The following is a 57,671-nucleotide window of genomic DNA, read 5'->3' on the forward strand; positions in this document are numbered from 1 at the left end:
AGAAGAAAGAAAAATAAAGTAAAAAAACAAATAGGGGGCTTGTCATTTGTCAGCCAGTGTGCTATAATATATCAGTCCGACTTTTTAGATACACTTGTATCTTTCGGGGATTTTTAAGGAGGTACTTTTGCTTGGCAAAAGATGATGTTATCGAAATTGAAGGTAAAGTAGTTGATACTATGCCGAATGCGATGTTCACTGTTGAACTTGAAAATGGTCACAAAGTTTTGGCGACGATTTCTGGAAAAATTCGTAAGAATTATATCCGTATCCTGCCTGGCGACCGCGTGCAAGTGGAAATGTCACCATATGATTTGACACGTGGACGCATTACCTACCGTTTTAAATAACCTGGACATTCATTGAGTGCGAAAGCACAGTAACCTATAGAAAGGAAGACACAATGAAAGTAAGACCATCAGTTAAACCAATCTGCGAATACTGTAAAGTAATTCGTCGTAACGGTCGTGTTATGGTAATTTGCCCTGTAAATCCAAAACATAAACAACGTCAGGGATAGAAAGGAACTATTAAATTATGGCTCGTTTTGCTGGAGTTGATATTCCAAACGAAAAACGTATCGTTATTTCATTGACATACGTTTACGGTGTTGGACTTCAAACTGCTAAAAAAGTGCTTGCTGCTGCAGGTGTTTCAGAAGATGTACGTACTAAAGACCTTACATCTGATCAAGAAGACGCAATTCGTCGTGAACTTGACGGCTTGAAACTCGAAGGAGATCTTCGTCGTGAAGTAAACCTCAACATCAAACGCTTAATGGAAATTGGTAGCTACCGTGGTATGCGTCACCGTCGTGGACTTCCTACACGTGGACAAAACACAAAAAACAATGCACGTACTCGTAAGGGTCCTGCTAAAGCTATCGCTGGTAAGAAAAAATAATCTAGAAAGGAGTTAAAATGGCAAAAATTACTCGTAAACGTCGTGTGAAAAAGAATATTGAAACTGGTATCGCCCACATTCAATCAACTTTTAACAACACTATCATTATGATTACTGACGTTCATGGTAACGCTCTTGCTTGGTCATCTGCAGGCTCACTTGGTTTCAAAGGTTCTAAAAAATCTACACCATTCGCTGCACAAATGGCATCTGAAGCTGCTGCTAAAGCTGCTCAAGAGCAAGGGTTGAAAACAGTATCTGTTACAGTTAAAGGTCCTGGTTCTGGTCGTGAATCTGCAATCCGTGCACTCGCGGCTGCTGGTCTTAACGTAACTTCTATTAGTGATGTGACTCCTGTACCTCACAATGGTGCACGTCCTCCAAAACGTCGTCGTGTATAATCGTTAGTGAGTTGCAAAATCACTTTACTTTTCTTTTAGAGGAGACTATACATGATTGAGTTTGAAAAACCAAAAATTATTAAATTTGACGAAACAGAATTTTACGGTAAGTTTGTAGTAGAACCACTTGAACGTGGTTATGGTACAACTTTGGGTAATTCTTTGCGTCGCGTTCTCTTGTCTTCATTGCCTGGATCTGCTGTTACTTCAATTCAAATTGAAGGTGTTCAACATGAATTTGCAACAATCCCTGGTGTACGTGAAGATGTGGTCCAAATTATCCTTGCTATTAAAGGACTTGCGATCAAATCTTACGTTGAAAATGAAAAACAAATTGAGCTTGACGTTACTGGACCTATGACAGTAACTGCAGGTGACATTTTGACAGATAGTGATATCGAAATTGTCAATAAAGACCATTATCTTTTCTCTATCGCAGAAGGTCATTCTATGCGTGCTGTAATGACAGTAAACAAAGGTTACGGATACGTTCCTGCTGACGAAAACAAAGTCGAAGGTGCACCAATCGGTACTATTGCTGTGGACTCAATTTACACACCAGTTAGCAAAGTTAACTATCAAGTAGAACCAGCTCGTGTAGGTGGTGATGCATCTTACGATAAGTTGACTTTGGAAATCACTACAAACGGCACAATCGTTGCTGATGATGCTTTGTCTCTCTCTGCGAAGATTTTGACAGATCACTTGAACTTGTTTGTTGACTTGTCAGAAACAGCTTCAGAATCTGAAACTCTCGTGGCTAAAGAAGAAGTTAAAACAGAACGTGTCCTCGATAAAATTATCGAAGAAATGGACTTCTCAGTTCGTGCTTACAATGGTTTGAAACGCGCTGGAATCAATACCGTAGCTGATATTGTGGAAATGAGTGAAGCTGACATGATTAAAGTCAAAAACCTCGGTCACAAATCAGTAGAAGAAGTCAAGGTTAAATTGACTGACTTGGGCTTGGAGCTCAAAAAACGAAAATAATACAGGAGGAAAAAAATGGGTTACCGTAAACTTGGACGCACATCTTCACAACGTAAAGCTATGCTTCGTGATTTGACAACTGATCTTATCATCAACGAAACTATCGTTACAACTGAAGCTCGTGCTAAAGAAATCCGTAAAACAGTTGAAAAGATGATCACTCTTGGTAAACGTGGTGACTTGCACGCTCGTCGTCAAGCAGCAGCTTACGTTCGTAACGAAATCGCTATTAAAGATTTCAACGAAGAAACTGAAACTTTCCCAACTGCACTTCAAAAATTGTTCGACGATATTGCTAAACGCTACGAAGGCCGTAACGGTGGTTACACTCGTATCTTGAAAGTTGAACCACGTCGTGGTGATGCTGCCCCTATGGCAATCATCGAGCTTGTTTAAGAGAGTTCGGATTTAAATATTATATAAGATTACTTATTGAGTGTTATGATGATGGCGCTGTGTTTGAGTTGACGTATTAACGTCGAGTAGCACTGCTTAGTCTAGCTCTGTCTACCGAAATATTTCTTTCGGTAGTTCACTCAATATGTTTTTTTTTTTTTTGCTTTTTTATAAAAATCTTGGCCTCTTTTATGTAAAGAGGCCTTTTTGGAATATATTCTTTAAAAATTCTTGTCATAGAAAAGAAAACAGTCAGTGAAGTCTGTCTTTTGATATGTTATAATCAAATAATAGGTAAAATAAAAAAGCCTCAAGAGGCTAAAATTAGTCATGCCACTGAATGGAATCGAACCATCGACCTCCACCTTACCATGGTGTTGCTCTACCGACTGAGCTACAGCGGCTATACTTGTGCTTTCACCCAGTCCGAGAGCAACAGACGAGGATTTGCTTTGCAAATCTCTATCCATCGATTGAAAGCAGGGCTTCCAACTCTAGCGACTGAGCTATAGTGGCTTACAGTTAAACCATAATTATTTTAACAAAAATACGAATAAAAGTCTATAAAAATAATAGAAATGAGGGCTTAAAAATAGCTAAAAAAAAATCAACATTTCTTTGCCAAGAATGTGGCTACAAATCAGTAAAAAAACTCGGACGTTGTCCCAATTGTGGTGCTTGGGGTTCCTTTGTTGAAGAAGTAGAAGTCCAAGAGGTAAAAAATCAGAGAGTGAGTCTGACAGGCGAGCACTCTAAACCCATGAAGTTAGATCAGGTTGAACTTTTCGATACACCGCGTGTGGAAACCGATCTGGATGAGTTTAACCGCGTCCTTGGAGGCGGTGTCGTTCCAGGAAGTCTTGTCCTTATTGGGGGGGATCCAGGGATTGGTAAATCTACTCTACTGCTTCAAGTATCTACGCAACTTGCTTCAAGAGGGCGTGTACTTTATGTCAGTGGGGAGGAGTCGGCTCAACAAATTAAGCTGCGTGCCGAGCGTTTGGGCGACATCGATACAGATTTTTACCTTTACGCCGAAACCAATATGCAAAGCATCCGAAATGAAGTTGAACGTCTACAGCCAGACTTTCTTATTGTAGATTCGATTCAAACTATCATGACGCCTGAAATCCAGAGTACTCAGGGTTCGGTTAGTCAGGTGCGCGAGGTGACAGGAGAATTAATGCAGTTGGCCAAAACCAACGATATTGCGACCTTTATTGTCGGACATGTCACTAAGGAAGGGCAACTTGCGGGGCCGCGTATGTTGGAACATATGGTTGATACGGTCTTGTATTTTGAGGGAGAACGTCAAAATACATTCCGAATTTTACGCGCGGTCAAAAACCGTTTTGGTTCAACAAATGAAATTGGGATTTTCGAGATGCAGGGCAATGGTTTAGTGGAAGTGACTAACCCGAGTGAAGTTTTCCTCGAAGAGCGTTTGGAAGGCTCTACGGGCTCTGCTATCGTCTGTGCGTTAGAAGGTACGCGTCCGATATTGGTTGAGATTCAAGCTTTGACAACGCCAACCATGTTTGGAAATGCCAAACGTACCACCTCTGGTTTGGACTTTAACCGTGTGAGTTTAATCATGGCAGTACTCGAAAAGCGTGCCGGTTTTCTTTTGCAACAACAAGATGCCTACTTAAAATCCGCAGGTGGTGTCAAGTTGGATGAACCAGCCATTGACTTAGCAGTCGCTGTAGCTATTGCTTCTAGCTACAAGGAAGAGCCGACAGATGCACGCGAATGTTTTATTGGCGAAATTGGCCTGACGGGTGAAATTCGTCGTGTTACGCGGATGGAGCAACGTCTCAATGAAGCAAGCAAACTAGGTTTTCAAAAAGTTTACGCGCCTAAGAATAGCTTGGCAGGCGTAGATATTCCAGAAAATTTGAAAGTGGTCGGTGTGACGACTTTATCAGAATGTTTGAAAAAAGTATTTGGCTAAGAAAAAAGCTTTGTGAGTCAATAGGTCATAATCGTAATGGGACAAACAAGTATCTTGTTATGATGTGTGATATAATTGACACAGAGCTTTTTTAGTTATAAAAAATTGAGGCTATGTACAGAAAGGAAGTCTTATGCGTCGTTGGATAATTCATGTTCTCATGGGTATTGTGGGTGCCTCTTTAGGTATTACTACTCTCCCTTGGGTTTGGCACCTCTTTAGACAAGAGGGAAATGCTTTTAATCAGGAAATTGTAAATGGGTTAATTGGAGCAATTATTTTTGTTATTTTATCATTCTTTATGTCCAATTTGCTGATGCGAGCGTTGAAAAAACTAGATCAAAAAATCACGAGAGTCAATCTTTCAAAAATGGTATTTAATTTTATTGGTGCTATTTTAGGTCTGACCGTAGGCGTGCTTTTAACGATTCCTCTCTCTTTACTTGGGGTTCCAGTATTAAGCAACATTATTTCTTTTGTGCTGATTATTGGGCTGCTTTATCTTGGCTATACCGTCTTTGATAAGCGAGGAGACGAAATCTTTAAAATCGTTTTTCGTAAACGTAAAGAAGTCGCTGCAGTGGATAAGCCGGTGGTAAAAGAAGGAACTACAGCTCAACATGCTATGATTTTGGATACAAGTTCGGTTATTGACGGACGTATTTTGGACGTATTAAAAACCGGCTTCATCAGCGATAAAGTGATTGTACCTAATTTTGTATTGCTAGAGCTCCAGCTCATTTCAGACAGTTCTGATCCTTTGAAGCGTGCTAAAGGGCGCCGCGGCTTGGACCTCGTGAATTCCTTAAAAGAATTTGACAATGTAGAAATTTCTAACAAAGACTACAAGGACATACGTGAGGTTGACACTAAATTGCTTCGCTATGCGAGTGAAATCGGTGCGAAATTAGTCACCAACGATTTTAATCTGAACAAGGTAGCGGAAATCCAAGGCGTAATCGTCCTAAATATTAATGATCTTGCAAATGCCGTTAAGACACAACTGGTGGTTGGAGAACAGATTGAAGTAACGATTATTCGCGAAGGTTCTGAACGTCAGCAAGGTGTAGCCTATCTGCCAGATGGCACGATGATTGTCATTGAAGATACGGCCAAAATGATTGATAAAAAAGTTTTGGTTGAGGTTGCAAAAGTTCTGCAAACAAGTGCAGGCCGTATGATTTTTGCTGAACTTGTTAATTCAAAATAGTTAAACAAAAATAAGGAGAAACATGTACTTTAAGCGTTTTTTACAACTTTTTCTTATCTATGTACTGGCAGCACTTGTCCTTGTTGGTATTGTTTCAACAAATTTTTTGCAAAATAAAAATCTGACTTTTATCCTAGCTTTACTTATTTCTTATGCAGTACTCACCTTGCCTTTAGTTCTTTTGACCGTGTTGAAAACCAATAAAAAAACAACCAGTGTTGGTGCTCAAGGTCAAGGAGGTGAAGTGCGACGTATTTTGGCTCTCCTTCCGGGCTACCTTGCCTTGAGTTGTTCAACAAAAGAGGGAAAGTCCGCAACGACAATTATGAGTTTTATCCAATCGGTCCATGAAGAAAATGTATTTTACATGGTTGCTGATAAGCACGCCCGTAAAGTTCAAAGTATCAAGGAAAATCCCGATGTCTCTTTCACCACATGGTTTGACGGCTTAGAGAAGGGGGAGCGTCTATCCTCCAATAACGTGTATGCCGAAGTCTTAGAGGAAACGGCTGCAAAAGAAAGTGTTAAACAAGAACCCAACCTACTGAAGGTGCATGAAAATGCGGCAAATATGGCCATTATCAAACTTACAGTTCGCTCACTGGTTCATGAAAACTTTAAAGAAGGTAGCCGCATCATAGAATTTAATTGAAGTCTTTTTAGACTTCTTTTTTTGTTACACAGATCTAAAAAATACGTACAAGTTCATAGTTGCAATAAAACTTTAGAAATGTTATTCTAATTATGAAGGCGGTTACATTTTCGCTTTTGTCGTATTATTGTTTCAAACAAAAAAGGGGAAAAGCCCCGAAGCATATATCTATATGGAGGATAATTTGATGAAAATAGGTGTTCCAACAGAGATCAAAAAACACGAATATCGTGTAGGACTTGCACCAGAATTTGCCGCAGCTTATATTGCAGCTGGACATGATGTCTACATTCAAAAAGGGGCAGGTGAAGGTTCATCATATTCCGATGAACTTTACACAGCGGTTGGTTGTAATATCTTACCAACTGCCGAGGATATTTATGAAACAGCGGATATGATTATTAAGGTCAAAGAACCGCTTGAGCCAGAATATTCATTGATGCGTGAGGGACAAATATTTTATACCTATTTCCATTTAGCAGCTGATAAAGCATTGACAGAGGCTGTTTTAGATAAGAAAATTGTCGCTATTGCTTATGAAACCATCCGTGACCGTAACGGTGCACTTCCTGCGCTTAAACCCATGTCAGAAATTGCAGGGCGTTTATCGGTCCAAGAAGGTGCCAAATACTTGGAACGTCCTTTTGGAGGGCGCGGGGTTCTCCTTGGAGGAGTGACTGGCGTTCTTCCAGCAAACGTCCTTGTTCTTGGAGGGGCAGGAGTTGTCGGTCGTAATGCTGTCGCTATGGCTGTGGGGCTTCATGCCAATGTTACTGCAGTCGATGTAAATTTAGATGCCTTAACTGAGCTTGATAAACTCTATGAAGGACGTGTAAACACTGTTTACAGTACCGATCACACTGTAAAAGATCTGATTTCTAAAGCAGACTTAGTGATTGGTGCTGCACTGATCCCAGGCGCAGCTACGCCACAACTTATTCGCCGTGAACATTTGCCATTGATGAAAAAAGGAGCCGTTATTGTTGATGTGGCGATTGACCAAGGTGGAACATGTCAAAGCTCTCATGTCACTTATCATGATGACCCTGTTTTTGAAGAAGAAGGTGTGATCCACTATTGTGTGGGGAATATGCCTGGTGCTGTCCCTGTAACTTCGACAGCAGCCTTAAATAACGCAACTCTGGCAAATGGTTTAGCTATAGCAAACAAAGGTTATAAAGAAGCCTTGAGAGCTAACCCAGGCTTGAAAGAGGGCTTAAATGCGGACCATGGTAAATTGACATGTAAACCTGTAGCTGATTTATATAATATGGTTTACACAGATAGTGATGAAGTTATAAGTCATTAAAAATAAAAAAGCGCTGCCTGAGCAGCGTTTTTTTTATAGAGGAAGAACCATGTTGTACCATGTTTCTCCTGCAAGTTGTGAGTCAGAAATTCCTTTTGAAACAAATCCATAACGTTCGTAGTAAGGAATAAGGTTTTCTACACAAGTCAAGCTGATGCCTTGACGGCTTTCCTCAGCTGCAGCTTCTTTCATCAAATCCAGTAATGATGTAGCAATACCAAGCCCTTGGTATTCACTATCTACAGCAAGGCTAACGATAATTTGAAAGCGATCAGTCGGAAGACTTGCTTCTGTTTTTTCAAACATATCGTCTGTCAGATAACATTTATCAGAAGTTGGGCCCACGAGAATGCCGACCACTCTACCTTCTTCATTTCGAGCGACGAAAAAGCGCTCAGGAATGACTTGGATACGTTCTAACATTGAAGCGCGCGAGAGTACTTCATCCGCGGGGAAAGAAGTTTCTTCAATGTGCATCACATCATCAATGTCTGTGATTTTTGCTTTGTCATATGTAATTTTAGTCATATCTCTATTCTAACATGGTCCTCCTTGTCGAGTCAATGAAGCTTGTATTTCTTTAATTACAGTATGATTTTATAATGAGTCACTGTTAGAAACATTGCTCATAATATGATAAAATAAAAAGGAGCGAAACTAACAGGAGAAAATTATGTCTAATAACATTCGTGTGCGCTATGCGCCATCACCAACTGGGCTTTTACATATCGGTAATGCCCGTACTGCACTTTTTAACTATCTTTTTGCGCGTCATTATGATGGAGATTTCATCATTCGTATCGAAGATACAGACCGCGAACGTCATGTGGAAGATGGAGAACGTTCTCAACTTGAAAACTTACGTTGGTTGGGGATTGACTGGGATGAAAGCCCAGAAACACATGAAAACTACCGCCAATCTGAACGTTTGGAACTTTATCAAAAATATATTGACCAACTTTTGAGTGAAGGTAAGGCTTATTACTCTTATAAAACGCCAGAAGAGCTTGAAGCTGATCATGAAGCACAAGAAGCAGCAGGCGTTGCACCGCATTATGTCAATGAGTATGCGGGAATGTCAGAAGCTGAGAAAGAAGCTTATATTGCTGAACGTAAAGCAGCAGGCATTACACCGGTTGTTCGTATTTCTGTAAATGAAACAGCCATTTACAAATGGACAGATATGGTTAAAGGCGATATCGAATTTGAAGGTGGGAACATCGGTGGCGATTGGGTTATTCAAAAACGCGACGGTTACCCAACTTATAACTTTGCTGTAGTAGTGGACGACCACGATATGCAAATTTCACACGTTATTCGTGGGGACGATCACATTGCGAATACACCGAAACAGTTGATGATTTATGAAGCTTTAGGCTGGGAAGCACCTGTCTTTGGGCATATGACTTTAATTATTAACTCTGAAACAGGGAAAAAGTTGTCTAAACGTGACACCAATACGCTTCAATTTATCGAAGACTACCGTAAAAAAGGTTTCATGGCAGATGCTATTTTCAACTTTATCGCCCTCTTAGGTTGGAACCCAGGTGGTGAACAAGAAAAATTCAGCCCAGAAGAACTTGTAAAACTTTTTGATGAAAAACGTTTGAGTAAATCTCCGGCAGCCTTTGACCAAAAGAAACTGGAATGGATGGACAACGAATACATCAAACATGCAGAGTTTGAACCTGTCTTCGAATTGACAAAGCCTTTCCTTGAAGAAGCCGGTCGTTTTGATGCGCGTGCTGAAGAATTGGTAAAACTCTACAAGCCACAAATGAAATATGCTGAGGAAATTTTGGAGTTAACAGACCTCTTCTTTGGTGAATTCCCAGAACTCACAGACGAAGCGCGTCAAATGATGGCTTTGGAAACTTCACCCCTTGCTGTCGGTGCATTTCGTGAAAAACTGGCAACCTTAGAAGATTTTACTGCTGAGAACATCTTCCCGCTTTTCAAAGAAACACAAAAAGAAACAGGGGTTAAAGGAAAAAATCTTTGGATGCCAATTCGTATTGCTGCTTCTGGTAGCATGCACGGTCCAGAATTACCTGAAACAATTGCTCTTTTAGGCAAAGAAAAAGTTCTTGAACACATGGCACAGTTCTTATAAAAAAATGAAAATAACAAACGCACGAGTTAAAGCTCGTGCGTTTTTTGTATGAATGAAATCAGAAGTTTGTTTTGTTGAGGAGAGGCTAAGGTTTCAATGAGTTGTTCATAAGGGATGATATCGACGGCTTGATTGATGAGCAAGCGCCCATTGACAGCCAAGTGAGATAAAGTCTTCATATTCCTTTGCCACTCTGCGGGACTTAGTTTAGCATTCCAATGCCGCAGATGAAAAATCCCAACATCGATGGGCAATTGGGATAATTTCTCCCAATCCACCTGTTCGCCTGAAAGGAGGCCAAGGGCTTGGAACTTTCCGCCCGAACGTACGCAAGAGGCCAAATCTGTCCCTGCTTGTCCACCGACACAATCGATGGCAGCATCTACTTCAAGATTGCGCAAGTCTGTGCGTAATTCCTGAGCACCACGTTCTTTTAAAAGTTGGTGTTTTTTGTTATTGCGTGTAATAGCGATAAATTCAAAACCCAGAATCCGTGAGAGTTGCGCAAAGATTTGACCAATGGAAGAAGCTGCCGCATTTACAGCAAGTTTTTGACCAGGTTTTAATGCAAGGACTTCTGTACATAAAAGCCAAGCTGTCAGAGGATTGATATAAAGCTGACTGGCTGAAATCGAATCAAGGGACTCGGGAACAAAAAAAGCATGCGAAGCAGGGCATTTGACGAAACTTTGCCAAGTTCCTTCACCTTCCAGGGGGAGGACGCGTTGCCCGATAAGTTTCCGTGAAAGCGCGCTGCCGACATCTGCTACAAGGCCGACCCCTTCATACCCTGCAGTAGCAGGCAAACTTATCCTGTGTGCATAGGCGCCAGTCATTGGAATTAAATCCGAAGGATTGACTGGGGCATAGAGCATTTTTACAAGAAGTTCTTGGGGTTGTAAATGGGGTTGACACTTCTCTTTGAGCTTTAAGACCTGATGAGGCAACCCATAGCTCTCGTAAATGAATGATTGGTACATGGCTTTATTATAGCAGACTTTGTGAATTTTAAGGAAGAGACGATAATATCATAGATTGTATCCTGTTGTAAATATACAAAAAAATTATGTTTTAATTTTCTCTTATTCGTCATCAAAGAAAAGGTTTTGATAAAAAATGAAGTTATGTTAGACTTGATATATACAATGTGTCTTTTTGGTTAAATTTATGTAAATTCAACCTCGAAGTGTTGAAAAATATTAAGTAAGAAGGAGTAAAGTTGGATGAAAAGTAAAATACCCTACAAAGTCGTACGTTTGCTTATGATTGCCTCACTTGTGGTTCAGGCGTTGCTACCAGCATTAGTTATCGCAGAAACCATCGACAAGGAAGAAAAGCACAGTCGAACGACTTTGAGTAATGTGCAGTGGGAAGATGAAAAGGATCTCCAGACGGTTATTGTAGAAGGAAAGGTTGAAAAGGAAACTTCCGAAAGTAATCAACCTGAAGCTATCGTTCTGAAAGGCGCAGAATTTAAGAACGTAAGGACTGAAAAAGAACTTTTGGGCCTCACAGAAGGTCACTATAAGTTGGAAGACAATAAGGTGCTTTTAAGCTTATCGCAGAAGAGTGAGGGGACCTTCACTCTGAAACTTCAAGTTGTGAAAAACTCTTTAGTCAATGGAAAAGAGATCGCAGTCACTCTTGGTGACCAAGTGTTTACTCTTCCGATTAAGCTTGAAGAAACAGACAAAGAAAAAGCTACAGCTGATGATAAAGCATCAGATAAGGAAGCAGAAACAAGATCTGAAGAAGGAAAAGTAGAGGCTAAGAAACAAGTAGGAAATATCACAGATAAGGAACGTGGTTTACCCTTTGCAACGACACAACCTTTGGCTAATGGTGTTCCTTGGGACTTCGTCAGCAACAGTAAAGTGTCAGATCCTAACACAGACAGCGTGGTAGACATGGGTTTCTCTGATGTTCCCGGAGCTCATGATGGGCGTATCTGGACAGACAAAACCGTCCGTCATGATTTAGGAATTTTAGCAGATGACCAGTTTGAGGTAACACTTTCAGCCTTAGCACAAAGTGCACCGATACGCGCAGGTTATCAGATCCCTGCGGATACTGTCTTTACAATCGATGTTTCGGGAAGTATGACGGGGACGGATGGGGGAGAACGTTCACGTATCGCCCTTCTCGTTGATGCGCTAAATGAAGCCATCAGTATCTTACAAGAGGCCAATCCGCTCAACCGTGTAGCCGTTGTAGCTTACGGTGGCCATACAGGTGGTCATGCACGGGTCGAAAATATTTTGACTCTTGGACGTTACAGTTCCAACAATGGTGCCTTCTTCATTATGGCAGGGAACACCCAAGTCAATGTTGTGGCAACGGCTGTAGCAGGTTCAGGGGTGGCAGGTTCAAACCCTCAAGCTCAAGTACAAAACTTTGCTGTAAACGGCTCAACACCCACGCAGTGGGGGATTCGCGAAGCCAGCCGTATTCTGGAAAGTGTCACTGACCAAGAAGTTGAAGTTCCTGTGACAGATGAGAATGGAGGGGCATTACCTCCAGTAAAGGTCACACGTCGTCCTAACCTCATCCTGATGACAGATGGTGAGCCCACTATGGGGCGTCCAGACTTCGCCTTTGACGCTTTAACTCCAGTTGAGGTTGGTCCAAATGGGAATCTCCTTGAAGCACCTGGTGAATTTTATGGAAATGGAAACAACGGAGAGCAAGGCCTCGCTGTAATGACTGCCTTGACCGCCGCATATCGTGGCAAAACAGTCCTTGAACATTACTTCCCCGGTGGAGAAGTTGGAGGTACTGCAGAGGATCAACCTGCGCCAGATGTCGGTTTCTTTAGCATTTCCTTAGGGAAACAAACTGAAGCTGCTCAAAACTTGATTAGCGCAACTTTGAACCCTCTCCCAGATAATACAAATAAGGTTGGTCCTAATATCTGGGCATCCACAGGTATGCCGCAACTCCCGGGTGCCCCAACTGCAGCTACACCAACCATGACAACCCTCTTTAATAACTTTATTGCTAATGGCTCAACAGGTAACTTCTCTGCACTCTTTAGACAATCTTGGAACGATTATCAATGGAGAAATACGGTTAACATCAGAAATAACGCTCCTGTAACACTTGAAGCAGCAGATATCCCCTATGCGGATGAGTTTTTCAAGGCTGATGACCTACAGACTTTGCGCAATGCTTTTATCTCGATTACCAACAGTATTCAAGATACAGGCAACAGTTCAATCTTTGATGGCAATGGTGATGGGACAGACTTAGGTTCAGGCACACTTGATTTCTCAGATGTTTTGGGCAAATACATGATCTTTGACGGTCTGACGAACATTGTGTTCCCGGCACCAAATGGCGGAACATTTACCTATAATCTGGCAAATGTTGATGCACACCGTGACGAATTTATCAAAACATTAACAACTCAAATCCGTCAACCTGGCACTTCCGCTAACTTTATTGATAATGCCACAGCAGGAACTATACTAGATAATCGTCCAGAGAATGTGATTACTTATTACTCCGATAATCAAGGCAGATATCTTGGTGTTGATCCTGCTCTAGAAGCAGAGGCAGTTACTCTTGACTCAGACTATGGCTCAGTCCAACATCCTTCAGGATACAGAGAACTCGAAGCCAAGGATCAGTTTGTACATTGGAGCATTCCTGCCAATCTCATCCCTGAACGTACCGTTCGGCAAACAGAGGATGGTATACTCAGCATCACTGGTAACACTTCACCTATCCGTGCAAGATTTAATGTTGGTTTAGATGAAGCCAGGTTAGAAGAAGACTTTAGAGCGGGCGTAAATGTGCCAACAAACTTCTTCTCCAACTACTGGGATAATGAGGCCAACAGCTCTTTTGCAACATTTGAACCGTCGAGTGAAAATCCTTTTTATCGCCTTGACGGTGCAAGAATGGTGGCGAAAACAGAAAACCTTACAGGGACAAAACCCTATGTCAGCAAACAAATCGTAGAAGCTGATCCAACAGGCGAACCAGATGAACGTATCGTGACCAATCTCTTGGGGAATAACGGTACATTTGCCTTGAAGTATAAAGGGCAAATCAGACTGGAAAAAGAATTCATCTTCCTTGATGAAAATGGCGACCGAGTGAATCCTGACGGTGGTATACCTGCTAACGTTATACTCCGCGCATTGACCTTTACCATCACGGGTCCAAATAATTTTACACATACAGTTACATTTAACCCAGATGATTTCCATTTGGAAAACGGGAAATGGTACTTTGACTTGCCAGAGGACCTTCCAGCAGGTGTATATACGATAAAAGAAGAAGGTGGAGATATTGAAACGAGTGACCCGGGTTATACACATATGCCGGGAGGATTTGATCAAACCGTTACAGTGACGCCAGGTGGTACAGGCACAGCTAGCTTTGTCAATGTTTATGTGCAACCTCAGCTTGCCTCACCCTCTTTACGTATCATGAAATTCTTCCATGGCTTGCCAGAGGGAACTTATCCGGCAGACTTTGAAATTCTTATCGAGTATCTTGGAGATGGCAACCCACAACCGGACACTGGAAATCTCTGGACACTCAATCAAGACGGACACTATGAAACAAAAGTGAGCTTAGCAGATGCTATCGCAGGAACATCCTTCATTGGTGTAGCCGAAGGGACTTATAGAATCAGCGAACTCAATGCGGATAATGTGAAAGACGCAGGCTATATCCTCTCGAACAGCGTATGGGCTTATCGCCAGCTGGGTGCTGCAGGAAATCCAGCTAACGCAGATAACGGCCAAGGATTAGAACCGGTAGACGTGACGATTGGAGCAGCTGATGATGTGAGCTTTAGATTTGATAACTTCTATCAAAAGTTGGGCACTTTGGATTTAACCAAAACTTTTGAAAATATCCCGCTTGATCTTATTCCAGAGGATTTCCGTATTGTCGTGACTAACGATGCGACTGGTGAAAGAGTAGGAGAGTTAACCAAGGCAGATATTCTTAACCAAAATACACTTCATTTAGAGGGGCTGACACCAGGTTTTTATACCATCACAGAATCTAACTTTGAGATTGAGGGTTGGGATCATATAGGTACAGCTAATATTGATGGGGCAATGCAATTTGGGACGGGAAATCCCATCGAGTATCATTTCTCTATCCCAGGAAGCATCGGCAATAGTGACGTTGTGGTTAACATGTATAATAGCTACTTGAACAGGCCTATTACACCACCAATTCCGCCAGTTTATCCCCTGCAGTTGACCAAGATTGACCAATACGACCGCCTTGTCAATGAGGCGAAGTTCGATCTGGAAGTTTTTGATACCTCAATAGGGGATTCAGGTGAGTGGCGAGTGCTTGTTGCAGGTCTTGAGTCAGGGCAACAAACGGATGGTTTAGTCCAATATGTTGTCACAGAACCGGGGCAATATCGTTTCCACGAAACGCAGCCAGCACCAGGTTATGAGCTAGCAGATAATCCTTACAGTCAAGAAATAACAGTTACTGATGGGCAGGGAGGTCCGATTGACTTTGGTGAGATGGAGAACACTCTTTTCGCACGTATCAAGTTGCATAAGACAAATGTAGAGGCCCAAGACTTACCAGACGCTATCTTCAAAATCGAATTCAGCGAGAGTGAAGACGGCCCGTGGGAAACTATTGCCGAAGGTTTGACAACGGAAGCCGATGGTATTGTTGAAAAAAATGTCGGCAAAGACGGTTACTATCGTTTTATCGAAACACAAGCACCAGGCGGTTTTGTCTTAGACAGCACCCCACGTCAAGTCCATGTCAACGCAGGAGAAACAGGGGAAACAACCTTCTTTGCTGGAGATATGGTCAACCGACCAATCGCAACTCTTCAACTGCGTAAGACAGATGCGGACAGTCACGATTTAGCAGGGGCAGTCTTTAAAGTTGAATTCAGCGAAAATAGAACTGGGCCATGGGAAACTGTCTCAAAACCAGAAGGCATAACTTCTGGCGAAGATGGCCTTGTCCAGCTTGATGTTGAAAAAGACGGTTACTATCGTTTTATCGAAATACAAGCACCAGCCGGCTTTGTCTTAGGCACTACGCCGCGTCAAGTCCGAGTAACCGCAGGAGTAGGCGGACAAGTCCTCTTCTCTGCCGGTAATATGATTAACCATAAACAACAAGGTGAAAATGAACTCAAACCACGTCTTCCGATTGTCGGAGATAACTTGGGTCTAGGGCTCTTCGCTTGTGGTTTAATCTTCCTTCTTGCGGCAGGATTTATATTGTACAAGAAGAAAAAGAGTAAAATTTAAGAAAGACTTTAAAGTAAAGCCTTTCCGAAAATAAAAAAACAAGCAGTGGATCTTTAATCTACTGCTTGTTTTTGCTTTGTCAGCTTATTTATCGTTTACTGGGAAGATAATCTTAGAAGAGCCAAGATCGACTTCATAAGTCACCTCACGGTTATCACGTACGGTATGTTCAAAGTCTGTACTGTAAAGTAAGAGGCGGAGTTTGTCCCCTTTTTCTAGCTGGTGAAGTGTCGGCTGAAGTTTAAGGTTTACGGTCAGCCATTCATTTTCTACGATTGGGCTTATGGTGCGTAAGTCTTCACGGTTTTGCAGATTGAGGAAACCTTTGGTCATAAGTTGATAAGGGCTATCTACCAAAGGAATTTCCATTAGATTTTCCAGCATAAAGTTACGGCCTCGGTCTAGAGCTTTCAAGTCCAGAGTTTGCGCATTTTCTGAGAGACGTTTCTTGCTTCCAAAGTCAAGAAGTTGTGCAGAAAGAAGGGCCTTACTGTCATTGACTTTGATTTTGAGGGTCAGTTCGATTTGACCATTCACTATCAGGTCTTCCGGTACTTCTAAGTCGACCACAGCTGCTTGGGCCTTACCTTCATACAAGTCCTTTTTGAAAGTATGGAAATCTTTACTGTAAGCATTAAAGGTCTCTTCAGCGTAATGATTGTCAAATTTTAGGATAGAAGCAGCTGTTTTGCCGAGCGGCAATTTGACCGTTTCTGCACTGCCCCAGTCGGCTACACCTGTCCAACTTTGAGCTTTGCCATTTTCTTGTAAAACAAGAGGAGGCAAGTTGAGAGTCAGCTTGCGGTCTAAGAGTTTAGCGGTGAAATAACTGTTGATGGTTTCGCTAAAGTCGATGGACTGCCAATTGTTCATATAAATATGAGCGCCGCGATGGAGGAAGGCGTGTTTGACGGTTTCTTTGGGCAGGGCTTGCCAAAAATGGTAGGCTTGATCTGGTGTGACATTCCAATCTTGTAAACCATGCACAATCAGAACGTCTGCCTTGGTGTTTTTTGCATGAGGTAAATAATTTCTGTCGTGCCAATATTGATTGTAATCGCCCGTTGAACGCTCAAGAGCATCAAGCATTTGAGAAAGATGAGCTTCGTACTGCGTATTGTGCGCGAGGAAATCAGCGCCTTGTAGATTACGTGAATAAGTCAGTGCCGCCAAAACATCTAAGTCTTCCCCTGGATAACCACCTGGAGAGCGCACCAAACCATTTTCACGGTAATAAGAGTACCAAGAGGTGATACCGGCTTCAGCTAAGATAACTTCTAGACCATCAATACCGGTCGTTGCGGCGCCATAAGCCATTGTACCCAGGTAGGATTTACCCGTCATCGCAACTTTCCCATTGGCCCAATCAGCAGTAACTTCTTGGGTTCTCTTGCGGGAGCTGAAAGCACGCGCTCGACCATTGAGCCAGTCAATCGCAGCAGTCATACTATAAATTTGTTGGTAATCGCCTGAAGTTTGGAAACCATCAGAATCTAAAGTTCCGACACCAGCCACATAAAGTGAAGCAAAACCACGCGCTAAGAAATAATCATTCAGCGAATAAGTCCAACCGTGTGTGAACTTTTGAGTGGGTGTTTCAGGAGTGGCTTCTAGAGCAGGCTCTTTCTCGTAATTTGGAAGAGCAGGAAGCTGCGTTGTCACGCTGATTTTTCCAGGAGCTTTTTCTTCTAAAGGTACATTCATGTCATGCAATTGCTTGTCATTGGCGATTTCATTTATCCCCAGATGGTAAGGGCTTGCAGTCATAACCGTAGGCAATTGGCCCTCAAACACGGGACGAATAATCTGAACTTTAATCAAATCATTTTTTCCAGTATGATAAGTATCGACTTTAGATTCGACCCAGACTGTTTCACGGATCAGGTTTGCAGTGTCAAAAGTCGCAAGCGATTTGTCATTGAAAAAGTGGTAGGTGTTACTCACAGGAAGCAGACCTTCAGATACCCAGTGTTCCACCAGTGTCATTCCGTTTTTACGACGGCTACAAAGGAGGAGATAAAGCGCACTGATGAGGTTTTCACTGTTCAGTGCTTCCTCATCCACCATGGGCAGATTCACAGATTGTGCAAATTCTTTTGCTTGGTCCACTTGAAACTCAAAATTTGGCACAAAACCCAGTAATTGCAAACTTACCGTCCAAAAGATATTCCATGTGAGCGCTTGTTCTGAGCTTAGGAATTCATGGAAAGAGGCTGTGGGTGTTGCTTGAATGCTTTCACTGTCTACAGGTGCAACCATTAAAAAGTTTTTGAGGATTTTCTTTTCTTCCCAAAAAACAGACCAAGTAAAGCCGAGATGATCCAGCTCAATTAACTGTTCATCAAAGGTTTTTTCAACGATGGAAAAGTGATTAAATTTCATGCAATATCTTCCTTTCGATACACTATTATAGCCATTATATCAGAAAAGAAGCTTTGCTGCTTTGGCATCTCACTTACGGTATGGAGCAAAAATTGAAAAAGAGTGCTATAATAAAAGAGTAAAGAAGAACAAAACAGAGAGGAGAATAATTATGAAATTCAAATTCAGTGGGATTTCTTCATATGAGGAAAAAGCAACACCAAACTTTATGGGGGAAGCAAATTCACACAGTATTATAAAAGAGTTCGACAGCATGGATCAAGCTATTCAGCATGTTGTTGATAACAATGGTTTTATGGTCACAGACAATGGCAAGTTTGCATTCCATGTCCGTACAATCACTCAAGTGGAAGAATAAGAAGTTAAAGGCATGCCAGAGCGCATGTTTTTTATTATCATTCTTTTTGCTTTAGCAAATTAGAATGATAATACGCAGGGAGCGAAGCGAGCTAGAAAAAAATTCGCCTCAGACAAAGAGTAACAAATGTTAGCGACAAAGTATGTACATTTTTTTAAAATAAGTAAGGAGTGTAGAAAAACCTTAATATAAAATTGAAGCCATTATTTTAATAAACGAGTTTAAATGGTGGTATAATAACTCTTGTATTAAAGGAGTAGATGAATAAAAAAGGAAGATGACAAAAGAATTTATAGAATATTTACTGCGATTACTGGAAGAAAAAGAAGTAAATGTTGTGACTCAAAGACGGCATAGTTACGTGATGTATCAAGGCATTGAGTCAGATTATGTGTATATACTTAAAGAAGGTGTAGCTAAAATCAGCAATATTATGAGGGATGGACGTGAGTTTAATATTGCTTATGTAACAGAACCGGATTTTGTTTCCTTGCTGGAAGAAAAGCAAGAAAATGGCATATCAGCTCTTTTCAATGTACGGGTCGAGTCAGAAGAAGCGATTTTTTATCGCGTGCAACGTCAAGAATTTTGGAAGTGGGTAAGGAGTGACTTGACCTTGTTCCGCATCGTTGATGATTTCTATCAAAGAAGGTTAGCCATGAATTTAGAACTCTTGCAAAAGATGACAATCAATGGAAAAAAAGGTGCAGTTTGTGCCTGTATTAATAGCTTGATTAACGAATTTGGGATAAAGAAAAGAAACGGTATTCTGATTGATTTTCCAGTAACAAATGAAGACATTGCCGGCTTTTGTGGCATATCAACACGCAACAGTGTGAATCGTATCATCCGAGATCTTAAAACGGAAGAAATTATTGATATTATTGATAACAGAATTATGGTTTACAACTCAGAATATTTTGAGGATTATATTAGCTAAAAAGACTATATTTAGTCTTTTTTCTTTATAGAATATTGTTAATTTTTAATCTGCAACACAAGAGCAATCGCTTACATGGCGCGGTTTTTCCCCTTTTACCTTGTCTGACAAATTTTCTGTTCAAGAATTCACATCTTTTTAGCCAAAATAAAAAAAACATGCTATAATGTCTATGTATAACAAAAGAGTTTAACATTAGTTAATCTCGTTTTTATTTTGTCATTAATTTTTATTACTTGGAGGAATTCATGGACTATTCATGGACAGTGAAATATCTCACTGAATTTATTGGTACTGCCCTTTTGCTTATTTTGGGTAATGGTGCCGTAGCGAACGTTGAACTTAAAGGTACAAAAGCCTTTGGTCAATCTTGGTTGATTATCGCTTGGGGTTACGGACTTGGTGTAATGTTACCAGCCGTAGCTTTGGGTAATGTCACAGCTCAAATCAACCCAGCCTTTACACTTGGACTTGCAGCATCAGGATTTTTCCCTTGGGCACAAGTACCATTCTATATTCTTGCTCAACTTCTTGGAGCAATGTTTGGTCAGTTGATTGTCGTAATGGTTTACCGCCCTTACTATCTTAAAACGGAAAATCCAAATGCTATTTTAGGAACCTTCTCAACAATCGATAACGTTGATGATGGCACAATCACTACACATACAGGCGCATTGGTTAATGGTTTCTTGAACGAGTTTGTTGGATCATTTGTTCTCTTCTTTGGGGCGATGGGCTTGACAAAACTTTATCGTGGTGTGGAATCCATCAACTGGATGACAAACTACGCGTCTCAACAAGGTGCGGACGTAACAAGCGCTGACGTTACTGGACAAATCGCAGCATCAGTATCAGGTGCAGCATCATCTGCAGCAATCAGCCACGTTGTTCTTGGATTCCTCGTGCTCGTATTGGTTGCTTCACTTGGAGGACCTACAGGTCCTGGTTTGAACCCAGCACGTGACCTTGGACCACGTATCTTGCACTCACTTTTACCAAAATCAATTTTAGGTGAAAACAAAGGGGACAGTAAATGGTGGTATTCATGGGTACCTGTTACAGCGCCTATCCTTGCAGCACTTGCAGCTGTCGCTTTGTTCAAAATCATGTATCTATAATCTTAAAACGCTGAGGAAAGATCGAATAGAACTTTCTGCTTAACAGTCCGTGGCTTTAGCTACAATGTTAATAGCGTATTATGACTGATTAACCCTCATCTTTGGATGAGGGTTTTATTATTTTAAAAGTGGACATTAAAAATTTGTAAAGCTAACTGAAAATTAATTTGATAGAATAAATGCATAGTCAAAAAGCAAAGAAAGAGACTAGGAGAGTAAAAGCGAAAGTTAGCACAGGGAGCTTGCAGCTAGTGAGAGCAAGACTAACGGAAACTTTGAAAATGGCCTAGAAATCGCGTAACAGTGAGTTTACTTTCTAAATAAACTGTTAACGGAGTGGTTCTCGTTATTGAACACATTATTTTTGGGGCAGTCTTGCTTGTCACCAAAGATAATTAGCAAGGCCTAAGACATCTTTTTTTGGTGTTTTACGTGAAATTAGAATGGTACCACGATAATTCGTTTCTATTTATAGAGGCGGATTATTTTTTTTACTTTTGACTATACTGTTATTATTGTCAATAAAGGGGAGACTTATTATGAAAAAGAAAACAAGAAATAAAATTATTGCTGTTGTAGCGCTTGTCGTTGTCGTACTTATCGGTTACTTCTCATTCTTCAAGAAGGATGTTGCTGAGGATAAAACCGTTAAGGTCGGTATTATGTCAGGTTCAAAGGAGAGTACTGAGATTTGGGATGCTGTGGCGAAGACGGCAAAAAATGAATACGGTATTAATCTCAAATTTGTACGCTTCACGGACTATAACCAACCCAATACAGCATTAGTTAACGGCGATGTAGACATTAATGCATTCCAGCATTACGCTTTCCTTAAAGAATGGAATGAGGCCAACAATGCTGATTTACAGCCTATTGGCGATATCTTAGTTTCACCAATTCGCCTTTACTCGAAGAAACATACAGATGTGAAGGACATTCCGAATAAAGGAACAATTGCGGTACCTAATGATACCTCTAACGAAAGTCGCGCCCTTTATGTTTTAGAAAGTGCTGGCCTGATTAAGTTAGACACAAAGGCTGGCGCCTTGGCAACAGTGAAAGATATTACTGAAAATCCAAAAGATTTGACCATCAAAGAATTGGACGGCTCACAAACAGCATCAGCCTTGTCTTCAGTCGATGCAGCCGTTGTCAATAATGACTTTTCTGTTCCTGCAGGTTTGACAAACAAAGAAGTTATTGCAACAGAGCCTTTAAATGAAAATTCGAAACAATGGATTAACATTATTGTGGCTCGAAAAGACGATAAAGACAATCAACTTTATAAAGATGTCGTTAAAGCGTATCAAACCAAAGAAACAGAAGAATTATTTGCAAAATTGTACCCTGAAAAAGGAACAATTCCTGCTTGGAACTTGAAATTGAAATAAGCATAAATAATGGAGAAGAAGATGGCAATTATTGAATTAAATAATATCAGAGTTTCCTATGAGACCAAGAAAAATAAGGTGGATGCAGTCAAAGATACAACAATCCACATCGAAAAAGGCGATATTTTTGGAATTATCGGCTACTCCGGTGCTGGAAAGTCAACGATTGTCCGTACGATTAATCTTCTGCAAAAACCAAGTGCGGGTGAGGTGAAAGTCAATGGCAAAGTTCTTTTTAAGGCTGGAGCTGATGGTAAAGATCAAGCTAAAATTAAGACGGCAGAGCTACGTAAAGAACGTCAAAAAATTGGCATGATTTTCCAGCATTTCAATCTCCTTAATGAAAAAACGGTTTTTGAGAATATCGAGTTTGCGCTTTTACATAGCCCTTTATCTGATAAACAGAAAGAAGAAAAAATTCGTGAATTACTCCATCTTGTCAGTTTATCAGAGTTTGAAGAAAAATACCCCGCCCAATTATCAGGCGGACAAAAGCAACGTGTGGCTATTGCGCGTGCCTTAGCGAACGACCCAGAAATTTTGATTTCTGATGAAGGAACATCTGCTTTGGACCCCAAAACAACCAATCAAATTTTGGACTTGCTGAAGGATCTCCAAAAACGTTTGGGTCTCACTATCGTTTTAATCACCCATGAAATGCATGTCGTGAAAGAAATCGCCAATAAAGTTGCAGTGATGCAAAATGGTGAAGTGATTGAGCAAAATAATCTTTTAGAAATCTTTGCCCATCCTCAGGAGCAGCTGACACAACAATTCATCGACACAACATCGAATGTCTCTCGTTTTATTCATTCATTGACTGAAAATGATACATTCAGTGCTCTGGCAGAGGATGAAGAACTGATCTATTTGTCTTATTATGGCAATCAATCAGGAGAACCAGCCATGTCGGAAATTACCCGCAAATTTGATGTTTCAACGAATATCTTCTATGGGAATGTCGAGGTTCTACAAAATACACGTTTTGGTTCTTTAGTCGTGTCTCTCAAAGGAACAGAAGAAAATCGTTGGGCTGCTAAAGAATATTTAGCAGGACAAAATATTGAGTTTACAGTATTGAAAGCGCAGGTGAAATAGATGACAGCATGGTTTACAGAACATTTTCCAAATGTTGTAGCCCTAGGTTTACACGGAGATACAGGTTGGGTGACTTCGATCATAGAAACGCTCTTTATGGTCTTTTGGTCAGGCCTTTTTGGTGGGCTTCTTGGTTTGGTATTTGGTGTCGCACTTGTTGTGACGAACGAGGGAGGCATTACGCCTCATCGTGCGCTTTACTCTTTTTTAGATAAGTTTACATCAATTTTCCGTGCGGTACCCTTTATCGTCTTACTCGCTATTATTGCTCCTGTCACTCAAAAAATTGTGGGTACACAGATTGGAACAACAGCAGCTTTAGTTCCTTTGACTCTCGGTGTATTTCCTTTTTATGCACGTCAAGTTCAAGTGGCTTTAGAAAGTGTAAATAAAGGAACGGTTGAAGCAGCGCAGACTGTAGGTGCTAATTTCTGGGATATCGTCTTTACAGTCTATCTTCGTGAGGAGCTCGGCAGTTTGATTCGGGTATCTACCGTTACGATTATCTCCCTGATTGGTTTAACAGCTATGGCGGGAGCGATTGGGGCAGGAGGGTTAGGAAACACGGCCATTGCATATGGGTACAATCGCTTTTCTAATGATGTAACCTTCTTGGCAACCTTACTTATCCTGATTTTGGTTCTTTTGGTTCAGGTTATTGGTGATACATGGGCGAAGAGCGTGACACACAAATGATGTAAACTGGGGGATAGTGCATGACGATTGATTTTAAAGGTGAAGTAGAAAAACGTAAAGAGGCGTTTTTACAAGACTTAATGGCATTACTAAAAATAAACTCTGAACGAAATGATGAAGAGGCCAACAGAGAATTTCCCTTTGGTCCAGGACCAAGTCTTGCGATGCTGGAGTTTCTAAAGATTGCCCACAAAGATGGTTTCAAAACAGAAAATTTTGAGAATTATGTGGGAGAAGTACATTATGGTCAAGGAGAAGAAACATTGGGGATTTTTGTTCATGCTGATGTTGTTCCAGCAGGTCAAGGCTGGACAAATTCTCCTTATGAGCCAACCCTTAGAGAGGGACGGTTGTACGCTCGTGGTGTTCTGGACAATAAAGGACCTGCACTGGCCACCTATTATGCCCTAAAAATTTTGAAAGAAGCTGGCGTGCCTTTCTATAAAAAAGTAAACTTTATTATTGGAACAGATGAAGAGAGTGGTTGGAAGGATATGGCTTATTACCTTCCTAAAGTACAATTGCCAGATTTTGGCTTCTCGCCAGATGCCCGCTTTCCGGTAGTGAATGGTGAAAAAAGTAATCTTACCGAGTATTTGCACTTTGGTCCTAAAAATGCCGGCAACTTTATTCTTCATGACTTTAGGAGTGGAGAACAAGAAAACTGTGTGCCAGAAGAGGCTCAGGCTTTGATCACGAGTCCTCTTGACTTGAAAAATGATTTTGAAAAATACCTGAAGAATCACAAGCTGGAAGGAAGATTTGCGAAAACAGGGGCAAAAACTTCCTTACAAATTAAAGGGAAATCCGCACACAGTTCCACGCCAGAAATTGGAAAAAATGCGGCAACATACTTAGCCAAGTTTCTTGTCGCATATGAATTTGGAGCAGATGCACAAAAGTTTTTAGAAGTGGCCGGTCCTAAGCTTCACAAAGATTTTGAAGGAAAGAGTATCGGAATTGCTTATGAAGATGAGGACATGGGTAAACTGTCGGTCAATCCATCTGTCTTTCACTTTGAAGAGACTGGACAAGAAAATAAGATTGCACTCAATATCCGTCATCCGAAAGGTTTAACAGAGCAGGATATCCAAGAAAGGCTTACCAAGCATTTGGCTTCTTTTATTCAGAAAGTAAGCATTAGTGCTCTGATTAACTACCAACCGCACTATCTGGCGCCAGAAGATCCATTGGTGCAAGTGCTTTTGAGTACGTATCGCGAACACACGGGGGATGACAGTCCACCACAAACAGTCGGAGGTGGAACATACGGGCGATTAATGAAACGCGGCGTAGCTTATGGTGCTCTTTTCCCTGATTCTGCATTTACTATGCACCAAACAGATGAGCATATAAAGCTTGAAGAACTTTATAAAGCTATTGGAATCTATACGGATGCCATTTATCGTTTGGTTTGTGTAAAAGAGGAGAAAAACGCTTAGGTATCAGTGGTTTTTAGGGAAAAAATATTGCAAAATGCTTCAAAAGATGATTAAATAGTAAAAGCAAGACAGATTTAACAAAAACATCAGGAGGAAGCATGGAAAACAGAATTCGTGAATTTAGACAAGCTCAAAAACTTTCTCAGGAAGATTTGGCGCGCATCGCTCACGTGAGTCGACAAACCGTCAATGCTATCGAAAATGATAAATACGATCCCGAACTTCTGCTTGCTTTTAAATTAGCGGAGATTCTGGGAACTAAAGTAGATGACCTCTTTACTTTTCAGCTTAGCCACGTGAAGAAAAAAGAAGAAGATGTCTTCTGGTGTGAAAAATATCAATGTGTCCTTTGGAAACGTGCAGATGTCGAAAAAAGAGCAAACTGAGTCCTAAAATAAAATAAAAAGCCTAGTCAATAGTGTATAATTGAACTATAGGCTTTTTTTAATGTTGTGGCAGGTTTCACTTCTAGAGTGAAAGCGAAAAGGGAAAACGAGAAGAGTTCCCGTAAACAATATTTATTAATTAAGGCTAAAGAAATATCAAGGAGTGCAAAAATGAACATCAAACAGCTTCGTTATGTTGTGGCTATCGCTAACAGTGGAACCTTTCGTGAGGCGAGTGAGCAGCTCTTTGTGAGTCAGCCTTCCATGTCAATTGCGGTGAAGGATTTGGAGCAAGAACTTAACTTCCAGATTTTTGAACGGACAAACACAGGAGCCAGCTTGACGATTGAAGGTGAACGTTTCTATGAGCAAGCGCAAGCGATTTTACGAGATTTTGAAGCTTTTGAGTCGAAATACGCAAAGCCGAAAGAAGCAGAACGGCATTTTTCAGTTGCAAGCCAGCACTATGATTTTCTTGCCCCTGTGGGTGTTGAATTTTCAAAGAAAAATCCTGAAATCAAGAATTTCCGTGTCTTTGAATCAACGACTTATAATATTTTACAAGAAGTGGCTCAAGGGCATAGTGAGCTTGGCGTTGTATACTTGAATAAGCATAATCGTTCCGGTATCCTACGTATGCTGGATAAGCTGGAGCTAGATTATGAAGAACTTTTTATTTCACAAACACATATTTATTTGCGTAAAAATCATCCTTTGACGCGTAAGAAAAGTATCAAAACGAGTGATTTGAAAGCTTTGGACCGCGTACGCTTTACGCAAGAAAATGAACAATTCCTTTACTACTCGGAAGATCTTGTGGAAACTTTTGAAAATACATTTATTTATAATGTGACCGATCGCGCAACCTTAAATGGTATCTTAGAGCGTACAGATGCCTATGCGACAGGTTTAGGATTTATTGATAAGGAAAGTGTACATAATGTCACGGTTATTCCAATGGATGGCGATAATGTAAACAGCTTGATTTTGGTTAAACAAAAAGGGCAACTTTTAACAGATGCAGCCAAGTCTTACAAGCGCAGTTTAGAAGTTTATTTTGAGAATTATAAGTTTTAGCCCCCCTAGAGTCTAGGCTAGAAAAAATATGAAAATTAGTGTAAAATAGAGCAGTATACAAATTTTGTAAAACATTTAACATAGGAGAACTCACATAATGGTAAAATTAGTTTTTGCACGTCACGGTGAATCAGAATGGAACTTGGCTAACCTTTTCACAGGTTGGGCTGACGTGGACCTTTCAGAAAACGGAACACAACAAGCAATTGATGCAGGTAAACTCATCAAAGCTGCAGGTATCGAATTTGATATCGCGTATACTTCTGTATTGAAACGTGCGATCAAAACTACAAACTATGCACTTGAATACTCTGACCAACTTTGGGTACCAGTTGTAAAAACTTGGCGCTTGAACGAACGTCACTACGGTGGTTTGACTGGCTTGAACAAAGCTGACGCTGCTGCAAAACACGGTGATGAGCAAGTTCACATCTGGCGTCGTTCATATGATGTATTGCCACCAGCAATGCCACGTGACGATGAGTACTCAGCACACGCTGACCGTCGTTATGCTAACCTTGAAGACAGCCTTATTCCTGATGCTGAAAACCTCAAAGTTACACTTGAACGTTCATTGCCATTCTGGGAAGATCAAATCGCTCCAGCATTGAAAGATGGTAAAAACGTATTCGTTGGTGCGCACGGTAACTCAATCCGCGCATTGGTAAAACATATCAAACAACTTTCAGATGATGAAATCATGGATGTTGAAATCCCTAACTTCCCACCACTCGTGTTCGAATTTGATGATAATTTGAACCTTGTTAAGGAATACTACCTTGCACCAAAACAAGCGTAAATAATATGATAAAACCTGCCTCAAGCAGGTTTTTTCTTTTCTTTAAAAAATGTAAGGTAAAATACAGCTTATTGTGGTAAAATGTTTAGGTATAAATATGACGAGTTAAAATTAGGATAGGGTTCCATGTCTGAGAAAAGAAAAACACGAAACGAATTAAACGGAAAAAAAGATAAAACACGTAAGTTATTGAAAAACCCAACCATGTTGGCATCTGGTCGCGTTAAGCTTCTCTTTTTTGTCATCACGGTTCTCTTTTTAGTTCTGATTGGTAAGCTGTACCATATGCAAATCATGAATCAGAGCTTTTATGAAAGTAAACAAGCAGGCGGCGCAGGCTCGCTACAAATCGTTCAAGGTGCGCCGCGTGGGAATATTTATGACGCGAAAGGTGTTCCTTTAGCGACGACAGAACCTGTTGAAGCAATCGAGTACACGCGCGGGCAAAATACGACAGCAGATGACATGCGTAAAATTGCGGACCGTCTTGCCGGTATCTTAACTTTAGATAATGATTTTAAACAAATTACCGAGCGCGATAAAAAGGACTATTTCTTGGCTGATGTCAACAATCTTGAGAAAATTGCTAAAAGTCTGACCAAGGAAGAAAAAACAGATGAGAAGGGGAACGCGCTTTCGGGTTCTGAAATTTATAATGTCCAACTCAGTAAGGTAACCGAGGCGGATATTAACTTTAATGAGCAGCAAATGTTTGCGGTCAAGCTCTTTAAAGAAATGAATTCAACAACCATCTTTAATACGACGATTATTACAACAAGTAACCTTACAGCAGAACAGCAAGCCTATATCGGAGAACATGAGGGCGAGCTGCAGGGTATTTCTGTAGGGACGAGCTGGAATCGTAAATATGCAGATACAGCTCTTAAACCTATATTAGGTACGGTAACGACGCAGAAACAAGGTATTCCGGAAGATATGTTGGACGAGTACCTTAAAGAAGGTTTCCAACGGAATGACCGTGTCGGAACTGCCTTTTTAGAAAAAGGCTATGAACAGTACTTGCAAGGGACACATACGATTAGTAACGTATTGACCGATAAGCAAGGGAATGTCACTGGAACGGAAGTGAAACAAAAAGGGAGCAAGGGAGATAATCTCAAACTTACGATTGATTTGAAATTCCAAGATGCTGTTGATAAGATTTTGGAAAACGAAATGAACAATATGATCGCGGATGGTTTTGGAACTTATTCGCAGGGCGCCTATGCTGTTGTGTTGGACTCTAAGACGGGTGCCGTTTTAGCTTTGTCAGGACTTGAACGTGATGAAAAAACCGGGGCAATGCAAAGCAACACTAATGGTACTTTCCAATCTGCTTTTGTCCCTGGTTCGGTGGTTAAGCCAGCAACGCTGACAGCAGGATGGAATGCCAATGTCATTGCAGGCAATCAAGTTCTCAATGATATGCCTATCCAGATAGCAGGGTCAAGTTTAATCGAATCATGGTTTACCAATGGTATTCTTCCCATTAATGCTGTTCAAGCCTTAGAGTATTCATCCAATACATATATGGTTCAAATAGCACTCAAGATGCTTGGACAACCTTACGTTCCTAATATGGCTGTTGATGGTACGGACCGTGTAGCGGCCTTCAAAAAGCTACGTGAGTCCTTTGCTTCCTATGGAATGGGAACATCAACAGGCTTTGATATTCCTGGAGAAGCCCAAGGCTATATCAAAGATGCAAATAAAATAACAGTTTCTGACTTGCTGATGGAATCTTTCGGTCAGTTTGATACCTATACACCCTTGCAACTTGCAACATACGGGATGACTTTGGCCAATAACGGTGAACGTTTAGCACCGCATATTGTGGAGGGCATCTATGAAACTAACTCTGAAGGTGGCATGGGTAAACTTGTTAAAAATATCACGCCTAAAATTATGGACAAAGTAAATATTACCCCAGAAAATATGGATGTCCTACATAACGGGATGTATCAGGTTGTTCACGGGAATGACTTTGTAAACGGGCAAATCGGTGCTACAGGTTACTACATGCGTCCTTCACAAGGCGCTCAAGTTTCCATTTCTGCCAAAACCGGTACTGCCGAGGTAACCTATGTGGCTCCAGATGGCACAAGCGTGCCCGTAACAGTAAACAATGTTGTCGCTTATGCGCCAACAGAAAATCCGCAAATTTCTATCGGTGTTATGGTTCCGCAAACGACGGTTAAAGAAGGTGGTGTGACCTCGAAGATTGGTCAAAATATCACACGTGAAATCACTAACCTCTATAACTCTATGTATCATTTTAAATAAAATAAAAAACCAGCTCAATGAGAGCTGGTTTTAATTTAAGCTTTTTTGACTAAAAAGTAGCTATAACGAATCAAAACGTAAGCAACTGCAAAGAAGGCAATCACAAGTTCTATCACGGAGAGAGGAGTGAGTAAGGCTGTGAAGGCAGGATAACTTTGAGCCATAAGATGAACTGCAGTAGCAGAAATGACCAATGGGAAGGTAAAGGCAGCGTAGCTTGGATAAAAAGGGAGCCGGAGCAAAGGGATAACGAGCACCACAGTTGCAAGATAAATCAACTGTGAAAGCAAGAATAAACAGAGTACAAAAAGATTTGATTTGCTTTCTGTCACAGTGAGATAGGCTGCTAAACAGAGAGATCCTGGCGCTGTAAGAATGGTGATGAGCGGAAGAGTCGACTCATGCATTTTCTTGAAAATAAAGATACGATGTGTGATAATCGGGAGCAATATAAAATAGAAGAGAAGCGCAGGCCAAAGCACGATACGGCCAATTTCTATATTAAATACTGTTGCTGTATTGGGGATAACCCCCAAGCCCACAAAGGTAATAAACCAGCTCGGGTAGACATGGACCATTCCAACCTTTTGCGGTAAGATGTGAAGAGCAACAAAATAAGCCATTAAGAGAAAATGCAGGAAAATAGCACACAACCAAATGAAGTAAACCAGACTTGAGTGGGGGAAAATCCTATTGAGAAAGACACAAATGACCATCCAAGCCATGGTGAAAGTGGGGGAAACTGAGCCAACGATAGGATCTTTAAGAGCTTCCAGTAGATGGCGCATCGTAAAAATTAGTTTCAACATGATGAGAAACATAAAAAAGAGACCCACAAGGTCAAAAATATTTCCTAGAAATGTGAATCCTTTGGAATAAAGTAGATTTCCTAAGGAGACCATACCTAAAATTAGGCCACAAATAGGGATAGGGATTTTTTTCAAAAAATTTAAAAATACTTGTTTCATTGAGAACTCCTAGTATGTACATGATTATTGAATGTGAGCTGTAGAGAATCTTACAGTTCAAGCACTGCTTTAAGTATAAAACACTTGATTTAATTTGTAAAATGAATTATTGTAATTATAGTAATAGAAAAAAGTAATAAAAAATAAAGGAGACATATGTTTTCACTGTTTGAAACCTTCATTGCCATATATGAAACGCGGAGTTTTACCAAAGCAGGACAGTACTTGTTTATTTCCCAGCCCACAGTGACGGTCAGGATAAAGAAATTAGAAGAAGAAGTAGGCAATTCGCTTTTCATTCGCGGGAAGAACCGTGAAGTTATTCCTACGGAAGCAGCAAAATTACTCTATAAGAAAGCAGTCCAATATGTTCAAGACTGGGAAAACTTACAAGCTGAGCTCAACCAGACGACACTTGCAAAGAAACCCTTTAAGATTGGGATATCACAGAGTGCAGCTATTGGAATTATGCCTTTGCTGTACCCTAAACTTGTGCCTTATTTGGATCAGATTGATTTAAAAATATCCATGTACGATTCGGAAGAAGTTTTTAATAGGGTTGAAAACCATGATTTGCATTTTGGTATTATCGAAAAACCTTTGGCAAGTGAGCAAGTAGAAACCTTTCCACTGTTTAAAGATGAATTGGTCCTTGCTGGAAACTTAGAGAGCGAGACTTTCTTTACAAGAGAAATTGGCTCAGGCGTGGGACATTACATCAAGAAATATCTCCAAGAAGAAAGCTTTACCCCACGTTACTTGGTAAGAATGAACAATAATGACATGATTATTGCCCACATTCAAGCGGGCTTAGGTGTTTCTTTAATTTCAAAACGCTTTATTTCAGAAGGAATGCCGTATCAAAGTTTAGGCAACAAGTATCAGCGGAGCTTTACCAGCATTACTTATGCAGAAGAAAAAGACCCTCTCATGCTAGAAATCGTACAGCATATCAGAGAATCTATTGTGGGAGATGTTGCATTAACCAGTCGCCAATAGTGTGGTAGACCTCTTCGTATTCTGTCTCAAAGAGAATCTCATGACGTAATTCAGGAAAAAGCTGGAGTTTGAGATGATTAAAGCCTGCTTTTTGGAGTTTCTGATAAACTTTTTGCGGTCCTTTGCCCCAGTCGCCTACCGGATCATCAGCACCGCTGATAATGAGGGTGGGCAAGTCCGTGGGCATATTATGCATCCAGTTTTTTTGATTGGCTCTATGGACCAGTGAGAAAAGTGTCGCAAAACCATTACGGGTAAAAGTAAAGCCGAGTAGAGGGTCATTTTCATAAGAAGAGACATTCCTTTGGTTTTTCGAAAGCCAGTTGAAATTCCCCGTTTCAGGGAATTTTTTGCTATAGTTACCAAAAGCAAGCTTGTCTATCAAAGGAGCAACAACCTTTGGTTTTTTTTGGCTTATTTTCTTAATGAAGGGCAGGAAGAAGTTCAAATGGAGAGGACTTGTTCCCGTACCCATAAATATTGCCCCCTGAATATCAACAGGATAATCTTGCAGAACGTTACGCAAAGCAAAAGAACCCATACTGTGCCCCATCATGAAATAAGGCAGTGTGGGATGTTTTTCTTTTGCCCAAGTTTTGACCTTATAAATATCAGAGATGACATTTTGAGGGCCAGCGGCACCAAAGTAACCATAAATTGGTTCTTGTTGTTGTACGGATTGCCCATGTCCTAAGTGATCATGACCGACCACTGCGAACCCCAAACTATTGAGGTAGAGGGCAAAAGCGTGGTAGCGTTCAATGTTTTCTGCCATCCCATGAATGATTTGGATAAGCGCCTTTGGATGTTCAAGCGGCCAGTAAAGAAGATGTAGCTCAGTTTGCTCATCGCTAGATTGCAGTGTGTATTGTTCAACCATCGGGAAGTCCTCTTTCAGTAAATCATTATCAGGATTGAAATTTATTATAACAAAAAAGTGGTCAAGCTGCTGTTGCCTTGAGAGCGATTGGCGTTCTTTGAAAGCACTTTAGGCTTAAATGTACAGAAATCTAAGTTATGGTATAATACACAATATCTTATATTTGCAAGGTAGAATACTTTCGCAGAGTTGAGGGATAATTCTCAGAGCGGAAGGTGTGGTATAATAGTTATGACTTTATCACACAGAAAGAAGAAAGGAACGCATGGTATATTATCCAGAACCAATCGCTAAACTTATAGAAAGCTTTAGCAAACTGCCCGGTATCGGACAAAAAACAGCAACACGTCTCGCCTTTCACACGATTGGAATGGATGATCAAGATGTCAATGAATTTGCCCGAAACCTTATTTCAGCAAAACGTGATTTACGTTTTTGCTCCGTCTGCGGTAATCTGACAGAGAGTGATCCCTGTGCTATCTGTGAAGATCCTCTGCGTGATCGCACAACCATATTGGTTGTAGAGGAAAGTAAAGATGTCTTAGCAATGGAGAAAATTCGCGAATACAGAGGGCTGTATCATGTTTTACATGGCACGATTAGCCCCATGAATGGTATAGGACCGGACGAGATTAACGTAAAAAGCCTCTTGACTCGCCTCATGGGTGAGAGTGAAGTAGAAGAAGTTATTCTCGCGACAAATGCAACATCTGATGGTGAAGCAACGGCGATGTATCTTTCACGGATGATTAAACCCGCTGGAATCAAAGTGACGCGCTTAGCGCGTGGCCTTGCAGTCGGCTCAGACATTGAGTATGCGGATGAAGTTACCCTGTCCAAAGCAGTTGAAAATCGTATGGAAATTTAAGTGGAGAAAATTATGTCAAAAGAAACATTGATTTTATTATATGGCGGTCGAAGTGCAGAACGAGAAGTTTCCGTTCTTTCAGCTGAAAGCGTAATGCGCGCAGTGAACTATGACAAGTTTAGAGTGAAGACTTACTTCATCAGTCAAGCTGGTGATTTTATCAAAACACAAGAATTCACTGAAACACCCGCAGAAAATGAAAAATTAATGACCAATCAAACGGTCAAGTCGGAACAAAAAGTTGCCCCATCGGACATTTATGAAAAAGATGCAGTTGTTTTCCCTGTTTTACATGGGCCTATGGGTGAAGATGGCTCAATTCAAGGCTTCTTAGAAATTATGCGCCTGGCTTATGTTGGTCCAAATATTTTATCGGCCAGCAGTACGATGGATAAACTTTTAGCTAAGCATGTGTTTACCGCTGTAGGTGTACCGCAAGTTCCTTATGTTGCGGCATATGCTGATGAAAATCAAGAAAAAATTCATGCAGAAGTTCAAGATAAACTGAATTTCCCTGTTTTTGTCAAGCCAGCCAATATGGGTTCAAGTGTCGGCATTTCTAAAGTAAGCAGCTTAGAAGAGTTAGAAGCAGGGCTTGCAGAAGCTTACAAATATGATAACCGTGTGGTGATTGAACAAGGAGTGAATGCGCAAGAAATCGAATGTGCCGTTTTAGGAAATGGTGGCAAAGTACGCTCAACACTACCTGGTGAAGTCGTTAAAGATGTTGATTTTTATGACTACCGTTCAAAATACATCGATAATAAAATCGAAATGGCAATTCCTGCGGATATTCCAGCAGAAGTCGCAGAGAAAATGCGTCATTATGCTGAAAAGGCTTATCAAGCTATGAATGGTGCAGGGCTCTCCCGTTGTGACTTTTTCTATGATCAAAAAGGAGATATCTATCTCAACGAGATTAATGCAATTCCAGGATTTACACAATGGTCAATGTACCCCTTGCTCTGGGAAAATATGGGACTTTCCTACAGTGAGTTGATTGAAGAACTTGTCTCTCTGGCTCAAGAAGCCTTCGAAATTCGTGAAAGTCACCTCTTATAAAAATAGAACAACTTCAGGCCACGAACCTGAAGTTTTTATTATCATTCTTTCTGCTTTAGCAGATTAGAATGATAATACGCAGGGAGCGAAGCGAGTTGTGAACCTTCAGTCCTTCTTTCTGCTTTAGCAGATTAGAATGATGGAGTAAAGCGCGTAGTGAGAGGGATGAGCACACTCTTTTTGACAAATTATGAGTTGCCCTATATAATGAGAGGAAAGAGGAGATACACATGGGAACAATTTACGACAGCAAGACCAAAAATAGATTGAAAAGAGCTGATGGTCAGCTGCAAGGCGTGTTGCGCATGCTCGAAGAAGAAAAAGATTGTGATGCTGTAGTGACACAACTTAAAGCAGTACGTTCAAGCTTAGACAGTCTAATCGGTCTGATTGTAGCTGAAAATTTACAAAACTGCCTGCTACTCTTAGAAGGTGACGATGAAAAAGAACGTGAGAAGAAAATAAGTCAGGCCATAAAAATGATTATTAAAAAGTAATTGTTTTTGAGCAGGGTTATAAGGCTACAGTTGACAACCATACACTGTATTTTTATGGCGAATCGGTGCGTTATGAAAGGACTTTTGATATAATAAACTCATCATGAAACTAACACTACACGAAATAGCCCGCGTTGTCGGCGCAACAAATAATTGGTCAGAATTGGCAGATACAGAAATTCATAATATTGAGTTTGACAGCCGCAAAATCCAAAAAGGCGATCTCTTTTTGCCCCTTAAAGGTGCAAGAGATGGTCATACGTTTATTGACACGGCCTTTGCACAAGGAGCTCTTGCGACCTTTGCAGAACAAGAAGTAGTTCAACCTCACTTACGTGTTGAGGATTGTTTGGAAGCTTTCCAAAAATTAGCCCAGTATTACCTAGAAAAAACAGCAGTAGAAGTAATTGCTGTGACAGGATCAAATGGGAAAACCACAACCAAAGACATGATTCAGGCTGTCCTTTCGGAAAAATATAAGACTTATAAGACACAAGGCAATTACAATAACGAAATTGGAATGCCTTATACCGTTCTTCATATGCCTGATGATACTGAAAAAATCGTGTTGGAGATGGGCATGGATCGTTTGGGGGATATTGATCTTCTATCTAAAATAGCGAAGCCAAAAATTGCTCTTGTCACACTTATTGGGGAATCGCATTTGGAATTTTTCGGTACACGTGAGAAAATTGCGGAAGGGAAGCTTGGAATTAAGGCGGGCTTGCGCCCCGATGGCGAACTTATTGTGCCTGCAGATAAGATTATTAATAAGTATTTACCCACAGACACAAAAATTACGCGTTTTGGACCAGATGAGGATATTTTTGTCACAAAGCTTATCGAACACAAGGATCAACTCAGTTTCACCACAAACTTCTTAGATGAAGAAATGACAATCCCTGTGCCGGGTAAATTTAATGCAACTAATGCAATGCTCGCAGCCTATGTGGGGACTTTACTTGACGTTGACGAGGCTAAAATTAAACACGCGCTTTCGCATGTTGCCTTGACACGTAACCGGACCGAGTGGAAGAAGGCAAGTAATGGCGCAGATATTCTTAGTGATGTTTACAATGCTAACCCAACGGCCATGAGACTTATCTTGGAAACCTTCCAAGCTATTCCGAAAAATGCAGGGGGACGTAAACTCACTGTTCTTGCTGATATGCTCGAACTAGGGGAACAAGCTCCAGGACTTCACGCAGGCATTGCTTCAGCAATTGATTTCTCCAAAATGGACCACGTTTACCTCTATGGCGACTTGATGAAATATTTGCTGGCAGAATTACCAGAAGATAAAGTATCATACTTTACCGATCTTAATGAATTGACCGAGGCGATTCAAAATACGCTTCAACCTCAAGATCAACTTTTACTCAAAGGCTCTAACAGCATGAATTTAGGAACAATCGTTGAAGGGTTACAAAACTAAGCACGCAAGTGCTTTTTTATTATCATTCTTTCTGCTTTAGCAGATTAGAATGATAATACGCAGGAAGCGCGAGGAGAATTAGCCTCGCTTTTTTGCTTTTTCAAAAGCAGTCTTGTGCTAAGAGTGAAGTTATATTGTGAAATTGTCAGATAATGTTCGGAAATGGCGTATAAAAAATTTAAATGGCAAAAATTTAGAAAAAATATGTAGAAAAGTCTTTACAATTCAGATTGAATTAAGTATAATAGAGAACATAATAAATTTTCAGACAATAATAAACAAATGCAAATTGTCGGATAAGTCAAACAGAAAGAGGATGTTACATGGATAATTGGAAAAAAGTATCATTAGGAACACTTGCCCTGGCTTCGGTCGGGCTCTTGGCAGCATGTGGAAATGGCGGAGGTGGCTCTAAGACAGCTAACCCACAACTTTCCGTTCCGACAAATATTGCTACATTGGATTCGGGCTTGGCTACAGACACTTACTCAAACCTCTTCATCGGGAATACCCAAGAAGGATTGACACGTGTGGATGACAAAGGTGTGGCGCAAAATGCGATGGCATCGGATATTAAGGTCTCTGATGATGGCTTGACATATACCATCACTTTGCGTGATGGCTTGAAATGGTCAAACGGCGATGAATTGACAGCAAAAGACTTCCTTTATTCATGGCAACGTGCTGTAAACCCTGCAACAGGTTCACAATACGCTTACTTGCTTGGTAACATCAAGAATGCTAATGAAATTAACACAGGTAAGATTAAAGACCTTAACCAGTTGGGTGTGAAAGCTAATGGCGACCACGAGTTGGTGATCACTTTGACGCAACCAACACCTTACTTTAAATTCCTTTTGGCAAACAGCGTTTACTATCCTGTAAACAAATCAGCTGTTGAAGAATTTGGTAAACAATATGGAACTTCATCTGATAAAGTTGTTTACTCTGGACCGTTCATCTTCAAAAAAGATGCTGGCTGGACAGGTACAAACAACAGTTATTCTCTTGTGAAAAATCCAGATTACTATGACAAAGACAATGTGAAATCAGACGAAATTGATTACACTGTTCAATCTAACCCGAACACAGCAGTTCAACTCTTCAAACAAGGTAAATTGGACCAAGCCAGCTTAGGTACTATGGACTTGTACAACGCCAATAAAGGTTACAATGATGGTAAAGATCTTGTGGTCTTGAAAGAAGCAACAACGGCTTACCTTCAATATAACCAATCAGGCGGTGGTACAACAAGCCCAGAAGTAGCTAAAGCATTGCAAAATAAAAATATCCGTGATGCTTTGAATCTTGCGACTGACCGTAAGAGTATCGTTGATCAATTCATTCCAGCGGGTACAGTAGCACAAACATTCACACCAGCAGGTATGTCTGTCACAGCAGATGGTAAAGATTTCGCTGAATTTGCAAAACAAGATTACAATTTTGATGCGGCAAAAGCTAAAGAACTTTGGGAAAAAGGTCTGAAAGAAATTGGTGTGACATCACTGAACATTCAGTACACAACCGATGCAGATGCGCCAGTTTCAAAATCTGTTGCTGACTTCTTGCAAGCTTCACTTTCTAAAACATTGCCAGGCTTGACACTTACTCAAAAAATCGTACCTTTCCAACAACGTTTGAAAGATTCACAAAACCAAAACTTTGATGTGGTTCTCTCACTCTGGGGTGGTGACTACGCTGAACCATCAACATTCTTGCAACTCTTTGCAGATGGCTCAGGTTATAACGACGGTAAATTTGTAAATCCTGCATATCAAGCAGCATGGACAAAAGCATCGACATTGCCAGTAGTCTTGGATGACAAAGCACGTGATGCAGCATATAAAGATGCTGAAGCAGCACTCTTTAATGAATCAAGCATCAACCCACTGTATTACCGTGCAACACCAGCACTCCGTAACCAACACCTTAAAGGTTTGCAATTCAACTCAACAGGTTTGTCTTACGATCTCAAAGGTGTTTACATCGAAAAATAGTAGGCACTAACATCAAACGAATAAGTAGGGCTTATTAGGCCTACTTTTCGTGTTTTTATTAAGGAATTTTTATATGTTAGCTAAATATCTTGTAAAACGTATCTTATTGATGCTCTTAACATTATTTGTAGTTATTACAGCGACTTTCTTCCTGATGCAGGTAATGCCAGGAACACCCTTTAATAACCCTAAATTAACTCCAGAGCAAATTCAACAATTAAATGTTGCATATGGTTTAGATAAACCTCTTATTGTGCAGTACTTCATTTATCTCCAAAATGCTTTCACGGGTAACTTCGGTACATCATTTACCTTTGCCAACCAACCTGTAAGCACAATGATCGCACAACGTCTTCCGGTCTCAGCACAACTTGGTTTCCAAGCCTTGATTATCGGTGTCGTTGTCGGAACATTCTTTGGTGTTGTTGCTGCCCGCTTCAAAAACACATGGGTGGATGGACTGTTAAGTATTATCTCTACAGTCTTCTTCTCAGTACCTTCCTTCATCGTAGGTACTTTACTCCTCCTCTACTTTGGTTATACTTGGGAACTTCTTCCCGTATCAGGCTGGGGAACATTTGCACAAACTATCTTACCGTCGCTTGCGCTCTCCTTTGCTCCAATGTCACAGGTCATGAGTTTTGTACGTGCACAGATGATCGAGTCGCTTTCATCAGACTATATCCTTCTGGCACGTGCCAAAGGTTTATCTGATCGTGAAGTCTTATGGAAACATGCGATCCGTAACTCATTGATTCCAATGCTGACACTGATTGGCCCAATGAGTGCTGGACTCTTGACAGGTTCTGTTCTTATCGAGTCAATCTTCTCGATTCCTGGTATCGGTCAACAGTTTGTACAGTCGATTCCTTCAAAAGATTTCCCAGTCATCATGGGTACTACAGTTGTCTATGCCGTAATGCTGATGGCGATGATTTTGATCACCGATATTATTACAGCATTTGTTGATCCACGTGTACGTTTGGACTAGAAAGGAGGGGAGAAAATGGAAAATATTAATAGTAAATTTAAACTTGTAACAAACCGTGATTTTGAAGCGAGTGAAATGATCGCAAAACCTGCCCTCACTTTTTGGCAAGATGCATGGCGACGTTTTAAGAAAAATAAAGTAGCAATGGTAGCGATGGTTGTCGTTATCTTCACCTTGTTGTTTTCTGTGGTTTCAACATTTTTTGTCCCACAATCAGCAGCCAATAACTTTGATCCGAATGCGGTTCAAACTTATAAAAACTTACCTCCTAAGCTTGGGAATGTGAATATTCCTGGCTGGAACGGTAACTTTGCAGCGCCAGGGAGTACAATCGCAGAAGATCTCTACCAAGTACAGAATGTACCAGAAGGTGAATCTTTTATCTTTGGTACAGATTCGTTAGGGCGTTCGATTGCCAAACGGACAATCGTTGGTTTACGGATTTCCTTGATTATCGCCTTTGCCTCTATCGTCTTTGACGTCCTGATCGGGATTACTTATGGCTTAATCTCCGGTTGGATTGGCGGAAAAGTGGATACGGTTATGCAACGTATCATTGAGATCATAAGCTCTATCCCAAGTTTGGTTATTGTAACTATGTTTGGGCTCTTGCTTGGGCAAGGTATAGTTTCGATTGTCCTTGCGATTGGTCTCTTCATCTGGACAGGGATTGCCCGCCAGGTAAGGAATATGACCTTATCACTCAAGGAACGTGAGTTTGTTCTTGCTGCGAAAACCTTAGGTGCCAGCCCGTTCAAAATCATGGTTAAACACCTTATTCCAAACATGTTAGGTGTTATTATCGTACAAATTATGTTTGATATTCCATCGGTAATTTTCTTTGAAGCGGTTCTTTCAGCGATTAACTTGGGGGTTAAACCACCAACAGCATCGCTAGGTTCATTGATTTCAGATGGTATTCAAAGCTTGCAATTCTATCCATTCCAAGTTGCAGTACCTGCAGTAGTCTTGTCTCTCCTGTCACTCGCCTTCTTCCTCTTTGGTTATGGCTTACGTGACGCTTTCGATCCAAAATCAGGCCAAGACTAAGAAATGAGGAAGTAAAATGACTGAAAAAGAAGAAAAAGTACTTGAAGTAAAAAATCTGCATGTTCATTTCAAAACATATGCTGGGAAGGTCAAAGCCATCCGTGACGTTTCGTTTGATTTGAAAAAAGGGGAAACCTTAGCTATCGTTGGTGAATCAGGTTCAGGGAAATCTGTAACCACGAAAACGCTTATGGGCCTCAATGCAGCAAATGCCGTGATTCCTAAAGGTGAGATTCTCTTTAAAGGACGTAATCTCTTAGACATCAAAGAAGAAGATTGGCAAAAGATTCGCGGCAATGAAATCTCGATGATTTTCCAAGATCCGATGACTTCGCTTGATCCGACCATGCGCATTGGTAACCAAATTGCTGAGCCATTGATCAAGCACAGAGGGATGAAAAAGAAAGAGGCTTTAGTAAAAGCTTTGGAATTGATGAAGGCTGTAGGGATTCCCCAAAGTGAGCAGCACATCAATGACTATCCACACCAATGGTCAGGTGGGATGCGCCAACGTGCAGTTATTGCCATCGCGCTTGCAGCTGATCCAGAAATTCTTATCGCGGATGAACCGACGACAGCTTTGGACGTTACTATCCAAGCACAAATCATGCAAATGATGTCAGAGCTCCAACAGCGTATTGAATCATCGATTATCTTTATTACCCATGATTTGGGGGTAGTTGCTGGTTTTGCTGATCGTGTGGCCGTAATGTATGCAGGTGAGATTGTGGAGTATGGTACAGTAGAAGAAATTTTCTATAACCCACAACACCCTTATACATGGGGGCTTCTCGATTCTATGCCAACGGTGGACACTGATGTTGAACGTTTGGTTTCCATTCCAGGAACACCTCCGGACTTGCTCCATCCACCAAAAGGTGATGCTTTTGCCTTACGTAACCAACACGCTCTCGAAATCGACTTTGAAGAAGAACCCCCTTATTTTGAAGTGTCGCCCACACATCAAGTAAAATCATGGCTCTTAGATGAACGCTCACCTAAAGTTCTGCCATCTGAAAATATCCAACAACGCTGGATGCGTTGGGAAAAAATGAAAATGAAGGGAAATGCTGAATAATGACTGAAGAAAGAAAAAAACTTGTCGAATTCAAAGGTGTTGACCTGGTTTTCAACAAAGGTAAAAAGAATGTCAACAAAGCCATTAATGACGTTTCCTTTCATATCTATGAGGGAGAAACCTTTGGTCTCGTAGGTGAATCTGGTTCAGGTAAAACAACAATTGGCCGTGCAATCATGAAGCTTTACGACATCAATAAAGGAGAAATCCACTTTAACGGCAATGATGTCAGCAAGATTAAAGGTGTTGAGCTGAAAAAATTCCGTGAAAAAGTACAAATGATTTTCCAAGACCCACAAGCTTCACTGAACGGCAGAATGCGGGTCAAAGACATCATTGCTGAAGGTATTGATGTAAACGGATTGGCTAAGAATAACGAAGAACGTACAGAAAAGGTCAAAGAACTTCTCAAGCTCGTTGGTCTTAACCAAGACCATATGACGCGTTATCCTCATGAATTCTCAGGGGGGCAACGTCAACGTATCGGTATCGCCCGTGCCTTGGCGGTAAACCCTAAATTCATCGTGGCTGATGAGCCAATCTCAGCTTTGGACGTCTCTATTCAGGCTCAGGTTGTTAACTTAATGCGTGATATTCAGGAAAAAGAAGGCTTGACTTATCTGTTCATCGCCCATGATTTATCTATGGTAAAATACATCTCGGACCGAATCGGAGTGATGCACTGGGGTAAAATTCTGGAAATCGGAACATCTGATCAGGTTTACAACAATGCTTTACACCCTTACACACAATCGTTGTTGAGTGCCATTCCTGCGCCGGATCCAATCTCAGAGCGTAGCCGTGTCCCACAAGCTTATGATCCAACAACAGAGTTGGATGGGCAGCCGCGTGAATTGCGTGAAATTACGCCAGGACACTTTGTTCTTTCGACGGAAGAAGAAGCCGAAGAATACAGAAAAATTGCAATGCTATAAAAAAATTACTGCACCTTGGAGGGTGTAGTTTTTTTATAAATCACTGAAAAGTATCTAGGGACTATTTTATTATTGAATTTAGCATAAATGGTATAAAATGAAGTTAAGGTGGGGCACATTATTTTTATAAACGAAAGAGAAAAGAGGAAGGATGATGAACTTTTTTACTGAAATTATAAGTAACCAAATTTTAATTACAGCCATCGTGGGATGGTTTGCTGCACAAATCATCAAAATTATTGTCGATATTTTTCGCTACCGTAGGTTGGATTGGCGATTGCTTTTTGCTACAGGTGGTATGCCGAGCTCGCACAGTGCTTTGGTAGTTTCTATGACCACAGCAACAGGTCTTTCGCAAGGTTTTGACTCCGCTGTATTTGCTGTTGCTACCGTTTTTGCCTTTGTCGTGATGTATGATGCGCAAGGCATAAGGCGTCAAGCAGGGACTCATGCTTATATTTTAAATATTATTATCAAAACAATTGAAAACCCTAAGATAAATGCGGAAAAAGCCTTAAAAGAACTTCTGGGTCATACGCCTTTTCAAGTCTTGGGTGGCGCAATTTTAGGAATTATCGTGGCTCTTTTAATGAATTAAAGACATCACAAAGCTCCTAAAGGCCATATAGCAATTGATAAAGAACAGTTTCCCTGTTTTTTTGCTATAATAATAAGGCATATATTTTGATAAGAATAGGTTAAAAAATGAATAGAGCAGAAGAAATAAAAAAACGCCGTACCTTTGCCATCATCAGTCACCCGGATGCTGGTAAAACAACAATAACAGAACAACTCCTTAAATTTGGTGGAGCCATCCGTGAGGCTGGAACTGTCAAAGCACGTAAAACAGGAAATTTTGCAAAATCGGACTGGATGGACATTGAAAAAGAACGTGGGATTTCTGTGACTTCATCAGTTATGCAGTTTGATTATGCTGGTAAGCGCGTGAATATCTTGGATACACCAGGACACGAGGATTTCTCAGAAGACACTTACCGTACCTTGATGGCCGTTGATGCTGCAGTCATGGTAATCGATAGCGCCAAAGGTATTGAGGCCCAAACTAAAAAACTTTTCCAAGTTGTGAAACGCCGTGGCATTCCGGTATTTACATTTATTAATAAATTGGACCGTGATGGACGTGAACCCCTGGATTTACTGAGTGAATTGGAAGATATCTTGGGTATCGCTTCTGTGCCAATGAACTGGCCAATCGGTATGGGGAAAAATTTCCAAGGTCTCTATGACTTTTATAACAAACGTATTGAAGTTTATCAGCCTGAAAACGGTCAGCGCTTCATCGAATTTGGAGAAAATGGTGAGATTGATGCCAGCCACCCACTGACAAGTAATCCTTTCTACGCACAAGCCATGGAAGATGCGGAACTCTTACTTGATGCTGGGAATGAATTTGACGAGGAAGAAGTACTTGCGGGTCAGTTGACACCTGTCTTCTTTGGTTCGGCCTTGACGGACTTTGGGGTTGAAACCTTCTTGGACACCTTCTTAACTTACGCACCAGAGCCTAATGGACATAAGACTGTTGAGGATGAAATCATCGATCCATTACGTGAAGAATTCTCAGGTTTTGTCTTTAAGATTCAAGCCAACATGGATATCCGTCACCGCGACCGGATTGCCTTTGTGCGGATTGTATCGGGCGAATTTGAGCGAGGAATGGGCGTGAAACTCCTTCGTACAGGGAAACAAGTCAAACTTTCAAACGTTACTCAGTTTATGGCAGAATCTCGTGAAAATGTCGAAAACGCTGTAGCAGGTGATATCATCGGGGTTTACGATACAGGAACTTACCAGGTTGGTGATACACTGACCACAGGTAAACTTAAAACGCCTTTTGAACCGCTACCCACTTTCACACCGGAACTTTTCATGCGCGTGACTGCTAAAAATGTCATGAAGCAAAAATCATTCCAAAAAGGGATTGAGCAGTTGGTACAAGAAGGGGCGATACAGCTCTACAAAACCTATACGACAGGGGAAATTATGCTTGGTGCAGTTGGACAACTGCAATTTGAAGTGTTCAAACACCGGATGGAGAACGAGTATAATTCAGAAATCATCATGACGCCAATGGGGAGCAAGACAGTCCGTTGGATTAAACCTGAAGATTTGGATGAAAAGATGTCGTCAAGCCGTAATATCCTTGCACGAGATCGCTTCGATCACCCGCTCTTCCTCTTTGAAAACGACTTTGCCATGCGTTGGTTTAAAGATAAATATCCTGATGTAGAATTGATGGAGCAATTCTCTGTTTAATATTCTGACAAATTACAAAAAAGTCCTTAAGGGCTTTTTTATATGCAATGACTATCTCAAAAAATGTACGCGTGAAAAATCCATTAATACCTTTTTTATATAACATATGTATATTGGTGGATTTGAAGTTGTCTCCTATGCTATAATGAAACCTATGCAAAATTATAGTAATATAAATAAAAAGAACAGAATATTGCAAATTGTTTCAATGCTCTCCTTATTTATAGGTTTATCTAGTGTAAACTTTGATCAAGTTTTACCTGAGGAAGTAACTTACTCAACTCCAGTTAGTTTTTTACTTTTAGTCTATCGTATTATTGGATTTTTCGGTCTTGCTTATCTGGCACTTGTTTTTGTAAAGAATAAAGATATTTGGATGATGCAGGTCGCGAGACGTTCGAGGGGGAAAAACAAGCTCTTGGACTGGAAAAGAATCATTGCTGTCCCTTGTGTTTTATTTGCTTATTATCTTTTTCATCTTTCGATGATTCTGGTTGAGAATATAAATAATGCAGCTTTTAGAGCAGATTATATTTCCTTAAATTTAAATCTACTTGTTGAGCGTTACTTGCCTTTAGCTGGTATACTTCTTTTAGCTATAGGATTGGTTACACATATACCTGACAATAAGAAATTAAAAAAAGTATCCAATATCGCTGCGGATATTAAAGTTGAACATTTCTATATGGCTTTGCTGACGAGTGTGGCCTTTCTTGATCATATGACCCGTCGTTTAGTTTGGAATACAGGCTTTGGACCGACAAATTCTGCAGGAAATCTACGCTTGGTTTATGTCGCAAACAATATTGTAGGACGTGATGACTTTTTACGTCTTTATGGAAATTTTCTTTTCGCTTTTATTGTTATTTGTGTTCTAAGCTATTTTATTGTCAAAGGGGTTCAAGCATTTAAAGCCAACAAAGTAAACTGTTCAATGGCTTTAACAAGCAGTTTACTTCTGGCTCTGATATTTAACTATTTTATTCAAGCATCAATGAGAGTTGAAGCAGCGCCGATGATTTATGGGTATGTTGTGGCGGGAGTAAGCCTTTTCCAAATTTTAGTTTTAACTTTGATTTTTATGGCTATCTATTTGCTGCTTAATCGTTACATGATTGCTACGGCGGTTATAATTCTCGTCTTTGGAAGTTTTACTGTCGGAAATGCAATAAAATTTTCTGAGCGACAAGAGCCTATTTATGTTTCAGAACTTTCATGGTTAATGAATCTGAAGTCTTTACTCTCTTTCGTTGATTTAAAATTGGTAGCTGTAGCTGCGACAGTACTTTTAGTCCTTGTAACTCTTGTTATTTTATTAAGCCGAAAATTTTTCAAAGGTAAGATAATGTCTTGGAAAGAAAGAGGATGGACAGCGATCATTCTTATCGTTCTTGCTTTTCCCTTAGTTCAAAACTTCCGAAACTTTACCTCTCCAGATAAACAGATAAATGTGCCGATTTTAACACAATATATCAAAGTTTCAAATGGGGATATTTTATGGAAAGGCTCACCAAATATTGCGCGTGCCAAGTCTCTTTCTTACGTTTGGGTAAAGCAAATATTTGGTAAAGCAATGGAAGAACCGGAAGGTTACAGTCAAGCCAAAATACAGGAGATTGTTCAAAAGTATAGCGATGAAGCGGAGAAAATCAACAAAAACCGCTCCTCGCATATCACGGATCAAACAGTTATTTATCTTTTAAGTGAATCCTTGTCAAACCCTAACCGTGTCCAAGGCGCAACTTTATCAGAAAATCCTTTGAAAAATATTGATGAAATTAAGGCAAGTGCAACGGGCGGCTTAATGTATTCTAATGGTTTTGCTGGTGGAACGGCCAATATGGAAGCACAGACTTTAAGTGGACTTCCCAAAGTCAATTTTTCAAGCAATATTTCTACGATTAATTCAGATGTTTTTCCAAGTATGCCGTTTATTCCTTCTATTTCTAATTACTTCCCGGAAAAAATTGCCCTTCACCCCGAAAATGCAACCAATTATAATCGTAATTCAATCTATAATAAACTTGGATTCGATCATTTCTATGCGCTCTCGGGTACAGATAAAGCTGATTTATTAACCAACCAAGAAACTCTTGATGGCAAGGTTTCAGATGCTCAAACATATAGAGATGTTTTAGATAAAATTGATCCCTCTAAGTCACAATTCTTTAGTGTTTTGACCATGCAAAACCATATGCCATACACGAGCTATTCTGGGTCTTCCACTATAACAGCTTCAGGGGAAGGTTACTCAGAAGCGCAAAATCAACTTCTGGAGAATTATGTTCGTAAGATTTCGGATACAGATAAAGCAACGAAAGAATTCTTAACAGAACTTGAGAAGATTGATAAAAAAATTACTCTGGTTTTCTATGGAGACCACTTGTCGAATGTCTTTCCTTCTGACTATGCCGGCTTCAAAGAGGATCCATTAAATGCCTATAAGACAGATTACTTCATCTGGAGCAACAAAGGAAACACTACCGATAAACAAGTGGACTTAAGTTCAGCAACCTTTACGCCCGCTTTATTTGAAGCGACAGGCTCAAAAGTTTCACCTTACTATGCGCTCTTGTCAGATGTGATGTGGGAAGTTCCGGCAGCCTATAACTCCCCTCTATCTTCAACAGTAACCCTGACAGAAGAACAAAGCAAGCGTATGGAAGATTTGAAGTTGGTACAATATGACTTAACCTCTGGTAAACATTATTTGAAAGAAGATTCTCCTTTCTTCAAATTGGAAAAATAAAAAAAGCACTTCTAGGAGTGCTTTTTTATTGACTTTTTAGATGCTAAAAAAAATTTAAAAAAAAATAAAAAAGGTAAGCATTTACATCTTTAAAAGTATGATATAATAGTCAAGTTATATATTCAGGCGAGTTAAGACAAATATTTTTTCGCCTGTAACTGAGCTTTCGAGCTTGGTCGTCATATTTGCCAGTGGCAAATTTAGAAAATTATAGGTGAAACAATTGAAATTCAACGAACTCGGCCTTTCAGAAGGCATTGTCGAGACGCTTACAGCTATCGGTTATGAGCAACCAACGCCCATCCAAGAGCAAACGATTCAACTCGCGCTCTCAGGACGTGACGTTCTTGGACAAGCTCAAACAGGTACTGGTAAAACAGCCGCTTTTGGCCTTCCAACAATCGAAAAAATTAATCCAGAAAATAAAGCGATTCAAGCTCTTGTAATCGCACCAACACGTGAACTTGCTGTTCAAGGGCAAGAAGAACTTTTCCGCTTTGGTAAATCTAAAGGGCTTAAAGTCCGCACTGTTTTTGGTGGTTCAAGCATCGAAAAACAAATCAAAGCTCTGCGCTCAGGTGCACACATCGTTGTCGGTACACCAGGACGTATGGTGGATTTGCTTAAACGTAAAGCACTTGACCTTTCACATCTTGAAACATTGATTCTTGATGAAGCAGATGAAATGCTTAACATGGGCTTCCTTGAGGATATCGAATTCATCATCGGTAAAACACCAGCAGAACGTCAAACATTGCTCTTCTCAGCAACTATGCCAAATGACATCAAAAAAATTGGTGTCAAATTCATGAAGAATCCAGAGCATATCAAAGTTGCGGCTAAAGAAATGACCGCTGATCGTATCGATCAATACTTTATCAAGACAAAAGAATTTGAAAAATTTGACGTCTTGACACGCTTGCTTGATGTTGAACGTCCAGAACTCGCTATTGTTTTTGGACGTACAAAACGCCGTGTGGATGAAATCACACGTGGTTTGAAATTACGTGGTTATCGTGCCGAAGGTATTCACGGTGACTTGGACCAAAACAAACGTTTACGCGTGTTACGTGATTTTAAAGGTGGTCACTTGGACATCTTGGTTGCTACTGACGTTGCAGCCCGTGGACTTGACATCTCAGGTGTAACCCACGTTTACAACTACGACATTACGCAAGACCAAGAAAGCTACGTTCACCGTATTGGACGTACCGGTCGTGCTGGTAAGTCAGGTCGTTCTGTAACCTTCGTCAGTTACAATGAAATGGGTTATCTCCGTGCCATTGAAAAATTGACTAAGAAAGAAATGAAAGGCATGCGTCCGCCAACAAAAGAAGATGCTTATCAAGCTAGCCTTTCTGTTGCCATGGATGAAATCAAACGTGACCTCCAAGACGGTAGTCTTAAAGGTAAGTTGACAAAATTTGATGCTGATGCAGAACAACTCTTGGCAGAATATGATGTCAAAGAATTGGTAGCCATGCTTATCCAAAGCCGTGTGAAAGACCCTGACACAATGCCAGAAGTCCAAATCACAGCAGAACGCCCATTACCATTTAATGGTGAAGGCAAAGGCTTCAAGGGCAAAGGTAAAGGCGGCAAAGGTGGCGGCCGTTATGGGCGTGACCGCAACAACAATCGCGGTGGCCGTGGTGGCGATCGTGATGGCAAGGGCGGTTACCGTGGAAAAGGCGGCGACCGTGACCGCGATGACAAGAAACGCAACTGGCGTGATCGCGACGATAAAAAACGTGACTACTACAAGAAAGACCGTAAACCAAAAACACAAGGCAGCGAAAAACAAGCTGGCTTCGTAATGCGTAACCGCGGTGACAAATAAGAAAAATTGTCAAGGAGAAATAGTCTAATTCTCTATTGTCAACATTAAACTCTCAGCTCAATGCTGAGTTTTTTTTTGCTTTAAATTAAGTTGTCTTATCTTGAAAATACAAATAATTTCTCTTCGTCAGGAGAAATAATAATTCTGGAGAAGTGGCCAATCATAGAAAACGCAAAAACATTACAAAAACATTAGAGGATTTAAATTTTATTTTTATTTTCCCATATCTTTTTTACTTTTGAAATAAATGTTATATAATTGTTTTGTAACCGAAACGTAATTATGGAAATTCTAGAAATCTAAAAGATTGTATGGTGTAACTTTTGATATATCATGAGTTGTGATTTCACCTAGAAAGGAGGTAGTCAAATGAGCAAGACTCAGTTACAGCCAGATAATATAAAAGATTGGGATCTTAGTGGTGGAGGTGGTTTTACCTTGTCAGCTCTTGAGTTTTCACAAGATATTCAAGAACAGCTCAATGAAGTGAAAAGAATTCTCGCAGCAAGCGAAGCGAAGCAAGAGGATACGCCATTCGTAGATACGCCATTCGTAGATACGCCATTCGTAGATACGCCATTCGTAGATACGCCATTCGTAGATACATCATCCGATAGGTCGGGAAGTGAAAGGATAACAGAGGGGGACACAAGTGTTACTTCAAAAACAGATCAAGTTTTAAGAGAAAAAGAACTTGTATCGGAAGATTCCGATAAGATGGGGGAACGCAAAGTAGTAGCGTCAGAAAACCTTTCTTACCATTACTATAATGCTTTTCCTCAAGAAGCAAAACAGTATCCAACGCTGCTTATTAGTAAGATGACAGCATCCCCAACTGTACGTTCAGATTTTTATCACCCGGGATGTCCAGAGTTGGATTTCGATACTTATCAGGATAAACAGCCTGCTAAGTCCAAGTCAAAGGGTGCAAGTCTTATAAGCAATGCCTTCTTTTACTTGATTATTATTGTACTCTTGATTTTTGTAGAATCACGCTTGATTTTACAGGATGAAGCCAGCAAACCAGTCAACATTGGTGGTTTTTCTCCGATGACTGTTCTCTCTAATTCAATGAGGAGTGTTTATCCGAGAAATAGCTTTCTCTTGACGCGTCAGGTTGATGCAAACACACTGGATATTGGTGATGACATTACCTTTATTACAGAGTCAGACCGGGTGGTGACACACCGTATCACTGGAATTGAAGAGAATCATCTTCGTACACGTGAGCGTGGGTTTACAACGAAGGGTGTTGATAACCAGAGAGAAGATAGTGATATGGTTCATGCAAGTAATGTTATCGGTCAGGTTATATTTTCAAGTTACCCGATAGGAAGAGCTATTCATTTTATCCGGAATAATCTTGTTGTATCTGTTATTGTCATGCTGATTGCAATGTTGCTACTTCATGAAATTATGAATTTCATCGTTATGGCTATTAAACAGAAGCGGTTTAAATCTGGAAATAAAAGAAAGAGAAACCGTCGTGCTGTGACAGAAAGGAAACCTCTGTCTCATGAAGCTAGATAACTTTTTTTCAAGAGTGACTTTAAAAAAACGATACATTATCCCTGTTTTATTAGTAGTGATTTTGAGTTTGAGTACAACAGGAACTTTTACATGGACTTCTATAGATCAGCGCGTGATAAATGAAACACGACATGAAGGCGCTCCTGGTGGCCGTCTGCACGATGATTTTGAGGGTTTGGATCATATCATGAGTCGTGGACGCGGCAGAGGAAGAGTGAATAAGGATATCTATGTTGAAAATTATTCTTCCAGAAATATATTGGCACGTGTACGACTTAGTGAGTATCTGGAGATAGGCGAAGGTGCTGGAACTGAAGGCACTCTTAATCAGGCAAGTCCGCCCAGTGGTGCAGGCTTGGATTCAGCAACGTTGAGTGATAAGAGCTCATGGGCTATCGTTAGACCTGATGGATACCTCTCTGATGGGACAACACCATCCACTTTACGCAATTACGTAGGTCTTTATCTTGGTGATGATAATAGCCGACCCAAAATTTTTATGCCCACCTTCAACCGGAACAATCAAAATCAAGAGTCGAACACCACAGGTCAAGGACTGGAACTGCTGACGGGTACATTCAATACCAACTTAGGTATAGCGATGCCAGGGACTCATGATCAGTGGACACTGGGGCAGACACATACGTCAACCTTACGAAGCTGGAATGAAGTGAGCAATACAGAAGTCTTAACACCTAATGTGACGCATACAGCTCAGGAGACAGTTGAGTCGGAAAATGGAGGTTACATGACCATGAGTCAGTGGATTGCAGCTGATCGTCCAACAGGGAACTTCTGGGTACATGATACGGATGGTTGGATTTATTGGGCAAACTGGTTGCCCAAAGCCGCTGCTACCAGTCTTTTACTTGATGCCTTGGATATCAATTTTGATACAGAAAACACTTATTATGGGATGCATGCAGAGGCAGAGTTGGCGACAGTGGAAGATCTAGACAACTGGGTTGGCGTGTCATCATTAGCACGTGATCTACTTGAGCGTATCACATAAATTAGAAACAAAGAGAAACAAAAGAATAACCAATGAAAGGGGGTGGTTAATTGAAATAAATTATAGCCACTCGATAAAAAGAAGGCATTGAACTAAGGTAAATCAAAAAATAAAAAAGGAGAACAAGGAAATTATGAAAAAGAGAACAAAAAATCTTATCAAAATCGGCGGACTCGCTGCCGTACTAGCTCTAATCGGAGGCACCTTCGCCTTTACGAGCTTTGGCCAACGCGCCCTCAATATCACAGAGGGTACCAATCGTCCTGAATATGGGGGACGTGTGCACGACTATTTTGACGATGAGTCAGGGAATAAAGATGTCTTTTCGGAAAACTTTGGTACCAGTCAATTGTTTACACGTGTAAAACTTACAGAACTCTTTACCAAAAATGGGGTATCTATTGTTGATGAGCCAACTATCGATGTCAATGATCCAGAGACTTGGCCGACTTGGATTCCAGGACCTTCAGGAATAGCTGGTAGCGAAGCTGCGGGCACACGTATTGGTATTAATGAGCCGATTAATCAGTATTTTCATCTGAGCTTGGGACAATCCACACATGGAGACGACCGCCCATGGTTCCTCCCAACCTTTAACTTAGACCCACTTTCTATGATGACTGCTGCAGCAGGTGCAGGGTTTGACATGGAGCATGAAGGCGTGACTCACCCGGGTGACGGTACAGCGAACTACTGGGGAGCAGGAGATACTTCTTTCGCGCTTCCAGTAGCAGGAGACTCGGCAGAAGAGCATGCGGTGCAACAAGTCCTTGATCAAGAGCGTCCACCGTTGACATATGCTCAATGGCTGAATGCTGGAACACCTGTTGGTAACTTCTGGGTTATCGACCAGGATACAGGCTGGGCATACTGGGCGAACTTCTTAGCAGGTGGCGCCGCAACGAGTTTCCTCGTAGACAGCAAGCTTCCACAAGATGCTTTAGCTGACATTGAGGGAGATTGGTCATATCAACTCCATGTTATTGGTCAATTTGCTTCTGAAGGAGATATTTCAGAGTTTTGGGAGTCTGATGATGCCGCAGGACTTAGTACAGAACACGGCGAAAGAGTTATTGAAGAGATTTTAGATGCACAGACTCCTGCACCATAAGAGTTGGGAAGTCAGAAATTAGAAATTTATAATTCTTTAAATTAAAGAAAGGAGGACCGCTTTGAGTAGAATCAAGCACATTTTCAGTAAGTTGAATGTGAGGCATCGTGTCCTCCTTTCTGCTCTTTTATTGACACTGATAGCCACGGGAATTACAGGGACCTTGGCGTGGAGTAGCGGCAGGCAGAGTGCGCTTAATCAGGGGCAAACCAGTACAGAAATGCGCCCCGTTCATTTGCTGAAGCTGGAGAGGGATACGGAAGGAAACCAAACAGAAATAGCTGTTCCAGGAGCTGACTTTGTCCTCTACAATAATCAGGACCCAGAAAATCCTGTACAAATACAAACCACTTTTACGACAGATCAAGAGGGAAGAATCACGGTTTCGCTTCCACCGGGGCAGTACTTCTTCCAAGAAATTCGACTGCCTTATGGTTTTGCGCCAGACTTGGATTCGGATAATCAACCGATACGGCGGTATGACTTTACCGTTACGATGGACACGACAAATGATAGTCCCGTAGTGACAGTTTATAACCGCCGCTTATCCGGAGATTTGATTATTGAGAAAACCTTGGTGAATGATGATGGACAGGAACTTTCGGATGAGCAGCGCACCCAACTTTTTGAATTTCGTGTAACTTTTTCAGACAATGGAACTTATGAATACCAAATCAATGGCGAAGGCGACATGCATGAGCTAGCTTCAGGGGAAACGCTAAAGCTCGCTCATGGACAGCGTGCAGTCTTTACCAATATCCCTGTCGGTGTGCATTACACTGTCGAGGAAGTTGATATGGCTCATGGTCAAGCTAATAATTCTTCGGGTAATATCAGTACTACTCCCTCTATAGTAGCTTTTACCAATCGGGACATGACGCGCCGAGGGAATCTCATTTTGGAAAAAGAAGTGCAAAACTCGGATGGTTCTCCTGTGACAGATGAGCAGAAGTTACTTGACTTTGAGTTCGAGATAGAATTTTCAAATGTACCTTATGGCGCTTCCTTCCGCTTTACCACTAACCGTTATCAAATTGATGATGTCCCAAACAACGATGATGACATCCGTGAAGGGACAGTTACCAGCGGTGATACACTCACTCTACGTCACGGGGAAATTCTTACCATTCATGATTTACCAGTGGGCGCTTCTTATCAGATTCGTGAATTAGATACTCCAGATTTTGTTTCTGGCACAGGCATCGTTGAGGGGAACATTGTACAAGATGCTAATAATAGGCATCGATTTATCAACAGTTATCAAGTTGGCGGCGTTGAGCCTACTCCGGGAGCCCTGTCCTTTGAAAAACAAGTTATTTCAGAGGATGAGGCAGCGCGTGAAAGAGAGTTTGAATTTGAAGTTACTTTCGAACCGAATGAAAATCAAGTCTTCCAATATCGGATTGTTGAAGGGACTACAGTGGGCGCGTTGCAGGACTTTGTTTCTGGCGATAGCATTCGCCTGAGACATGGTCAGAAAGTTGTCTTTCCTGATCTGCCTCCTGGTTTGACTTACACTATCCGTGAGATTCCAAGTGATGACTTCTTTGAATCAATTGATGAGGTGAGTGGTACAACACTAAGTGGTGGCAGTTCACACCATGTCTTTGTAAACCGGGAAATACCGAGTGGTTCGGCTCATTTGATTATTGAAAAAAATGTTTTGGGTGTGGGTTACAATGCCGATCATGAGTTCTTGTTTGATCTTTATATCAATGGAGTAAGGCAGGAGGAAGTGATTCGCCTGAGAAGCGGTCAGTCTTCAGAACCAATTGAGCTTGAACTTGGCGATCGTTGGCGTGTTGTTGAGCGTGACAGTTACAGTAGTGGCTTTAGTCAGGAGAGCATCAGCAATGCTACGGGAACCGTTGGGCAGGTGCATATTGGACAGAATATTTATGTCCGTCAAACCAACCTTTACATTCGTGAGACTATTAATTTGTCCGGTCTTAAGACCTGGGAAATGCCAACAGGTGTGCAACCTCCTCAGCATATTACTGTCCAACTCATGCAAGGCAATATTGTGGTTCGGCAAATCAATGTTGAAGGGCCTCATTGGACTTACAGCTTTGAAAATTTACCGAAATTTGACAATGAAGGCAATGAAATTCACTATACTATCCGAGAGGTACCCGTTTCAGGTTGGCAACCGGAAATGAATCCTGACAATATTAACCTGCATAATGTTTGGGTAGACCCTGTTATAGCTAGATTAGAGATTGAAAAGCAAATCACAGGAGATGAAGCACCGAATGACGAACGCTTTGAGTTTGTCATGAATCCTGGCGGGCATGTTGTGACTATAACGAATAATGGTCGTGTAAGTTTCCCAGAGCTTTCCTTTGATCGTCCAGGGACGTTTGAATTTACCATTCATGAAACACGAGGAAGTACCTTAGGTTGGGTTTATGACAATTCCGAGTACAAATGGTTTGTTAAAGTTGAACAAGGAACAGATGGTTTACTTTCCCTAACTGAGCAATGGCTAACCAAAAATGGAGAGCGTATTGATGGTTTAAGGCCTGTCTTTACCAACCGTTTTGATGCTTCGGCATTGCTTGGCGAAACAATAGATATTCCAGTGAAAAAGGTTTGGAATCATAAAGAATTGACCACAGACTTGCAACCTCACATGATTGTTGTACAGTTAATGACTGGGGATGAGGAAATAAGCCGTAGAAAAGTTACGGCAGAAAGTGATTGGGAAACTGTTTTCCAAAATCTACCGCGCTATGATTCTCAGGGAGAAGTAATTGATTATCAAGTAAAAGAGCTTGAAGTCAATGGCTATGCTGCTAAAATAAGAGGAAGTGCTCAAAAAGGCTTTACTATTCAAAATACTTATGTAGGAATGAAAGAACCACCAAGTAAGGCACCAACACCAGATAGACCAAGTACGACAGAGCGCTTACCTGATGTAGGTGATAGATTGACGCTTGTGGCTATTGCTTTAGGACTTGTGTGTCTAAGAATCGCTTATCTTCTCTATAAAGAAACCAGAAGCAAAAAAGATTAGTCCGAGATTTCTAAATCAATATAAAAATGGATGGAATTGATATTCCTCCATTTTTATATTGTGTATATATGGGATAAATAAATCAATAAACTATCATCCATATCTTGTTTTGAGTCATAGGGTTCATTGAACGAAACTTTAAAAGAGAAAGACCCCATCTCCTGTTCTATTTGATATAAAATATAAGAAGGAAGGAGAATATATATCTAAAATATGATAGAATAAACACTATGACAAATAATACTTTTAAATCAGGATTTGTAGCCATTTTGGGCCGTCCCAATGTTGGGAAATCAACATTTTTAAATCATGTGATGGGTCAAAAGATAGCGATCATGAGCGACAAGCCGCAAACAACGCGGAATAAAATTCAAGGAATCTATACGACAGACAAGGAACAAATTATCTTTATTGATACACCAGGTATCCATAAACCACATAATGCCTTGGGTGATTTTATGGTACAGTCTGCCTATTCTACTCTTCGTGAGTGTGACATGGTACTTTTCATGGTTGCTGCTGACGAGCCGCGCTCAACTGGTGAGAACATGATCATTGAACGCTTGAAAACAGCAGATGTTCCTGTGATTTTGGTGGTCAACAAGATTGATAAAGTGCATCCAGATGCCCTTTTTGAAACTGTTTCAGACTACACTTCACAAATGGACTTTGCAGAAGTTGTGCCGATTTCAGCACTTCAAGGCAACAACACGGAACGTTTGCTCGAAACCTTGAGCAACAAGCTTGAGGAAGGGCCTCAGTATTTCCCAGAAGACATGGTGACAGATCACCCAGAGCGCTTCTTAGTCAGTGAAATGATTCGTGAAAAAATTCTTCTTTTGACGCGTGAAGAAGTGCCGCATAGCATTGCGGTTACCACAGATTCGATGAAGCGTGATGAAGAAACCGGAAAAATTCATATCATGGCAACAATCATTGTTGAACGTAAGAGTCAAAAAGGGATAATTCTCGGTAAAGGCGGCGACATGATTCGTAAGATAGGGAAAATGGCCCGCCGTGATATTGAGTTGATGCTGGGTGATAAAGTTTATCTTGAAACATGGGTCAAGATAAAAAATGACTGGCGTGACCGTAAGATGGATTTATCCGACTTTGGTTACAAGAAAGAAGATTATATGTAAAAGTTGGCTCGTTTGAGCTGCTTTTTTATTATATCGAAAAAACCAATATAATCTATTGATTTTAATAAAGAAATAGACT

47 protein-coding genes and 1 tRNA gene are annotated in these 57,671 nt (G+C 40.8%); 42 read left to right on the plus strand and 6 right to left on the minus strand.

All coding sequences use genetic code 11. The annotated features are described in order from the left end of the window. Window positions 1-131: 131 nt before the first annotated feature. Genes infA through rplQ form a run of 6 tightly spaced genes read left to right on the plus strand, consistent with a single transcriptional unit; the run spans window position 132 to window position 2,690 of the window. Complete coding sequence (gene infA, locus PYW30_RS00900) at window positions 132-350, plus strand: translation initiation factor IF-1 (protein ID WP_003133772.1); 219 nt, start codon at window positions 132-134, stop codon at window positions 348-350. Between the two features lie 53 nt (window positions 351-403). Continuing rightward, window positions 404-520, plus strand: coding sequence for a 50S ribosomal protein L36 (gene rpmJ, locus PYW30_RS00905; RefSeq protein ID WP_014024193.1), 117 nt, complete (start codon window positions 404-406; stop codon window positions 518-520). A gap of 17 nt (window positions 521-537) precedes the next feature. Further along, window positions 538-903, plus strand: coding sequence for a 30S ribosomal protein S13 (gene rpsM, locus PYW30_RS00910; protein WP_003133773.1), 366 nt, complete (start codon window positions 538-540; stop codon window positions 901-903). 17 nt (window positions 904-920) lie between these two features. Continuing rightward, on the plus strand, window positions 921-1,304 hold the full coding sequence (rpsK, locus tag PYW30_RS00915; protein ID WP_003133774.1) for a 30S ribosomal protein S11: 384 nt from the start codon (window positions 921-923) through the stop codon (window positions 1,302-1,304). A 51-nt stretch (window positions 1,305-1,355) separates the two neighbouring features. Next, complete coding sequence (locus tag PYW30_RS00920) at window positions 1,356-2,294, plus strand: DNA-directed RNA polymerase subunit alpha (protein ID WP_003133775.1); 939 nt, start codon at window positions 1,356-1,358, stop codon at window positions 2,292-2,294. A 15-nt stretch (window positions 2,295-2,309) separates the two neighbouring features. Then, entirely contained in the window at window positions 2,310-2,690 is a 381-nt protein-coding gene (gene rplQ, locus PYW30_RS00925; RefSeq protein ID WP_003133776.1) for a 50S ribosomal protein L17, read from the plus strand. Between the two features lie 331 nt (window positions 2,691-3,021). Here the strand turns inward: rplQ and PYW30_RS00930 are convergent. Then, window positions 3,022-3,094 (minus strand) — tRNA-Thr (locus tag PYW30_RS00930). A gap of 188 nt (window positions 3,095-3,282) precedes the next feature. Between PYW30_RS00930 and radA the strand changes: the two genes are divergently transcribed. The 4 genes from radA (at window position 3,283) to ald (ending at window position 7,815) form a co-directional block, all read left to right on the plus strand. Then, the gene (gene radA / locus PYW30_RS00935) at window positions 3,283-4,644 is read left to right on the plus strand and encodes a DNA repair protein RadA (protein WP_074750756.1); all 1,362 of its coding nucleotides are present in this window, start codon (window positions 3,283-3,285) and stop codon (window positions 4,642-4,644) included. 133 nt (window positions 4,645-4,777) lie between these two features. After that, entirely contained in the window at window positions 4,778-5,854 is a 1,077-nt protein-coding gene (locus PYW30_RS00940) for a PIN/TRAM domain-containing protein (protein WP_003133779.1), read from the plus strand. Window positions 5,855-5,876: 22 nt separating this feature from the next. Next, window positions 5,877-6,506, plus strand: coding sequence for a pyridoxamine 5'-phosphate oxidase family protein (locus tag PYW30_RS00945; RefSeq protein WP_042217676.1), 630 nt, complete (start codon window positions 5,877-5,879; stop codon window positions 6,504-6,506). A 187-nt stretch (window positions 6,507-6,693) separates the two neighbouring features. Then, entirely contained in the window at window positions 6,694-7,815 is a 1,122-nt protein-coding gene (ald, locus tag PYW30_RS00950; RefSeq protein ID WP_042217673.1) for an alanine dehydrogenase, read from the plus strand. Window positions 7,816-7,848: 33 nt separating this feature from the next. On the opposite strand, the gene PYW30_RS00955 is transcribed toward ald, so the two are convergent. Beyond that, window positions 7,849-8,343 (minus strand): GNAT family N-acetyltransferase, encoded by a 495-nt coding sequence (locus PYW30_RS00955; protein WP_014024197.1) that lies wholly within the window; start codon window positions 8,341-8,343, stop codon window positions 7,849-7,851. 145 nt (window positions 8,344-8,488) lie between these two features. Between PYW30_RS00955 and gltX the strand changes: the two genes are divergently transcribed. After that, window positions 8,489-9,928 carry a glutamate--tRNA ligase gene (gene gltX / locus PYW30_RS00960; RefSeq protein WP_003133785.1) on the plus strand — a complete coding sequence of 480 codons (1,440 nt, stop codon included), beginning with the start codon at window positions 8,489-8,491 and terminating at the stop codon, window positions 9,926-9,928. Window positions 9,929-9,954: 26 nt separating this feature from the next. On the opposite strand, the gene PYW30_RS00965 is transcribed toward gltX, so the two are convergent. Then, window positions 9,955-10,908: a zinc-dependent alcohol dehydrogenase family protein gene (locus PYW30_RS00965; protein WP_042217671.1), complete on the minus strand. Its 954-nt coding sequence runs from the start codon at window positions 10,906-10,908 to the stop codon at window positions 9,955-9,957. A gap of 243 nt (window positions 10,909-11,151) precedes the next feature. Here PYW30_RS00965 and PYW30_RS00970 point away from each other — a divergent pair, with 243 nt between their 5' ends. Next, window positions 11,152-16,185 carry a vWA domain-containing protein gene (locus PYW30_RS00970; RefSeq protein WP_042217669.1) on the plus strand — a complete coding sequence of 1,678 codons (5,034 nt, stop codon included), beginning with the start codon at window positions 11,152-11,154 and terminating at the stop codon, window positions 16,183-16,185. A gap of 84 nt (window positions 16,186-16,269) precedes the next feature. Here the strand turns inward: PYW30_RS00970 and PYW30_RS00975 are convergent, their stop codons facing one another. Next, entirely contained in the window at window positions 16,270-18,567 is a 2,298-nt protein-coding gene (locus tag PYW30_RS00975) for a Xaa-Pro dipeptidyl-peptidase (protein ID WP_042217667.1), read from the minus strand. Between the two features lie 151 nt (window positions 18,568-18,718). On the opposite strand from PYW30_RS00975, the gene PYW30_RS00980 reads away from it, so the two are divergent. The 11 genes from PYW30_RS00980 to PYW30_RS01030 all read left to right on the plus strand — a co-directional run bounded on the left by PYW30_RS00980 (window position 18,719) and on the right by PYW30_RS01030 (window position 30,155). After that, the gene (locus tag PYW30_RS00980) at window positions 18,719-18,925 is read left to right on the plus strand and encodes a hypothetical protein (protein ID WP_003133790.1); all 207 of its coding nucleotides are present in this window, start codon (window positions 18,719-18,721) and stop codon (window positions 18,923-18,925) included. Between the two features lie 277 nt (window positions 18,926-19,202). Further along, on the plus strand, window positions 19,203-19,865 hold the full coding sequence (locus PYW30_RS00985) for a Crp/Fnr family transcriptional regulator (protein WP_003133792.1): 663 nt from the start codon (window positions 19,203-19,205) through the stop codon (window positions 19,863-19,865). A gap of 248 nt (window positions 19,866-20,113) precedes the next feature. Beyond that, window positions 20,114-20,983 (plus strand): aquaglyceroporin Gla, encoded by an 870-nt coding sequence (gla, locus tag PYW30_RS00990; RefSeq protein ID WP_003133793.1) that lies wholly within the window; start codon window positions 20,114-20,116, stop codon window positions 20,981-20,983. A 539-nt stretch (window positions 20,984-21,522) separates the two neighbouring features. Beyond that, a complete protein-coding gene (locus tag PYW30_RS00995; RefSeq protein WP_042217662.1) occupies window positions 21,523-22,374 on the plus strand; it encodes a MetQ/NlpA family ABC transporter substrate-binding protein in 852 nt (283 codons plus the stop codon). 21 nt (window positions 22,375-22,395) lie between these two features. After that, the gene (locus PYW30_RS01000; RefSeq protein ID WP_019299747.1) at window positions 22,396-23,472 is read left to right on the plus strand and encodes a methionine ABC transporter ATP-binding protein; all 1,077 of its coding nucleotides are present in this window, start codon (window positions 22,396-22,398) and stop codon (window positions 23,470-23,472) included. Continuing rightward, window positions 23,473-24,168 (plus strand): methionine ABC transporter permease, encoded by a 696-nt coding sequence (locus PYW30_RS01005; protein WP_003133796.1) that lies wholly within the window; start codon window positions 23,473-23,475, stop codon window positions 24,166-24,168. A gap of 20 nt (window positions 24,169-24,188) precedes the next feature. Further along, window positions 24,189-25,610 (plus strand): dipeptidase PepV, encoded by a 1,422-nt coding sequence (pepV, locus tag PYW30_RS01010; RefSeq protein WP_042217659.1) that lies wholly within the window; start codon window positions 24,189-24,191, stop codon window positions 25,608-25,610. Window positions 25,611-25,708: 98 nt separating this feature from the next. After that, on the plus strand, window positions 25,709-25,996 hold the full coding sequence (locus PYW30_RS01015; RefSeq protein ID WP_003133798.1) for a helix-turn-helix transcriptional regulator: 288 nt from the start codon (window positions 25,709-25,711) through the stop codon (window positions 25,994-25,996). Window positions 25,997-26,167: 171 nt separating this feature from the next. Next, window positions 26,168-27,073 carry a LysR family transcriptional regulator gene (locus tag PYW30_RS01020; protein ID WP_003133799.1) on the plus strand — a complete coding sequence of 302 codons (906 nt, stop codon included), beginning with the start codon at window positions 26,168-26,170 and terminating at the stop codon, window positions 27,071-27,073. Between the two features lie 97 nt (window positions 27,074-27,170). Further along, window positions 27,171-27,872, plus strand: a complete 702-nt coding sequence (locus PYW30_RS01025) for a phosphoglycerate mutase (protein ID WP_003133801.1) — start codon at window positions 27,171-27,173, stop codon at window positions 27,870-27,872. Window positions 27,873-27,998: 126 nt separating this feature from the next. Then, a complete protein-coding gene (locus PYW30_RS01030; RefSeq protein ID WP_042217657.1) occupies window positions 27,999-30,155 on the plus strand; it encodes a penicillin-binding transpeptidase domain-containing protein in 2,157 nt (718 codons plus the stop codon). A 35-nt stretch (window positions 30,156-30,190) separates the two neighbouring features. On the opposite strand, the gene PYW30_RS01035 is transcribed toward PYW30_RS01030, so the two are convergent. Next, window positions 30,191-31,123 (minus strand): TDT family transporter, encoded by a 933-nt coding sequence (locus PYW30_RS01035; RefSeq protein ID WP_042217655.1) that lies wholly within the window; start codon window positions 31,121-31,123, stop codon window positions 30,191-30,193. A gap of 156 nt (window positions 31,124-31,279) precedes the next feature. Between PYW30_RS01035 and PYW30_RS01040 the strand changes: the two genes are divergently transcribed. After that, the gene (locus PYW30_RS01040) at window positions 31,280-32,122 is read left to right on the plus strand and encodes a LysR family transcriptional regulator (protein ID WP_014024207.1); all 843 of its coding nucleotides are present in this window, start codon (window positions 31,280-31,282) and stop codon (window positions 32,120-32,122) included. On the opposite strand, the gene PYW30_RS01045 is transcribed toward PYW30_RS01040, so the two are convergent. Beyond that, window positions 32,085-33,002, minus strand: coding sequence for an alpha/beta fold hydrolase (locus tag PYW30_RS01045; RefSeq protein WP_042217653.1), 918 nt, complete (start codon window positions 33,000-33,002; stop codon window positions 32,085-32,087). The two genes, PYW30_RS01040 and PYW30_RS01045, sit on opposite strands and share 38 nt — an antisense overlap. Window positions 33,003-33,267: 265 nt before the next feature. Between PYW30_RS01045 and recR the strand changes: the two genes are divergently transcribed. The 18 genes from recR to era all read left to right on the plus strand — a co-directional run bounded on the left by recR (window position 33,268) and on the right by era (window position 57,592). Continuing rightward, on the plus strand, window positions 33,268-33,870 hold the full coding sequence (recR, locus tag PYW30_RS01050) for a recombination mediator RecR (RefSeq protein WP_003133811.1): 603 nt from the start codon (window positions 33,268-33,270) through the stop codon (window positions 33,868-33,870). A 12-nt stretch (window positions 33,871-33,882) separates the two neighbouring features. Beyond that, the gene (locus PYW30_RS01055; RefSeq protein WP_042217651.1) at window positions 33,883-34,932 is read left to right on the plus strand and encodes a D-alanine--D-alanine ligase; all 1,050 of its coding nucleotides are present in this window, start codon (window positions 33,883-33,885) and stop codon (window positions 34,930-34,932) included. A 230-nt stretch (window positions 34,933-35,162) separates the two neighbouring features. Next, window positions 35,163-35,429, plus strand: coding sequence for a metal-sensitive transcriptional regulator (locus tag PYW30_RS01060; RefSeq protein ID WP_003133815.1), 267 nt, complete (start codon window positions 35,163-35,165; stop codon window positions 35,427-35,429). A gap of 103 nt (window positions 35,430-35,532) precedes the next feature. Then, entirely contained in the window at window positions 35,533-36,864 is a 1,332-nt protein-coding gene (locus PYW30_RS01065; protein ID WP_042217648.1) for a UDP-N-acetylmuramoyl-tripeptide--D-alanyl-D-alanine ligase, read from the plus strand. Between the two features lie 323 nt (window positions 36,865-37,187). Next, window positions 37,188-38,861 carry a peptide ABC transporter substrate-binding protein gene (locus tag PYW30_RS01070; RefSeq protein ID WP_003133817.1) on the plus strand — a complete coding sequence of 558 codons (1,674 nt, stop codon included), beginning with the start codon at window positions 37,188-37,190 and terminating at the stop codon, window positions 38,859-38,861. 73 nt (window positions 38,862-38,934) lie between these two features. Then, window positions 38,935-39,852, plus strand: a complete 918-nt coding sequence (locus PYW30_RS01075; protein ID WP_003133819.1) for an ABC transporter permease — start codon at window positions 38,935-38,937, stop codon at window positions 39,850-39,852. Window positions 39,853-39,867: 15 nt separating this feature from the next. Further along, window positions 39,868-40,902 (plus strand): ABC transporter permease, encoded by a 1,035-nt coding sequence (locus PYW30_RS01080; RefSeq protein ID WP_003133820.1) that lies wholly within the window; start codon window positions 39,868-39,870, stop codon window positions 40,900-40,902. A 16-nt stretch (window positions 40,903-40,918) separates the two neighbouring features. Next, window positions 40,919-41,980: an ABC transporter ATP-binding protein gene (locus PYW30_RS01085; protein ID WP_014024211.1), complete on the plus strand. Its 1,062-nt coding sequence runs from the start codon at window positions 40,919-40,921 to the stop codon at window positions 41,978-41,980. Next, window positions 41,980-42,915: an ABC transporter ATP-binding protein gene (locus PYW30_RS01090; protein ID WP_042217645.1), complete on the plus strand. Its 936-nt coding sequence runs from the start codon at window positions 41,980-41,982 to the stop codon at window positions 42,913-42,915. Before PYW30_RS01085 ends, PYW30_RS01090 begins: the two co-directional genes overlap by 1 nt. 154 nt (window positions 42,916-43,069) lie before the next feature. After that, window positions 43,070-43,513, plus strand: coding sequence for a divergent PAP2 family protein (locus PYW30_RS01095; protein ID WP_014024213.1), 444 nt, complete (start codon window positions 43,070-43,072; stop codon window positions 43,511-43,513). 107 nt (window positions 43,514-43,620) lie between these two features. After that, entirely contained in the window at window positions 43,621-45,192 is a 1,572-nt protein-coding gene (locus PYW30_RS01100) for a peptide chain release factor 3 (RefSeq protein ID WP_042217643.1), read from the plus strand. Window positions 45,193-45,346: 154 nt separating this feature from the next. Further along, complete coding sequence (locus tag PYW30_RS01105; RefSeq protein ID WP_249041103.1) at window positions 45,347-47,941, plus strand: LTA synthase family protein; 2,595 nt, start codon at window positions 45,347-45,349, stop codon at window positions 47,939-47,941. 223 nt (window positions 47,942-48,164) lie between these two features. Further along, window positions 48,165-49,781, plus strand: coding sequence for a degradosome RNA helicase CshA (cshA, locus tag PYW30_RS01110; RefSeq protein WP_042217641.1), 1,617 nt, complete (start codon window positions 48,165-48,167; stop codon window positions 49,779-49,781). Between the two features lie 369 nt (window positions 49,782-50,150). Further along, window positions 50,151-51,311, plus strand: coding sequence for a signal peptidase I (locus tag PYW30_RS01115; RefSeq protein WP_042217638.1), 1,161 nt, complete (start codon window positions 50,151-50,153; stop codon window positions 51,309-51,311). Further along, entirely contained in the window at window positions 51,298-52,323 is a 1,026-nt protein-coding gene (locus tag PYW30_RS01120) for a hypothetical protein (protein WP_042217636.1), read from the plus strand. The genes PYW30_RS01115 and PYW30_RS01120 overlap by 14 nt, the downstream gene beginning before the upstream one ends. A gap of 133 nt (window positions 52,324-52,456) precedes the next feature. Further along, complete coding sequence (locus tag PYW30_RS01125; RefSeq protein ID WP_042217634.1) at window positions 52,457-53,434, plus strand: hypothetical protein; 978 nt, start codon at window positions 52,457-52,459, stop codon at window positions 53,432-53,434. 61 nt (window positions 53,435-53,495) lie between these two features. Further along, window positions 53,496-56,450, plus strand: a complete 2,955-nt coding sequence (locus tag PYW30_RS01130) for a DUF7601 domain-containing protein (protein WP_042217632.1) — start codon at window positions 53,496-53,498, stop codon at window positions 56,448-56,450. Between the two features lie 230 nt (window positions 56,451-56,680). After that, a complete protein-coding gene (era, locus tag PYW30_RS01135) occupies window positions 56,681-57,592 on the plus strand; it encodes a GTPase Era (RefSeq protein ID WP_003133835.1) in 912 nt (303 codons plus the stop codon). The last annotated feature ends 79 nt before the right edge of the window (window positions 57,593-57,671 follow it).

Source organism: Lactococcus garvieae subsp. garvieae, assembly GCF_029024465.1.
Taxonomy (GTDB): Bacteria; Bacillota; Bacilli; order Lactobacillales; family Streptococcaceae; genus Lactococcus; species Lactococcus garvieae.

Bases quoted from the DNA above. Each gene is read 5' to 3' on its own strand.
- rpmJ (WP_014024193.1), top strand. From the start codon at position 404: ATGAAAGTAAGACCATCAGTTAAACCAATCTGCGAATACTGTAAAGTA.
- rpsM (WP_003133773.1), top strand. From the start codon at position 538: ATGGCTCGTTTTGCTGGAGTTGATATTCCAAACGAAAAACGTATCGTT.
- rpsK (WP_003133774.1), top strand. From the start codon at position 921: ATGGCAAAAATTACTCGTAAACGTCGTGTGAAAAAGAATATTGAAACT.
- PYW30_RS00920 (WP_003133775.1), top strand. From the start codon at position 1,356: ATGATTGAGTTTGAAAAACCAAAAATTATTAAATTTGACGAAACAGAA.
- rplQ (WP_003133776.1), top strand. From the start codon at position 2,310: ATGGGTTACCGTAAACTTGGACGCACATCTTCACAACGTAAAGCTATG.
- PYW30_RS00940 (WP_003133779.1), top strand. From the start codon at position 4,778: ATGCGTCGTTGGATAATTCATGTTCTCATGGGTATTGTGGGTGCCTCT.
- PYW30_RS00945 (WP_042217676.1), top strand. From the start codon at position 5,877: ATGTACTTTAAGCGTTTTTTACAACTTTTTCTTATCTATGTACTGGCA.
- ald (WP_042217673.1), top strand. From the start codon at position 6,694: ATGAAAATAGGTGTTCCAACAGAGATCAAAAAACACGAATATCGTGTA.
- PYW30_RS00955 (WP_014024197.1), bottom strand. From the start codon at position 8,343: ATGACTAAAATTACATATGACAAAGCAAAAATCACAGACATTGATGAT.
- gltX (WP_003133785.1), top strand. From the start codon at position 8,489: ATGTCTAATAACATTCGTGTGCGCTATGCGCCATCACCAACTGGGCTT.
- PYW30_RS00965 (WP_042217671.1), bottom strand. From the start codon at position 10,908: ATGTACCAATCATTCATTTACGAGAGCTATGGGTTGCCTCATCAGGTC.
- PYW30_RS00970 (WP_042217669.1), top strand. From the start codon at position 11,152: ATGAAAAGTAAAATACCCTACAAAGTCGTACGTTTGCTTATGATTGCC.
- PYW30_RS00975 (WP_042217667.1), bottom strand. From the start codon at position 18,567: ATGAAATTTAATCACTTTTCCATCGTTGAAAAAACCTTTGATGAACAG.
- PYW30_RS00980 (WP_003133790.1), top strand. From the start codon at position 18,719: ATGAAATTCAAATTCAGTGGGATTTCTTCATATGAGGAAAAAGCAACA.
- PYW30_RS00985 (WP_003133792.1), top strand. From the start codon at position 19,203: ATGACAAAAGAATTTATAGAATATTTACTGCGATTACTGGAAGAAAAA.
- gla (WP_003133793.1), top strand. From the start codon at position 20,114: ATGGACTATTCATGGACAGTGAAATATCTCACTGAATTTATTGGTACT.
- PYW30_RS00995 (WP_042217662.1), top strand. From the start codon at position 21,523: ATGAAAAAGAAAACAAGAAATAAAATTATTGCTGTTGTAGCGCTTGTC.
- PYW30_RS01000 (WP_019299747.1), top strand. From the start codon at position 22,396: ATGGCAATTATTGAATTAAATAATATCAGAGTTTCCTATGAGACCAAG.
- PYW30_RS01005 (WP_003133796.1), top strand. From the start codon at position 23,473: ATGACAGCATGGTTTACAGAACATTTTCCAAATGTTGTAGCCCTAGGT.
- pepV (WP_042217659.1), top strand. From the start codon at position 24,189: ATGACGATTGATTTTAAAGGTGAAGTAGAAAAACGTAAAGAGGCGTTT.
- PYW30_RS01015 (WP_003133798.1), top strand. From the start codon at position 25,709: ATGGAAAACAGAATTCGTGAATTTAGACAAGCTCAAAAACTTTCTCAG.
- PYW30_RS01020 (WP_003133799.1), top strand. From the start codon at position 26,168: ATGAACATCAAACAGCTTCGTTATGTTGTGGCTATCGCTAACAGTGGA.
- PYW30_RS01025 (WP_003133801.1), top strand. From the start codon at position 27,171: ATGGTAAAATTAGTTTTTGCACGTCACGGTGAATCAGAATGGAACTTG.
- PYW30_RS01030 (WP_042217657.1), top strand. From the start codon at position 27,999: ATGTCTGAGAAAAGAAAAACACGAAACGAATTAAACGGAAAAAAAGAT.
- PYW30_RS01035 (WP_042217655.1), bottom strand. From the start codon at position 31,123: ATGAAACAAGTATTTTTAAATTTTTTGAAAAAAATCCCTATCCCTATT.
- PYW30_RS01040 (WP_014024207.1), top strand. From the start codon at position 31,280: ATGTTTTCACTGTTTGAAACCTTCATTGCCATATATGAAACGCGGAGT.
- PYW30_RS01045 (WP_042217653.1), bottom strand. From the start codon at position 33,002: ATGGTTGAACAATACACACTGCAATCTAGCGATGAGCAAACTGAGCTA.
- recR (WP_003133811.1), top strand. From the start codon at position 33,268: ATGGTATATTATCCAGAACCAATCGCTAAACTTATAGAAAGCTTTAGC.
- PYW30_RS01055 (WP_042217651.1), top strand. From the start codon at position 33,883: ATGTCAAAAGAAACATTGATTTTATTATATGGCGGTCGAAGTGCAGAA.
- PYW30_RS01060 (WP_003133815.1), top strand. From the start codon at position 35,163: ATGGGAACAATTTACGACAGCAAGACCAAAAATAGATTGAAAAGAGCT.
- PYW30_RS01065 (WP_042217648.1), top strand. From the start codon at position 35,533: ATGAAACTAACACTACACGAAATAGCCCGCGTTGTCGGCGCAACAAAT.
- PYW30_RS01070 (WP_003133817.1), top strand. From the start codon at position 37,188: ATGGATAATTGGAAAAAAGTATCATTAGGAACACTTGCCCTGGCTTCG.
- PYW30_RS01075 (WP_003133819.1), top strand. From the start codon at position 38,935: ATGTTAGCTAAATATCTTGTAAAACGTATCTTATTGATGCTCTTAACA.
- PYW30_RS01080 (WP_003133820.1), top strand. From the start codon at position 39,868: ATGGAAAATATTAATAGTAAATTTAAACTTGTAACAAACCGTGATTTT.
- PYW30_RS01085 (WP_014024211.1), top strand. From the start codon at position 40,919: ATGACTGAAAAAGAAGAAAAAGTACTTGAAGTAAAAAATCTGCATGTT.
- PYW30_RS01090 (WP_042217645.1), top strand. From the start codon at position 41,980: ATGACTGAAGAAAGAAAAAAACTTGTCGAATTCAAAGGTGTTGACCTG.
- PYW30_RS01095 (WP_014024213.1), top strand. From the start codon at position 43,070: ATGAACTTTTTTACTGAAATTATAAGTAACCAAATTTTAATTACAGCC.
- PYW30_RS01100 (WP_042217643.1), top strand. From the start codon at position 43,621: ATGAATAGAGCAGAAGAAATAAAAAAACGCCGTACCTTTGCCATCATC.
- PYW30_RS01105 (WP_249041103.1), top strand. From the start codon at position 45,347: ATGCAAAATTATAGTAATATAAATAAAAAGAACAGAATATTGCAAATT.
- PYW30_RS01115 (WP_042217638.1), top strand. From the start codon at position 50,151: ATGAGCAAGACTCAGTTACAGCCAGATAATATAAAAGATTGGGATCTT.
- PYW30_RS01120 (WP_042217636.1), top strand. From the start codon at position 51,298: ATGAAGCTAGATAACTTTTTTTCAAGAGTGACTTTAAAAAAACGATAC.
- PYW30_RS01125 (WP_042217634.1), top strand. From the start codon at position 52,457: ATGAAAAAGAGAACAAAAAATCTTATCAAAATCGGCGGACTCGCTGCC.
- era (WP_003133835.1), top strand. From the start codon at position 56,681: ATGACAAATAATACTTTTAAATCAGGATTTGTAGCCATTTTGGGCCGT.